Source organism: uncultured Nitratireductor sp. (assembly GCF_913053745.1).
Classification (GTDB): domain Bacteria; phylum Pseudomonadota; class Alphaproteobacteria; order Rhizobiales; family Rhizobiaceae; genus Nitratireductor.
The window spans coordinates 1-50,945 of record NZ_CAJXGF010000009.1; the positions used below are offsets into that span (position 1 = coordinate 1).

Here is a 50,945-nt window from a genome sequence, read left to right on the forward strand (position 1 = left end):
GCCGGCGCCCACATTGTGAACGATGTATGGGGGCTTCAGCGTGAACCCGGCATAGCTCAGATCGCAGCGCGGAGCGGTGCCGGGCTTGTCGTCATGCACACCGGCCGGGAGCGGAAAAAACTTGCCGACGTGATCGCCGATCAGTTTGCGTTTTTGCGCCATTCGCTCGAAATTGCCCGTCAGGCAGGCGTACGGGACGAGCAGATCATGCTGGACCCCGGCTTTGGGTTCGCCAAGGACACACACGAAAACCTCGAGATCATGAACCGTTTTGAAGAATTGGCCGGGCTCGCTTTTCCGCTTCTTGTCGGTACGTCGCGCAAGCGCTTTGTCGGCTCTGTCACGGGCCGCGAACGTGCCGAGGAGAGGGATGTGGGAACCGGTGCGACAAGTGCGTTGTTACGAATGAAAGGTGCGGCCGTTTTTCGGGTGCACAATGTCGCAATCAACAGGGATTCCCTTAGAGTCGCAGATGCTATGCTTACGGCGCGGAGATAGGCCGGTGAGACGATGATGTATGTAATTCGGATGAAGAATTGCGCGTTCTTCGCGCGGCATGGCGTGCACGATGAAGAAGAGCGGTTGGGTCAACGCTTTTATGTGGATGCGGTGCTGACCGTGGCGCCCGGTCGCGCGCTGAGCGATGATTCGCTTGAGGGCACGGTCGATTATGGCGCGGCCTTCAAGGTGATTGAGGAGATCGTTGCCGGTAAACGCCGGTTTTTGATCGAGGCGCTGGCCATGGAGGTCGCCAAGACACTCGCATCTCGTTTCCCGCAGATAGCCAGTTCCGAAATTACGATACGCAAGCCCAATGCCCCGGTTCCCGGTGTTCTGGACTATGTCGAAGTTTCGGTGGTCTGGCCGCAATAGCATGCACGACGTCTATCTTGGCCTGGGTGGTAATATTGGTGAGCCACGGCGGGCGATGCAGATGGTGCTGCGGGCTCTCGATGCCAGGCCCGACACGGCTGTGGTCACCGTCTCTTCGCTTTATCGAACACCGCCATGGGGCAAGCTCGATCAGCCGGATTTTCTCAACGCGGTTGCCTTGGTGCGCACCAGCCTGGATCCGCGGGCGCTTCTTGAACAATGTCTTACGATCGAACGCGCCCTCAAGCGCGTTCGCGCCGAGCGTTGGGGGCCGAGGTCCATCGACGTGGATATTTTGCTGTACGGCACACGCACTGTCGACGACGAAGGTTTGACGATTCCGCATCCGCGGATGAGCGAACGCGCCTTCGTTCTGGCACCTTTGGCAGAGATTGCGCCGGCGCTTGAGATTGCCGGGCGAAACGTCGAAACGCTCCTTGAGAGCCTCGACCGGTCCGGCGTGGAACGCATCACGCCGGATGGTGAGTGGTGGAAGTTCGAAGAAATCACGAAAGGCGGCTGAATGCCGCTTTTCGTGCCTGGATAAAACATTTGACACGGTCTGAGGAACGCGTCGAGCCCGTCCCGGTTACTGGCGGGCGATGGCTTCGATGCCACCCGAATCTGTGCGTTTCAGCTTCATACCGATAACCGGAACCATATCGTCGTTCACCTGTACCGAAATGGTGATGTGCATTGTGTTCTTGTCGCTGATGCGCGCGCGCATCGCGCCGCTAAGCGAAGAACGGTGGAGTGCAAACACCACATCGTTTCCGATCACTTTACCGCCGGTCACGTCGAGCCCTTTTCCGGAAGCTCCATCGAGAAACGTTCCGCGATAGCCGCCATTTCCGCGTACGACGCTGGCTTTCATCGGCTGTGTAAAAACGCCGACACGGCAACTCCCGTCAAGCGCCATACCGATCTTCTTGTCGGGCGTGCCGCCATCGAAATTGCAGACGAATTTGGTGCCCTTGTACTTGCCAGCGACAATCTCGCCGGGGCCGGACCAGCTTCCTTCTACGGACTGAAAGAAGCGTCGCTCTTTTTCGGACGCTTCCACCGGACTGGCCAGACCGGAAATCGGGGCTGCTGCAACGGCCAGAAGAGCGAGCTTGAGCGCGAATTTCAGCATGAGCAAAAGAAACCAGATCGGGTTGAAACAGAAAGCTGACCGAAATCCTGCCGGAGATTGGTTAAGGCTTTGTCTACCATATCGAACCGATTCGTTGCAGCTGCCATGCGCATCAAACCTGGCTTTCGGATCGACATGTTTGGCATGTGTGTCTTTTTGGACTCATCTCAACGGCGGAAAGGCTTTTGATGTCGCGCATGTCACTCTTAATCGCTCGGACGAGCCTTCTTCTCTTTTTCGCTTGATGCGAAGCTCGTGAGAGCTTTCAGGAAATCGCCGATACCGGGGCGTTGGACCGCGTTGAACGGCAGCGGTCGCGCCGCGTCCATGGCAGCAATGCCGATGCGCGCGGTCAACATCCCGTTGACCACGCCTTCGCCTAGTTTTGCCGAAAGGCGTGCTGCAAGTCCGTGACCGACCACCTGCTGCACCAGCGTTTCGCCGGCGGCCATGGATCCGGTAATTGCAAGATGGGTGAAAATGCTCCGAACCAGGCGCATGAAACCTAGGAAGCCCGGTCGGCCTCCGTAGAGATCGGCAATCCGCCGCGTAAGCCGCGCTGCTTCGAAAAGCACATAGACGATATCGACCAGAGCCCGAGGAGAAACCGCAGTCACCACCGACACCCGCTTAGCCGCATTCAGAACCTGGGTACGCGCCAATACGTCAAGCGGCGCGAGCAGTTCCTTTTCGGCAACCGCCAGCAGGTCCGCGCCGTCGATAACGTCGTCTTTCAAGCCTTCCAGCGTGCTGCGCCCGGCCGCCGTTTGCGGTTTGCGGGCCAGTAGATCCATCAGGTGCTCCACCGTCTTTCTCGCTTCTTTCGTATCGTTACGAAGGATAGCGTCCGCTGCATCCCGGCGCATTGCCTCAATAGAAGCAAGCCGCATAATCCCGAGCGCCTCGCGGATGAGAATCGTCACGAATGCCAGCAGCGCGATTGCGGCCACTGCGAGCGCCAGCCAGCCCAGCCAGTCGGCACGGCTGAACAGATCCCGGATCAGTTGATCGGTCCACAGGCCGATCGCCAGTGAGACAAGAATGCCGAGGGCTGTAAAGAACACGCGGCCGAGCATGGAACGACGGCGTGGCGGAACCGGCGGCGGATCGGTGAGCGCCATATCCGGCTCCGCGAAATAGTCGTCGCTTTCCGCCACGACGGCAATTGCCTTGCTGGAGTCCATTGCTTGCGGTTTTCGTCTGCTCGCCGGCTTTTCGACCTTCGCGGGTTTAGGCGGGTCGATCCGGAATGAAGCGGGCGCTCTTTTCATGCGAGGTGATCTCCGACAAGAAACTGGAGGGCCCGGTCGAGCCTGATGTGGGGCAGGGACAAGGTGATGCCTTCCGCGGTGCGTTCGAGCCGGGGAGGGCGAAAGCGCACGAAGCGGAGCGATTGCTCGGGAGGCGTTCTGGAGCCGCTGTCTTCGTTTTTCTTCTGCTGGAAGATCAGGCCGGGCTTTTCTGGCAGGTCGCCCGGAAAGATTGCCGTTTCGGTATCGCCATTGAATGTTTCCCCGGCAATGGTTTCGCCTTCCAGCGGGGTCCCGATGATGACCGGCAACGTGTCCTTGCCCTGCTGGACGGTACCCTCGCGTGTTGCCCGCACGGCCGCCATGGCGAGCACGTCCACCGCGGCGCCAGAAAAATCGGCGCGTGAAATGGCGCGATCGGCCAGACGCCGCACGATCGCTTGTAGCCGGTCATGGCTTTCATGATGAATGTGATCAGCCTTTGTTGCCGCGACGAGAATCCGGTCGATGCGGTGCGCAAAGAGGCCCGTCAGAAGGTTTCCGCGACCTGGACGGAAACAGGACAGGATTTCGCTCAGCGCCCGTTCGAGGTCGGTCACTGCTTCGTTGCCGGCATTCATGGCCTGCATGGCGTCGACGAGTACGATCTGTCGGTCGAGCCGGGCGATGTGCTCGCGAAAGAAAGGGCGAACCACATGCGTTTTGTAGGCCTCGTAGCGTCGCTCCATCATGGCATGCAGGGAGCCGGGCTTGCGCTTGGCGTCCGGCTTGATGTTTAGCGGGGCGAATGTGAGCGCTGGTGAACCCTCCAGGTCTCCCGGCATCAGAAAGCGGCCGGGTGGCAGCGTGGAAAGCGCCCGGTGATCGGCCTTGCAGGCGCGCAGATAGGAAGAGAACGCCTCAAAGAGCTTGCGCGCCGTCATTTCGTCGCCAGGGCCTTCCGGATCGACCCCGGAAGTCAGTTCGCGCCAGTCGGCCGACAGATCGGCGCGGGCGGGCAGAGTGGCCAACTCCAGCGCTTCCCGGCTGAATGTATCGTAATCCTTCGCGAGGAGAGGTAGATCGAGCAACCATTCGCCAGGATAATCAACAATATCGAAGGACAGCTTCCCACGTGACAAGAGGCGGTTCCAGGCTGAAGCAGATTCGAACTCCACCGTCAGGCGCAGTTCGGAGATGGCGCGGGTGGATTCGGGCCAGATACGATTCTCGATAAGGGCGGCGATGTGATCTTCGTACTGGAACCGGGGCACCGCATCGTCCGGTTGATGCTCGAGATAGGCCTTGGAAATACGGCCTGAACTCTGGGCATCGAACAGTGGCAGACGTCCGCCATGCAGCAGATTGTGTACGAAGGCGGTGATGAATACGGTTTTGCCTGCTCGCGAAAGTCCGGTTACGCCAATGCGCAGCGACGGCGAGATCAGGCCGGTTGCGCGACCGGCCAGCGTATCGAGAGCGATCCGCGCTTCGTCCGTGTATGTGGTCAATGAAGCCAAAGGGCGAAATCCTCAAAAATCGCAAGGTCTTGCATATAGGATATCAAAGCGGTGATTGAAGGCCGGCGCAGCGACGTTTCATCAGCGCGTCGGTTTCAGGAATGCTTCCAGCCGCCCACTTTTGCGCCGTATATTGGCAAGTGAACTGGAAAAGCCGATCACGGCGAGGCCGCATGTGGGAAAGCCGGATGCTGCGTTTTTCACTGCCTCGTCATCTCCGGTGGCGGGAAGTTCGAAGGCAAGGTCCTCCATCATCGGATTGTGACCGACCACCAGAAGCGTTTCGACCGATGGGGCTTCGCGCACGGCATGCAGGTAATCGATTGCATCCGAATTGTACAACTCGGCGAGGTAACGCGTTTTCGGCGACCCCTGGAAGAGTGTGAGAGCAACACCGTCCAGCGTTTCGACGGCGCGTTTCGCTGTTGAACACAGGACCAGGTCGGGCAAGAGATTCGCTGCGCGCATGCGTTGGCCGAGCGCTTTTGTGTCGGCTCGACCTGATTGCGTGAGCCCGCGGTCGAAATCCGCCATGCCCGGAGCCGCCCAACCGGCCTTGGCATGGCGAAGCAGGAGAAGGCGCGGCATCACCAAAACTCGGGAAAAAACGCCGGAAACGTTCCAAAAAGGGGACGCTTTGATCGCAAAACGCGCGTATTTGAATGCATTTTACCCTCCAAAAATGCCTCGGATGCCTCAACGAAGACTATATCCATCACGCTTTCGTTGTAGGAGATATCCACTTTTTCCGCTGCTTTTAACAAAAGCGTGAAGCATGTGGCCTTTGCGCTTGTGGTTGTGGGGGTGCGTGAATATATAGGCGCGGGCGTCAAAACATCTCAGGGTGACTCGATGAATGAGCTCAGTAATGCCGAATATGTGCCCACCGAGGACGAACCCTTCATGAATGAGCGCCAACGCTCGTATTTTCGTGCGAAACTGCTGCGTTGGAAAAGCGACATTCTTAAGGAAGCGCGTGAGACCCTCGAGGCGCTGCAACAAGAAAGTGCAAATCATCCGGACCTTGCCGACCGCGCGTCGTCCGAAACGGACAGGGCAATTGAATTGCGGGCGCGAGACCGTCAGCGCAAGCTGATCTCCAAGATCGATGCTGCCCTCCAGCGGATCGAGGAAGGAACCTACGGGTATTGTGAAGAAACGGGGGAGCCGATTTCGTTGAAGCGGCTCGATGCTCGCCCGATTGCCACCTTGTCGATCGAAGCACAAGAGCGTCACGAACGTCGCGAGAAAGTGTATCGCGACGATTGATGGCTAAGACGGGCTTCGACAGGCCTAAACTTTTTGCTTGCGCCATGCCTGAGGGCTGGCGCTTTTTTTTGCCTGCTGCTGCAGATATTCGCCCGATGGAAGCCTGCGTTCAGCGCTTCTGTTCGGAAAGCTCTTCAAGCAGACGACTCATCTCGTCTTCAAGCGAGTGCTCGCTGACGGATTCGTTTTTTGCGGTCGGTTCGTTTGGTCCTGACGTCTCAAATTCAACCGTTGGCTCGTGGCGCGCTTGCGACGGTTGGGGCCCGGTCGGCTCGGTCGCCGGAGCGCTGGCATGACTTTCCTGCGGATGTTCCTCGGGCATCGATTCTCGCTTCTCTGTTACGGAAGCCGATGGTGAGAGCGAACCGAAGGACGCCGCTGCAACTGCAGTTCGAGGCGTACTGGCCGGCGTGGAGCGCTCAAGGTCGGGCTCCGGTCGCTGGGACTGCGCTCTCGTGCGGTGCGAATACCGATGTGGGGGCGGCATGGGGGAGGCCGAGGCACGATTTGCAACTTGTATGGCGGGTTCGGCAGGTGTTGGTCGTTGCTCGGATCCCGGCGTTTCTGGCGCTGCCTCAGGGGGCGGAGGCCGGGTCTGTTCTGTCTCAATTCTGGGCTCGGGAACGTTTCTGGCCGGGACCTGCCTCGGTGCGGCCGGCTCTTCCGCTGCGCCTGGATGCGTTTCATCAAGCGTTGCGCGGCTTCGCCCGATACCGCTTTCGATCACAATGTCGCTTGGACCGCCGATGAGAATGAGGTGTTCCACATTGTCGCGGCGCACCAGCACAAGCCGCCGATTGTTGTCCACCGGCGTGGCGTCGGTTACGGCCAGTCGCGGTTGCTTGCTTCTGGAGCCGGAGATAAACGTGCCGGAGGTGAACCGTCGGTTCACCCGCAGGAACACGAGAAGAAACAGGGCGATTGCTAGCAGAACAATCGTCCACAAGGCCGCGGTCGCATAAGCTTCTCCGAATATCCCCACGAGCCAGTCGCGCATTCGTTTACTCCAGTCTGTGTCAGGTCAGCCAAAATATGCATCTCGCCGCGCGGCGGCAACCCGGGACGAATTTCCAATCGGGACTGTCGTTTTTCAGCAGCACAATTCGGGCAAAGAAAGGCGATTTGCGGTTCGATTACATGTGCGCGCTTGCAGATGCCGGGAGCCCTGATATATCCCGGGGAGGCTGGGTTCGCGTGGAGCCTGGCAGGAACTGGGCGCGACAGACGGGAAACGCATGGCCAAGCAGACCGGGGGAGAAATCCACGCAGCACCGATTGTCGACCAGAGTTCGCGTCCGGGCGCCATAACGCGCCTGATCATCTTCATCGCCATACTAACCCTTTCTGCGGTGGCTTTTTCCGTTTTCCGCGACCGGGTCGGCGACCCCTTTCTGTTGGGGCTTCTGGGCATTTTGGCGATGATCGGCGTGGGCTTCCTCTTCGCGACTGCCATCGGTTTCGTGCAAGTCGCGCCGCGTTCGGCGGGAAGTGAACTCTCCAGGGCCTTTGTCGATTCCATGGAGGAGGGCCTCGTGGTTGCGGACACCAAGGGCCGTATCCTTTATGCAAACAATGCTTATGCGCAAATGACGGGAGCCACCTCGGTGGCGGACGTGAAGACCGTCGACGGTCTACTGTCCGACAACCCTGAAGCGGCTCCTGTCGTGGAAAAATTGTCGGCGGGCCTGCGCGATGGACGCGCCGGCGATGGCGAGTTCCGCCTTGCCCGCTCCATCCGGCCCGGTGGTGCGCTGGGCGCGCGCTGGTACAGGACATGGGCAAGAATTTTCAAGCTGCCGGGCTATCGCCAGCCGGTTTCCGCCTGGCAGATTGCCGATATTTCCGAGGAACGCGCCGAGCAGGAGCGTTTTTTCCTCGACCTCCAGAAAGCGATCGACCATCTGGATCATGCACCGGCCGGTTTTTTCGCCGCCGATCCCGACGGGCGTGTAACCTATATCAACGCAACACTGGCAGAGTGGCTTGGCATCGATCTCGCGAACTTCGTGCCTGGAGCAGTGCGTTTGCCGCAGATCGTCGCCGGGGATGGCATGGCGTTGATCAATGCCGTAAAGGCTGATCCCGGTACGGCCCGCAATGCGATGATCGACCTGGATCTATCGACTATGAACGGTGAGGTTTTGCCGGTTCGCTTCATGCATCGCGTAACGGCCAGCCGTGAGGGTGCGCCAGGAGCGACCCGCACCATCGTTCTAAACCGTCAGGTCGGTGAAGACGCGTCAGCGGATCTGCGCGCTTCCGAAGTCCGGTTTACGCGTTTTTTCAATTCTACGCCGATGGCCATCGCCTCGGTGGATCATCAGGGACGGATCCTGCGCACCAACGCGCCGTTCCTTTCGTTGTTTTCGCGGGTGGTCGACAGCGACGCGCTGGAGCGGAACATCCGGCTCGACGCCGTGATTCACGACAACGATCATGATGCGTTTGCGGCAGCGCTTGAACGAGCGAAACAACATCAGGCGGAGATCGCGCCCATCGATACCGTCCTGCCGGACGATGCCGAGCGGCATGTGCGCTTTTATGTGAACCCCGTGGTCGATCACGATGGTGGTGAAGGTGTGGAGGAGGCGGCAATCGTCTACGCCGTGGAAACCACCGAACAGAAAGCGCTCGAAGCGCAGATGGCGCAGAGCCAGAAGATGCAGGCTGTCGGCCAGCTGGCCGGTGGCATCGCGCACGATTTCAACAACGTTCTGACGGCCATCATCATGGCCTCGGACCTGCTTTTGACCAATCACCGTCCGTCGGACCCGTCTTTTCCGGACATTATGAATATCAAACAGAACGCCAATCGCGCCGCATCGCTGGTGCGCCAGCTTCTGGCATTCTCGCGTCGGCAAACATTGCGTCCGGAAGTGCTCAATCTCACGGACGTTCTGGCAGATCTGCGCATGCTTCTCGCGCGTCTGGTCGGCAACGAAGTTTCACTTTCCATCGAGCATGGACGGGATCTGTGGCCGGTCAAGGCCGATATCGGTCAGTTCGAGCAGGTCGTCGTCAATCTGACTGTGAACGCGCGCGATGCGATGCCGGAAGGCGGAAAACTGCAGGTGCGAACGCGCAATATCACTGCGGATGAATGCGCGCAGTTCTCCTACCGCGAAATGGCGGCTGCCGATTACGTCGCCGTCGAGGTGAGCGATACGGGCACGGGAATCGATCCCGAAACTGTCAAGAAGATCTTCGAGCCGTTTTTTACCACCAAGGAAGTGGGCAAGGGCACTGGTCTTGGCCTCTCCATGGTTTATGGCATCGTCAAGCAGACGGGCGGCTTCATCTTCTGCGATTCCGAGTTGGGTGAGGGAACCACCTTCCGCATTTTCCTTCCGCGCCACATTCCGAGCGAGGCGGAAAAGTCCGCCGAAGAGGCCGCTGCACAGGGGGAGAACGGTGCAGCGAAGGCGAAAGAAGAGAGCCGGGACCTTTCAGGCTCGGCGCGCGTGCTTCTGGTTGAGGATGAGGATGCGGTTCGCATGGGCAGCGTGCGCGCGCTCTCCTCGCGCGGCTACGAGGTGCACGAGGCGAGTTCCGGAGTCGAGGCACTCGAGATATTCGATGAGCTTGATGGCAAGGTCGATATCGTCGTCTCCGACGTTGTGATGCCGGAGATGGACGGACCGACATTGCTTGGCGAATTGCGCAAGGTACAGCCCGACATCAAATTTATTTTCGTCTCCGGTTACGCCGAAGACGCATTTGCCAAGAACCTGCCGGAGGATGCGCAGTTCGGTTTCCTGCCGAAACCTTTCTCGCTCAAGCAGCTCGCGACAGTGGTCAAGGAAATGTTGGAAGAGGTCTGACGGCTTCAGGCTTTTTGCAAAGAAACGGACGGGACTGGACGTGAATGCCCCGCCCGTCGATTGTAACGCCGGAAAGTTTCAGACCGATACGGCGCGGCGCATACGATTTTCGGTGCCGAAGAGCTTGATATAACGCTCGATTTCGTCGGGATCGCCCGTCGCCTTTTCCGGATTGTCCGAAAGCTTGACAGCCGGTCGGCCATTGGCGTCGCTGACCTTGCAGACCACCGAGATCGCCTTAAGGCCATCCACTTCCCGTGGAGCGCAATCCTCGAAATCATTGGTCAGGTTGGTGCCCCAACCGAACGCCATGCGAACCTTACCTTCGAAATGACGATAGGCGGCTTCGATGGTGTCGACATCCAGACCGTCGGAGAAGATCAGCAGTTTATCACGGGGGTCCTTCCCGTGCTTGCGCCAGAATTCCATGATGCGTTCGCCGCCTTCGATGGGCGGGGCACTGTCGGGTCGGAATCCCGTCCAGTCCGCGACCCATGGCGGGGCGTCGCGCAGGAAGGATTCGGTGCCGAAGGCATCGGGCAGGACGATGAGAAGATTACCGCCGTAATAGCTCTGCCAGTCCTCGAGAACGCGATAGGGCGATTCCAGAAGATCCTCGTCTGTCCTGGCGAGTGCGGCCAGTACCATCGGCAGTTCGTGCGCGTTGGTGCCCAGAGCTTCCAGGTCCGTGTCCATGGCAAGAAGCACATTGGAGGTGCCGGTGAAAGAATCGCCTATGCCTTCCTTGAGCGCTTCGACGCACCAGCGCTGCCACAGGAACGAGTGACGGCGCCGGGTGCCAAAATCGGATATCTTGATGTCCGGTAGTTTTTTCAGGCGCTCGACCTTGGCCCAGACTTTCGCTTTGGCACGTGCGTAAAGCACGTCGAGGGCAAAGGGCCCAAGCGAGCGCATCGCTGCTCTCGAGCGCAACTCGTTGATGATGGCGAGGGCGGGAATTTCCCACATGGTGGTTTCCATCCATCGCCCGTGGAAATGCAGCTCATATTGCCCGTCACGGCGGGTGAGCTCGTATTCGGGTAAGCGAAAGTTCGCGAGCCAGTTAAGGAACTCTGGTTGAAAGATCTGCTTGCGCCCGTAGAACGTGTTGCCGGCCAGCCATATCATCTCTTTCTTGGTGAAACGCAGATCGCGGGCATGGTCCAGTTGTTCGCGCAGTTCACCTTCATCGATTTCCTCGGCGAGCAGCACCGATTTGTTGCGGTTTATCAAAGAGAAGGTTGCGTTGACGTTTGGATACAGTCCCCAAATCATCTGCAACATGAGAAGCTTGTAGAAATCCGTGTCGAGCAGGCTGCGACAAATGGGATCCAGCTTCCAGGTGTGGTTGTAAACGCGGCGCGCAATATCGGTCTTTGGCATGGTGTGCGGGTGTCCTGCGAGTTTAAGCCACCGGTTCGCGGCGTTCATTCGGCGGGCAGAGCACACCGGCAGGCCACGATTGTCAACGATTACGTGAGGCGGGATGGCAATCGCCACCCGGAAAGCAAATGTCAATTCCAAGGGAAGGTGTCGACTGCCGGACAACCCAGTCTCGACGTGGTTAATCTTTCGTTAACGAATGGGGTGAAGACTGAACCTTGGGAGGAGCCCCGAGGAGGTGACGTTGTTCAACTCTGGATCCACCCAACACGGTCTGACGATGGCCGGTGTGTTTTCCCTGATATGCGTACTTCTGGCTGTTCAGTGCGCCGGCGCTCACGAGGCAGAAAGCGGCTGGCGCTATCCCTATGCCTGCTGCTCGGACAGGGACTGCCGGGAGGTGACGGATGCCGCCGTTTCCGAAGGACCGCAGGGTTACATGATCAAGGTTACGGGGGAGATTTTACCCTATACAGACAAACGGGTGCGCAACTCCCCTGACGGTGTTTTCCATTGGTGCTCGGTGGCCGGTAAGAACGACACGCGGACAATCTGCCTCTTCGTGCCGCCGCGCAGTTTCTGAGGCTGCGCCGGGATCATTTCATTTCGACAGCGACCGCCTGCAGATCGAGCGCGGTCAAAGTGGAATGTTGTCGTGTTTTTTCCAAGGGTTCTGAAGATCCTTGTTGCGCAGCATCCGCAGGGCACGCGCAATCCGCGGCCGTGTCGAGTGCGGCATGATGACCTCGTCCACATAACCGCGTTCCGCCGCCACGAAAGGCGAAAGGAACCGATCCTCATACCTCTTGGTATGGTCCGCGATTTTATCGGGATCGTCGATATCCTTGCGGAAGATGATTTCGACCGCGCCCTTGGCGCCCATGACGGCGATCTGGGCGGAGGGCCAGGCGTAGTTGATGTCGCCGCGCAAATGTTTCGACGCCATAACGTCGTAAGCGCCGCCGAACGCCTTGCGGGTGATGAGGGTGATCTTCGGAACCGTGGCCTCGGCGTAGGCGAAGAGCAGCTTGGCGCCGTGCTTGATCAGCCCGCCATATTCCTGCGCGGTACCGGGAAGAAAACCGGGAACGTCCACATAGGTCACGATCGGAATGTTGAAACAATCGCAAAAGCGTACAAAGCGCGCTGCCTTGCGCGAGGCGTCGGAATCCAGAACGCCGGCCAAGACCATGGGTTGATTGGCGACGAATCCAACCGTGCGGCCTTCAACACGCCCGAACCCCGTGACGATGTTTTTGGCGAAAGATGCCTGGATCTCGAAAAAATCCGCTTCGTCGCAGGTTTTCATGATCAGTTCGCGGATGTCGTAAGGTTTGTTGGCGTTGTCCGGGACCAGCCGATCGAGTGAGTGGTCGGGCTCGGAAACGGACTGAAAGCATTCCACCTCCGGCAGGTCTCCTGTGTTGGAAGTGGGCAGGAAGTCGATCAGGCGGCGCATCTGCAGGAGCGCTTCCACATCGTTGTCGTAGGCGCCGTCGGCGATGGAGGATTTGACGGTGTGGACAGAGGCTCCGCCGAGTTCTTCGGCCGTTACCGTTTCGTTGGTGACGGTTTTGACCACATCCGGCCCGGTGACGAACATGTAGGAGGTGTCGCGCACCATGAAGATAAAATCGGTCATTGCCGGGGAATAGACGTCACCGCCCGCACAGGGGCCCATGATGACGGAAATCTGCGGGATGACGCCGGAGGCGAGAACGTTGCGCTGGAAGATTTCGGCATAGCCGCCGAGCGCAGCCACGCCCTCCTGAATGCGCGCGCCGCCGGCATCGTAGAAACCGATGACGGGGGCGCGGTTTTTCAGCGCCATTTCCTGAACTTTGACCACTTTTTCCGCATGCGCTTCGGAAAGAGACCCGCCGAACACGGTGAAATCCTTGGCGAAAACAAAAACTGTGCGGCCGTTGACCGTGCCCCAGCCGGTGACCACGCCATCGCCTGAGATGCGGGTTTTTTCCATGCCGAAATCGGTTGAACGATGTTCGACGAACATGTCGAACTCTTCGAAAGTGTCCTCGTCGAGAAATGCTTCGATGCGTTCGCGCGCGGTCAGTTTACCTTTGGCGTGCTGGGCGTCGACGCGCCGCTGGCCTCCGCCTTCGCGTGCGGCCGCGCGGCGGCGTTCCAACTCCAGAAGGACCTCTTTCATGTGTGTCTTCCCCCCAACGGCGATAAACGGCTTTTCTGCTGTTAGCATGGGCGGGCGGACAGGCAAATACGCCGTGCGCTCCAGATCGCGCACGGCGCGTTTGCAGATTTACCAGCTTCCGGTGTTATCCATAGAGGCCCAGGGCTCGGTCGGTTCTTTTGCGCCGCCCTTCTGTAGAAGCTCGATGGAGATGCCGTCGGGTGAGCGGATGAATGCCATGCGGCCGTCGCGGGGTGGTCGGTTTATCGTGATTCCGGCTTCCATAAGTTGGTCGCAGAGCGCGTAAATGTCATCGACCTCATAGGCGAGATGGCCAAAATTGCGCCCACCGTCATACTCTTCCGGGTCCCAATTGTAAGTGAGCTCGATCAGTGGCGCCTGTTCCTCGCTCGCGCGTGCCGCGTCTTCGGCGGCGGACAGGAAGATCAGCGTGAAGCGGCCTTTCTCGTTATCGGAGCGACGAACCTCGGTCAGTCCAAGCTTGTTGCAGTAGAAATCGAGCGATTCATCGATGTCTTTTACACGGACCATCGTGTGCAGGTAACGCATGTTTTCTCTCGCTTGCTGGTTTACGTATACGGTACGGGGTTCCTACCCGCTCTATTCGGCAATGTTGCACGTTAACCGGTTGTGCCGCATCGCCGAAATCCCTCAAATCCGGCTGTTTTCACCTGCTGTTGAAAATCAGAAACTGGGTCTTGCTATGCCACAAAGCGCCAATGCTATCTTTGAACTACACAGTGAGTCGGGCGGACTTGAAAAAAGGCTTGATGGGATGGACGACAAGTCCTCGACAACCAAGATGCACGAGGCTGGCGATAAGGCGCCCAAGGCGGATGATGCCACGGAAACCGGTGAGCTGGTGGAAATCTCCGGCGCCATCAAATGGTTCGACGTGGCGAAGGGCTATGGCTTTATCCTCCCGGACGATGAAGAGCATGGGGATGTGCTACTTCACGTAACCTGCTTGCGCAAGGATGGGTTCCAGACGGCGCTCGAGGGTGCACGCGTTGAATGTCTCGCACGTCAGGGCGACAAGGGGCTCCAGGCCTTCAAGGTGGTGTCCGTGGACCTGTCGACCGCGGTTCATCCGAGCGAGGATCAGGCCCCGCGCACGCATGTCTCCGTTACCGCCGAGAGCGGACTGGAGCGGGCCCTGGTCAAATGGTTCAACCGCACCAAGGGGTTCGGCTTTCTGACCCGCGGCGAGGGAACAGAGGATATTTTCGTCCATATGGAGACCTTGCGCCGCTACGGTGTGACGGAGCTGCGCCCCGGACAGGTGGTTCTTGTGCGTTTCGGGCGCGGCGAAAAAGGCCTTATGGCTGCCGAAGTTTACCCCGATCTTGGCACTTTGAACGCCGCGCACTGACATTTGCGCGGCCCTTTGTCCTGAGAAAGTGCCGCCGATGCTGAGTGTCCCGTTTTTCCGGTCCTGTTGGTTTCTCCGCCTCCGTTCACTCGGTCTGGTCGCATCCTTCCTCTTCTTCGCGGTGGCGGGAGTTTGGGCACAAGGTTCGGTGATGCGTCTGCCGGTTGATCCCGAACCGCTGGTTGCCGTAACGGCGACGGGCGAGAAGAATGTCGACATAGAGATCGCCGACGAACCGCAGGAGCGCCAGCGCGGCTTGATGTTCCGTCAGTCCATGCCCGAGGATCGCGGCATGCTCTTCGTCTTTCCGGCGGAGCGCCGACAGGGCTTTTGGATGCAGAATACGCCCTTGGCGCTCGATCTGCTTTTTATCGGTGCGGACGGTACGGTGCGGGCGATCGCTCCAGGGACGCCGTTTTCCACCGCATCCATATCGCCGGATGTGGAATCCCAATTCGTGCTTGAACTGCTCGCCGGAACCGCGCAGAAGATGGGGATCGAGGTCGGCAACCGGTTGCGCCACCCGCGCATCGCGACCGTCGACGCACAATAGTCGTTAATGGCGTTTTTCAGAATATGCAGTTTTTCACACATGACGGATTCGAGCTCGCCTTCGTGGATGAAGGTCAGGGCGACCCCATTCTTCTGATCCACGGCTTCGCTTCGACGCATTACGTCAACTGGGTGGCGCCTGGTTGGGTGAAAACCTTGCGTGATGCGGGCTATCGCGTAATCGCGCTGGACAATCGCGGACATGGCCGCTCCACCAAGAGTCATGACGAGGTGGATTACACACCGCACCGAATGGCGGGGGATGCGGCGGCGCTGCTCGACCATCTGCATATTTCTCGGGCGCATGTCATGGGTTATTCCATGGGTGCGCGCATTTCCGCTTTTCTGGCGCTGGAGCATCCATCAAGGGTTGCCACTCTCATCCTCGGCGGCTTGGGCCTCGGCATGATCGAGGGCGTCGGCGAATGGGATGAAATCGCAGAGGCCCTGCGTGCCGACGATCCGGACACGATCGTCTCGGAACGCGGACAGATGTTCCGCAAGTTCGCCGACCAGACGAAGAGCGATCGCGAGGCGCTCGCCGCATGCATCGCGACCTCGCGTGAACTGTTGAGCGCCGCGGATGCCGCGAGGATCGATGCGCCGACACTGGTGGCCGTGGGTACGCGCGACGACATTGCCGGTTCTCCCGAAGGACTGGCCGGTTTGTTGCCTAACGGTGCTGCATTTGCGATTGAAAGACGGGACCACATGCTGGCAGTCGGCGACCGGGCATTCAAGGCGCGTGCACTGGCATTTCTGGAGGAACACCCTCTTGATCGAGCGTAAGGCGATTTCATTCCTCGGGGCCGAAGGAAACGAACTGGCCGGCGACATTTGGGATGGCGGCGGGCAACCGGTGATTTTTTTGCACGGCGGCGGACAGACGCGCCGCGCCTGGGACGCTACGGCACTTGAAGTCGCGGAGCGCGGCATGCGGGCGATCGTTGTCGATCAGCGTGGCCATGGCGAAAGCACTTGGGTGGAAAGTGGTCACTACGGTTTTCATCACTACGGCGATGACGCGGCGGCGATCTTTCGTCAGGCTCACGAGCGTTTTCGCATGAAACCTTCGGCTGTGGGGGCTTCGCTTGGCGGGCTTGCCTCGCTGACGGCGGAGATGCGAGACGGACCGCTGCTCGATGCGCTTGTGCTTGTCGATATTACGCCGCGCCTTGACTCCGCTGGCGTCGACAAGATCCAGGGGTTCATGGGCGAGCGAATGGAGGAGGGTTTCGCTTCGCTAAAAGAAGCCGCAGACGCCATCGCCACCTACCTTCCACATCGCGCGCCACGCCGCTCTCTTGAGGGATTGCGCAAAAATCTGCGGCAGGACGAGGATGGCCGTTACCGCTGGCATTGGGACCCGGCCTTTATCAAGGGGGCGGAGAACATCAACTCCGGCGCTCAAGCGCTGATGCAGGAATTGATGGCCGGCTTGCCGCAGCTTCATCTTCCCGTGCTTTTGGTGCGCGGAATGCGCTCGGAGCTGGTTAAGGAAGCCCATGCGCGGGAGTTCGTCTCACTCGCTCCGGCTGCGTCTTACATCGATGTCGGTGGTGCGGGGCATATGGTCGCCGGTGATCGCAACGATGTGTTCGCGACCGAAATCCTGAAATTTCTGAGCCGCGATCAGGCCGCTTGATCTCTTAATCGCCCCGGAACCGTGCCGGCCGACGCTCGCGGAATGCAAGGCGACCCTCAGCATAGTCCGCGCTTTCGAACGTGATATCGCCGAGATGCTGCGCTCGCGCAAGATCTTCACCGTCGCATGTCAGGGCCGCGGCGATGGAGGCTTTGGAGGCGCGGATCGACAAAGGTGCATTGGCAGCGAGCATGGCGGCAATCTCATTGGCCCGGCTGATCAGAACGTCGGTGGGCACGATCTCCAGAAGAAAACCGCATTCGCGGGCGCGCGCTGCACCGATGCGCGCACCGGTAAAGGTAAGATAACGCGCCATCTGTGCGCCGGCGGTTGCAACGATGTCGCCCATCGCTTCGACCGGATAGGCGAGACCGAGGCGCGCCGCAGGCACTGCAAAGAGCGCATCGGGTGTCGAAATCCGCAGGTCGCAGGCAGCGGCCAAACCAAAGCCACCGCCGAAGCATACGCCGGAAATGGCAGCCAGGGTGGGAAGACGCGTGTTACGGATGGCGGCGAACGTCTCGGCATTGAGCGTTTCATAAACGCGCGCTGTCTCCGCGTCCCGGCGTACACTCTCAAATTCCGAAATGTCTGCGCCCGCGCAGAAATTGTCGCCCGCTCCCCGCAAAACGATCGCCCGGGTCGTCTCGTCCGCATCGATTTCGTCGATTGCTGTAATCAGGTTGCGCCACATTGCCTGGGAAACCGCGTTCATCTTTCCCGGCCGCGACAGGAGAATCGTCGCCACGCCGTCGGTGCGGGAAATGCGTAAAGCTGGCTCACTGTGATGGGCTGGCACCGTCATTCATCAATTTTCCTGTAGCTATGGTCGCGGTTTTTTGCTGTTCAATTACTATGGCTTCTGACGTATGTTGGCGCTCAAGGCAAGTTTACGCCCGCCGTGGAGAAATCCCATGAACGCACGCAATGCAATTCGTGAACGCAGTTCCGGCAAAAGCACGCCGCAACCTGTGGACCCGATCTGGTATGCGGTGCGGGAGGAGGCGGAGGCGGCTGTGGCTAACGATCCGCTGCTTGCGGCGTTTCTTTATGCAACCATACTCAATCACGATGATCTGGAAAGCGCGGTTGTTCACCGGGTTGCCGAGCGGCTCGATCACCCGGACATGGGGGCTGATCTGATCCGCCAGACGTTTCACGCCATGCTCGAGGCCGAGCCGGACTGGCGCACGACGGTTCGTGTCGATATCCAGGCCTATTACGACCGGGATCCGGCATGCGACCGTTTTTTGATGCCGGTGCTTTATTTCAAGGGATTTCACGCCATCCAGACGCATCGGCTGGCTCATTGGCTTTGGAATGAAGGGCGTCGGGACTTCGCACTTTATCTGCAAAGCCGTTCCTCCTCCGTCTTTCAGACGGATATCAATCCGGCTGCGCGTATGGGTAAAGGTATTTTCATCGATCATGCAACCGGCGTTGTGATCGGCGAAACGGCCGTCGTCGAGGACGATGTATCTCTTTTGCATGCCGTCACGCTCGGAGGTACCGGCAAGGAAACCGGTGATCGCCATCCAAAGATTCGTTATGGCGTTCTGATCGGTGCCGGAGCGAAGATTCTTGGAAACATCGAAGTGGGCCATTGTGCACGTGTGGCTGCCGGGTCGGTGGTCTTGAACGACGTGCCCTCGGCCAAGACAGTGGCCGGTGTGCCTGCGCGTGTGGTTGGCGAATCCGGGTGTAGCGAACCGTCCCGTTCGATGGACCAGATCTTGCATGGCGAAGCCTGACGCCGGTCCCGAAATTCTCCTTACCGCACTGTATGAGGCGATCAACGCCGGGTAAGACCGGGTGTGGAGAATATCGCTTCTGTGGAAACGCCTGTTGACCCGCCAGGGCTTTGCGGCTGAAATCCGGGTTTCAGGGTTTACAGTGGCAATGGGCTCGTGCCAGAAGCGCGCGACCGCAGCAGCGTCGTCAGTCAGCCTTCAGGCTGAACTGTTGGCCCTGCACGAAATTTGAGGCTGCGCATCAAGACTTCCCGAAGGAAGTTCGATCCAGACGATGCGCGAGGCAGTGGAGATGTTTCTTGAATCCCGAGGAAATCAGAAAGCTCGAAGCGTATTTCAAACGCACCTTCAACAATCCCGCCCTGAGTGTGAAGGCGCGTCCGCGCAAGGACGATTCTTGCGAGCTCTATCTTGGGGACGAGTTTCTCGGCATCATCTTCAAGGATGAAGACGAAGGCGAGCTGTCATACAACTTCTCGATGGCCATTCTCGACATCGATCTTTGAAACCTCCTGCATGCCGGTCGACATCGAGCCCACGTGCTGCAGCACGTGGGTTTTTTGTTTGTCTGCAGGCGCAATAGCTGCCGATCAGTGCGGTGCGTTCAAAAAGCGGGAGACTTTCCGTTTGATAGCTTCATCGAGCATTTTCCATTGCCCGAGCAGAGAGGCAGGGAAACGGTATGTCATGCTCAGACGGTTTCCGACATTGATATCGCGCTCACAGGGCGCCAGCGCTTCACGCGCTGCGGCACCGGTCAGGCATCGGGCCACGAAAGGTGGCATCGGCGTGGTCGCTTGCGCGATAGCCAAGACTTCGCCGGCATAACCGGAATCCTTCTTGAAACGATGGAAGCGGATGTCGCCAGGTCCAGCGATCGACCGTTTCTCGATAACCTGGCGATAAACCGGCTCTAGCCGGTCGCTCATGTCGCGCGACATAGTCTGTTCCTCGAATGTCAGAAACACGATGTTTCGCGAGCCATCTTCATGATTGAAATCAGCGCGTCGGTGCAGCGTGTAACCTTCAAGTTCAGGCCAGGTCAGATAGAGATCCAGACGCAGCGTCACACCATCCCTGCGCGCGCTTCTAAAACGGATCGTGTTTTCGGGAACCGTGAGGACATTGTTGCGAATTACGATTTCCCGAAGTTGGTTCGATGCGGTGTGGCCTCCATTCGATAGGGTAGCGCCGTACCAGCGTCCGAGAACCAGGATGCCGACCGACAGAAACAAGAGAACGAGGCAGAACTGGAATGTGCGGATCGCAAAGCGATTGCGCCGCGAAACGGGCTCCGCTTTGGAAGCCGGTGTGGTTTGGCCCGTCGCCAGTTTCATTCCCTCACGGCTTGCCTGCCAAAGGAGCAGGGAATCGGTTTCGGTGTGTGATTATCAGCGAAACCTTGGCTCGACATGGTAAATGGATGGTAAATTCGCGTGGCCGCATTTCGGCTTATGGGCAGTTGGAAAAGCGGTCGTGCAGATCCGGAATTCTTCTTCGTCACCGTGTGTTGTAGGGTGCCGGCATTATCGATCTGGGAGTGTTTCATGCCGATTTATGCATTGGCGGGTGCATCGATCATCGGGCGGGTGAGTCTCGGGCGCAATGCAGGCATCTGGTTCGGTGCCGTGTTGCGTGGCGACAACGAGCCCATCGAAATTGGAGCGGATTCGAACATCCAGGAACATTCGGTGCTGCATACGGATATGGGGTTCCCGCTGATTGTCGGGCGGGGCTGCACTGTCGGTCACCGAGCGATCCTGCACGGTTGCCAAATTGGCGACAACAGTCTTATCGGCATGGGCGCTATCGTTCTGAACGGGGTGCAGATCGGCAACAACTGTCTCGTCGGGGCGGGGGCGCTGGTGACGGAGAATAAAAAGATTCCCGACAACTCTCTGGTTGTAGGAGCGCCGGCCAAGGTGGTGCGGACGCTGGACAAGGAAGCCGAGCGCGGCTTGAAATGGTCGGCCGATCATTATGTGGAGAACGGCAACCGTTTCATGACTGGCTTGAAGACCCTCTAGTGTTTTTAAAAAGCGGAGCCGGCCCATGGGGTGGGCCGGCTCCTGTACCCGGTCGTTGGGGACGGGGAGGTGGGGTCTCGACCGGGTATTCCGCAACGGAACCGGCTGCGCGGAGGTCTCGAGCGCAGCGCTGTCCGTTGGATGTCAGTCTGTCATGGGTGCGTCCCGTCCTTTGCGCCCACGAGTATGGAATGGATTAGCGGTTCGATGCAACGCTGCCGACTGCGATGGCCCGCCCGTCATTGATGGTGACCCATTTGCCGGAGTGAGACGCCGACTGCCGTTTCAGATAAGTATAATCGGTATCGGTCCAAACCGAGACGCGTGCTTCCAGATTATCCAGAACATAATCGCCCATATTGGTAACGACCGTCAGTACCGCATGTCCATCGCCGTTGGGCTGGCGAACCACTGTTATGAGAAGGTTGCCTGCCGGAACACCGGCCTGCATCAGGCGGCGGCGCTTCTCCAGGACGTAATCCTCGCAATCGCCATAGGCCTGCGGATAGGACCAATACTCTTCGATGCCCCACATTTCCATGTCGGTGCGCGGCATGACGGTTGAGTTCACCGCATTGTTGATGTCGATCATCACCTGCCACAGCTTGCGCGTGAGCTGCATCGGTCGCGGACGCGCTGTGGTCTGGCGGCATTCAACCGGCTCGCGCTGGCACAATTCGTAGTGACCGATGGGTTGGCTGGTGAGGCCACCGATCTTCATGAAATTGGGTGTGGCGAAGGCCCCCGTGGTGAATGCTCCGAGAGCCAGTGCTGCTGCGGCGATGAGCCGTGCGCCTCTTGCGTGCCCCATTGTCTTGTCTCCCCGTTTGAGGTGACAATGGCACAGGGGAATTTATTCCCGGCAAAATCGCGAAGTATAAATCGCACTAAATTCTATCTGTATTTGAATCAAATAAATATAAATTCTGAGACAAATTCGATTTTTATTTTAGGAAAATTTATCTAAAATTGTAATGAAATTGGAAGGCGCGTTTTGTGGGTCCGCGAGGTGTTTTAGACGTTCGAAGAAATTGGCCGAGATCAAGAAGAAGAAGAAGAAGAGCGCGCGTGCTTCGGTGTCCGATGTGTTCGACACTGTCGTGGTGGTGTGGCGGCGTTGCACCGACGGTGAGCGACGCCTTATACGCTGTAGAGACGCATGGAGCTTAGAAATTTTGCCGACGCATGGCGTGTACGTTGCCAGCCATCAATGCAGACGGTTCGAAGCAGCGACCGTTTTGCGTTCTTGATCGATGTGTTGCACCGGGAGAATCCGGAGACGACCTTGCGGGAGACGGGGGTGATCCGGCGCCGATTGCCGCAAGTGAACTCGATCCGTTCAGCCGCGCCCAAATTGGCTTTTCGCACAACAACGATCTCACGGGTATCCGTGCCTGTGCTCATAGACGAGTATTGCTGGCGCGTGCGGAGGAACGCGGGGAGGGAGAAGGACGGCTGATTGCGCTTCCAAGGTGGCTTGGACGTGAGTGCGAAGGATTTCGGGGAACCGGCGAAGCGCTTGGGCGTCGAGCTCGACCTTGCTCTCAGCTTTCGGTCGGCAGCGAAAACTCCGCTTCCAGGGCTTGGCGGTTCTGGATGCTAGCGAATTCGATTGCGACGCCGTCGTCGAAGAGGCGCACCACCTGGCCGCGCATCGTACCAAGATGTACCTGGGTGCCCCGTTCGGGCCTGACCTCGCTTTCGACGGCAGCGCCCGAAAGCGAAAGGTCGATGATGCGGCAGCGATATTCGCGTCCGTCTGGCAGGCGCAACATGCTGATAGGATTGCGCGGCGCGATGCGCTCGTGGCGGCGGTCTTCCGGCAGGTCCAGCTCATGCTTGTTGGCAAGCCATGTGAGCTGGGCGGCGAGCTTGTCGCGCTTGCGCTCCGAGGCCACCACCGTCATCGCAAATCCGTCTCTATTCACGCGGATGATTTCGCCCTCGATGCGACCGATGTGATCGAGATAGGCAATCACGCGCTCGCCCTGCCTGCCCGAACGCTGGGTAATCATGCACACATCGCCGGGCGACATATCGGTCACCCGGCAGGCATGCTCGCTACGATCCTCCAGCATGAAACGGCCGTATATCGACACTTTGACGCGCTGAAAGCTGCGCCGCTCATCATCTAGGGAGGACAGGTTTGTCGCCACTGACATGGTGGTATGCGCTCTTCGCTCTGGCGGTTCGGACTGCCCTGAAATGGCAGCGCAACCCTACGCCCAAGCGGTTAACAACCGGTAAGAGGCCCTCATGTGTCTCGACCGCCATCAAAGACCACAAGATGCCGGAAGCGCCGACCCTGTCCGGGCTCGATCAGACTGTTTGTGATCGAGCGTCGTTCCGGTACAAGCGGCGGAACCTCGACCGCTGGACGGTTTTTGAGAAGAAGCGGTTCTCGATCGGCGTCGATGAGGCGCAGCGAGGCTACCTCGCAGGCGGTAAGGGCCTCGATGCCCAGCCAGAAAGGTTTTTCGCACGCCAGAAGCGACCCCATGGCGCGTGGGCTTTCCATACCGCCTTCGAGAGGCAACAGCAGGAGCTCGAAGGATGCCGTGTCGCCCGACTTGTTTTTTCCGATGAAAGACAGGGCCACGACGGATTTCATGTCGAAGACGCTGCGCGCTAGCTTACCGACGACCGTCTGATCGCGGTCCGCCCAAAGCGAGGCGAAAGACAGCCCCTTCAATTCCTTTCCGAAAGTGGCACATAAGCGGGTGCCGGCAAGGCGGAACACGGCCTCGCCGCGCGCATCCTTTTCTAGGATGAACGTGTCTGCCAGCAGGGTTTTGATCTCTGCGGGCTCGACTTCCGTGCGTTTGGGGGCCGGACGGTTGCCGCGCAACCTGTTCCAATATTGGAACAACGTCACAGAACCATCGTGTTTCATGCCTCTTGGCTCCTTACCTTCGGCCCGGGCCTGTCCCATAGGCGGACAGGTACGGGCATTTTCAATAGCGACATGTGGATGGCTGCAGGATGCGTGCCAAAGCGGCCGCGGTTGTTCACGCGGCCGTTTCGTTAAGGTTAAAAAAGAGTTTCGTTTGCGCGGTTTGCGGGCCGCTGACACTGTTCGGGCACCAGCAAGACCGAATCATCGGGAAGACGGGCAGGGCCGAGTTTCAAAGAAGAAAAGAACCGGCAGGGGGGCTCGACAAAGCCGTTCAGGACGACCGTTACGGTTTCACCTGAGCGGCTTTTTTCTTTCGCACACGTCTGCTACGCAAAATCATGGAAAGAAATGAAGAGCGTGCGATTCCGACCGAGGAATCCGAAGGACCGCGGCGCGGCGGTGATCGCGGCCACGAGCCCGTATTCAATCTGGCGCCCGCGGTCACGCTTGTCGGCCTGATATGCATGGCTATCTACGCGGTCGAGGTTTTCTGGCTGGATCTGGATCAACAGCTCTGGCTGATGGTGCATTTTGCGTTCCTGCCCATCCGCTATACGGGCCAGTTCGCATTCGATCTCCCTGCGCTTTTCAGTCCCGTCACCTATTCCGTTCTGCATGGAAGCTGGGGCCATCTTCTCGTGAATATGATCTGGCTGGCGGCTTTCGGTTCACCCCTTGCCAATCGCATCGGCACCTTGCGTTTTCTGCTCTTCTGGATTGCCGGTGCTCTTGCGGCGGTGGCCTTTCATTTCATCCTGTACCCTTTTTCGGCGGTTCCTCTCGTGGGAGCTTCCGGTTCGATTTCTGCCATGATGGGCGCGGCCGCACGCTTTGCTTTCCAAGTGGACCGCAGCGCACCGAAACCGGCATTCACAGGGCCGGTTCTGCCGGTTTTGCTGGTGTTGCGATCCCGGACAGTCTTGACTTTTCTAAGCGTGTGGATGGTCGCCAACCTTGTGACAGGCGTTTTCAGCGGTACGGTAGCCAACGAGCCGCAAATCGCCTGGGAGGCGCATATAGGTGGCTTTCTGCTGGGCTTCTTTTGCGTTCAGGCGTTCGATCGGCGGCCTCGTCCAAAGGATCTCTGACGTCCGACAGCACCCGGAAAGACCGCCAATCCACCACTTGCAAAGCATTTGGGCTCGGCGCAACATTGGTGCGTTGCGAGGAGAAGGAGATTGCCATGACGGTGAAAGCCATTCTGGATGCCAAAGGGCGCAACGTGGTCACCATCGGTCCCGACAAAAAGTTGGCGGATGCGGCACAACTTTTGTCGGAACGCGGTATCGGCGCAATCGTCGTGACCGAGGCGGACGACCGCATAGCGGGCATTCTGTCGGAGCGCGACATCGTTCGCGTGATCGGCAGGGATGGTGCCGGCGCACTTGAACAGACCATCTCCAAGGTCATGACCTCCAAGGTGCAGCGCTGCCATGAGCAGAACACCATCAACGAGGTCATGCAGATTATGACCACCGGACGTTTTCGCCATCTACCTGTCGAGGAGAGTGGCAAGATCGCCGGTATCATCTCCATCGGCGACGTCGTGAAGAAGCGCATCGAGGAAGTCGAGCGCGAGGCGGAGGACATCCGCAGCTACATCGCCACAGCCTGAAGAAGAGGAGGTTGCCGACCGGCAGCCTCGCTCCATTTCAACGGTTGTCGCCTTGTGAGCGAACCAGTTGCAGACCGCGTCGTGTAATGCGGTATGGGCCGCCATTGCGCGATTGGATCGCGCGTTTGCGTTTGATTTTTCTGAATAGCGGCATGTCGAGGCCGGGGAAACACCAGCCGTCGCGTGTGACGCAGTTCAGTTCGAGAATTTGGCCGCGCTCGTCCTTTTCGATGTCGATGCGACCGCCCTGCGCCATTATATGCAGGATGCGCTGTTCTGCGCGTGAAATATCCATGTCTTGAAGTCCTGGAAGACCGATAGGAAAACCGCTGACCCGATGGCCAGCAAACATTTCCGCGTCGACATGCGACGACGCGGGGTTGAAGGTTTTCATGCCCCGATCCTGCGTTGGTTCAGGTTCGGGGCTTCACCGGGCCTCAAGGCTGTTGGACATAAAAACTCCGTTCGATGCCGCGTTTCATAAAGCAAACTGCGGCTGGAATAAAGCACTTGGCTTGCCACGCGGGTGGGTTTGGTCTAGCGAATGCGGCGATCCAATTTGAACCATCCGACTGCACGGCACCGTGAAACCATGACAATCATCGATACGCGCACGCCCGACCCCAAGCGTTTCATCTCCGGCGCGACCGGCGACTGGGAGATAATCGTCGGCATGGAGATCCATGCCCAGGTTACATCCCAAGCCAAACTCTTTTCCGGGGCCTCGACGTCTTTCGGTGCCGCCCCCAACGCGAATGTTTCTCTCGTTGATGCGGCCATGCCCGGCATGCTGCCGGTGATCAACGAGGAATGCGTCAAGCAGGCGATCCGCACAGGCCTGGGTCTGAAAGCGCAGATCAATTTGCGTTCGGTTTTCGATCGCAAGAACTATTTCTATCCGGATCTGCCACAGGGCTATCAGATCTCGCAGTTCAAGCAGCCGATTGTCGGTGAGGGGAAGGTAACAGTCTCCGTCGGTCCGGCAAAAGACGGCTCGTTTGAGGAGATCGAGGTCGGCATCGAGCGCCTGCATTTGGAGCAGGATGCTGGAAAATCGATGCACGACCAGCATCCCACCATGTCCTATGTCGATCTCAACCGTTCAGGCGTCGCATTGATGGAAATCGTTTCGAAGCCCGATATCCGGTCGGCGGACGAAGCCAAGGCATTCTTGACCAAGCTGCGCACGATCCTGCGCTATCTGGGCACTTGCGACGGCAATATGGATGAAGGTTCGATGCGCGCCGACGTGAACGTGTCCGTACGCCAGCCGGGTGGAGAATTCGGCACGCGCTGTGAGATCAAGAATGTAAACTCGGTTCGTTTTGTCGGTCAGGCCATCGAGTCGGAGGCGCGCCGCCAGATCGCCATTCTCGAGGACGGCGGCTCGATCGATCAGGAAACTCGCCTGTTCGATCCGGCGAAAGGAGAAACCCGGTCCATGCGCTCCAAAGAAGAGGCGCACGACTACCGTTATTTCCCCGACCCGGACCTGGTGCCGCTCGAATTCGATCAGGCCTTCGTGGATACGCTCGCCGCCGACCTTACCGAACTGCCGGATGATAAGAAGGTACGCTTCATAGAAGCTTTCGCACTGTCGGAGTACGATGCCTCGGTTCTGATAGCGGAAAAGGCAACGGCGGACTTCTTCGAGAAGGTGGCCGAAGGGCGCGATGGCAAGAGCGCCGCCAACTGGGTCATCAACGATCTTTTGGGTGCCTTGAACAAGGCTGGCCAGGAAATCGAGGATACAGCTGTAACGCCTGAACAACTCGGCGCGATAATCGACCTGATCAAGGATGGCACGATCTCCGGCAAGATCGCCAAGGATCTTTTCGAGATCGTGCTCAACGAGGGCGGCGATCCGCGCGTCATCGTCGATGAGCGTGGCATGAAGCAGGTGACCGACACCGGCGCCATTGAAAAGGCTGTCGATGAGGTGATCGCGGCCAATCCGGACAAGGTCGAGCAGGCAAAGGCGAAGCCGACGCTGGCCGGCTGGTTTGTCGGACAGGTGATGAAAGCGACGGGTGGCAAGGCCAATCCGCAGGCGGTGAACGCGCTGGTGAAGGAAAAGCTCGGTATCGATGCCTGACACAGGGACTTTCTTCCTACGCACGGCGAGCGAGCGGGACTTGCCTGCCTTGCGTACGCTTCTTGTGGAAACCTGGCACGACACATATGACGCGATCTATGGTCAGGCGCGGGTGAACGAGATCACCGATGTCTGGCATTCCCTGGCCGCGCTCGGCGCGCGCTTGAAACAGCCGCATTCGGAATTCGTTCTGGCCGACAATGGCCGGAGGATCGGCGGAATGGCATTTGCCGCAGCCGAGAACAAGGGCCAGGAGGTCAAACTTCGACAACTCTATGTGCATCCTGAATGCCAGGGAATAGGCATAGGCAAGGCGCTCTTTGCCGAGATCGCACAGTGTTTTCCGGAGGCGCGCTTCATTACGCTCGAGGTGGACGAAGCCAACAGCGCAGCGCGTGCCTTCTATGCGCGTTTGGGTTTCGAGCAAACCGGGCGAAGCGAGGACTGTGGCGAGGCAGGCTTTGATATTCCGGCTCTCGTCTATCGCCGGATGCTTTGATGACTTCGGATGAAGGCCTGCGGACCGGGGCGCCATTGATTCGAATCGCGCAACGGTATGACGTCGCAGCCATCGTCGCGCTCTTCGCGGCTGATGCCGACGGTGGACATGGAGACAGCACCGATCCAGAAGTGGCGGACGACTATCTTGCGGCATTCGAGCGCATATGCCTCAGCCCAAACGATACACTCTACGTTGTCGAGCTTAACGGCGTGGTCGCGGGAACCTTCCAGACGACGCTCATCCCCGGCATCACCGGGCGTGGTGGCGCCAGCTTTCAGATACAGGCCGTTCAGACCCGCGAGGACCTGCGTGGTATGGGGATAGGCGCTTTGATGATTTCCCATGCGATTAATCAGGCGAGGGCGGTGGATGCCCGCCTCGTTCAACTTATGTCGAATATGACACGCGAGGGCGCGCATCGTTTCTACGAACGGCTCGGATTCAAGAAATCCCATGCCGGTTTCAAGATGAGACTGAAATGAACCTGAAGCATTGGGCTGGGGGCCTTGCCTTCTGGCCAAGCGGACGCCATAACGCAGTTCACGAGCCATCTCTGACGATGATAGCGAGCGACTTGAGGACGCCATGAAGAAGTTCCTGCTTCAGTTTTTCACCTGGTGGAATGGCCAGACGCTGGGCACCCGCTTCCACACCTGGCGCAAGGGAACGCGCGTCGGCGAAGACGAGTTCGGCAACGTTTATTATGAAGGCGGCAAGGATTCGGAGGGGCGCACGCGTCGCTGGGTGATCTATAACGGCATTTCCGATGCATCGCTGGTGCCGTCCGGTTGGCATGGTTGGCTACATCACCGCGTCGACGTTGCGCCGGTCAACGAGAATTATACGCCGAGTGAATGGCAAAAACCGCATCAGCCGAACTTGACGGGGTCGCCGGCTGCGTATCGCCCGAAAGGGTCTATCGCGACGGCCGAGGACCGCCCGCGCGTGACCGGCGACTACGATGCGTGGACGCCTGGCGGCTGATGAAGTCGCTCGCTGTTCTCGCCACAATTGCGCATTAATCGTAAGCTTTGCCATGGGTTAGGCGATTCCGCCGGGCTCTCTCGGGTGACAAGCGAACAGAACGGGTGTCGAGCCAAATGAAATCAGGCCAGAAGAAAAACGCCGGTGTCGTTGGGCTCATTGCGGCATTCGGACTGGCTGTGCTGGTCGTCGGGCCGGTGCAGGCCGCGCGCATCAAGCATCCGGTGGCCGAGTTCACCGGCATCGACAAGATCACCGGCCGGATCATCTCTTTCGATGTCTATATGGATGAAACTGTGCAGTTCGGTGCGCTCCAGGTCACGCCGCGTGTCTGCTACACGTCGGAAGAGACCGAAGAGCCGCGCACCGACGCGTTCGTCGAAGTGGACGAGATCACGCTCGATCGGGAGATTCGCCGTATCTTCACTGGCTGGATGCTCGCTGAAAGTCCGGGTCTCAACGCTGTCGAGCACGCGGTCTACGATGTGTGGCTGAAGGCCTGCAAGGAAGAGACCGAAGTTCCCCCGCCGGAGACCAACTGACGATCCGTTTCAGGAACTGAAGCGTGCTTCGCCGCTTTGCAGCGCCTCCTGCAAAAGCTGCTCATAACGGCTTCGCGGGACGTCGATTGCGCCAAACTGTTTCAGATGCGGTGTCGTGAATTGCGTGTCGAGGAGGGTAAAGCCCCGCGCGCGCAGGCGTTCGACGAGATGCACGAGGCAGACTTTCGAGGCATCGGTGCGGCGTGAGAACATGCTCTCGCCGAAAAAGGCACGGCCCAGCGTGACGCCGTAGAGCCCACCGACAAGGCCTTCCTCCGTCCATGCCTCCACGGTGTGGCAATGCCCATTCTCGAACAGAACGCCATAGGCTTCGCGGATCGGTGCGTTGATCCAGGTTTCGTCGCTGTCGCGGCGGGCTTCGGCGCAGCCTTCGATGACGCCATCGAAATCCGTGTCGAAGGCGATGCGGAAGCGAGAGCGGCGCAAAGCCTTGGCGAGGCTCTTTGGGATGTGAAATGCGTTGAGGGGAATGACACCGCGCATTTCCGGCCGCACCCAAAACACCTCCGGATCGTCGGCGCGCTCGGCCATCGGGAAAACCCCGGTGGCGTAGGCGCGCAAGAGAAGATCCGGAGGGATCTGAAAACCAGGTGCAAAAGGTCGTGCCATCGTGCCCAACCGGCGAGGTTGCCGGAAAATCACATGGGTGCCGAGCCTCAGCTCGTTCTCGCCAGGTAATTCTCCAGCCAGTGAATGTCGTAATCGCCATTGGCGATGTCCGGATTGCCGACAAGATCCTGGAACAGTGGCAGCGTGGTCTTGATACCGTCCACGACGAACTCGTCCAGGGCACGGCGCAGGCGCATCATGCATTCCACGCGATTGCGGCCGTGCACGATCAGCTTGCCGATCAGGCTGTCGTAATAGGGTGGAATGCGATAGCCCGAGTAGACACCGGAATCGACACGAATGCCGAGACCGCCGGGCGTGTGGAAATGCGAGATCGTACCGGGAGACGGAGTAAACGTCCGCGGGTCTTCCGCATTGATGCGGCACTCGATGGCATGGCCCTCGAAGCGCACCTCGTCCTGTGTGCAGGAAAGACCGCCGCCCGAGGCGACGCGGATCTGTTCGTGCACCAGGTCAATTCCGGTGATGGCCTCCGTAACCGGATGCTCCACCTGCAAGCGCGTATTCATCTCGATGAAGTAGAACTCACCGTTCTCGTAGAGAAACTCGATCGTGCCGGCGCCGGAATAGCCGAGATCGGCGATGGCCTTGGAGACGATCTCGCCGATGCGGTTGCGCTGTTCGACATTGAGGGCGGGTGAATTCGCCTCTTCCCAAACCTTCTGGTGACGGCGCTGCAGCGAGCAATCGCGTTCGCCAAGATGGATCGCCTTGCCGGCACCGTCGCCCATCACCTGAACCTCGATGTGGCGCGGTTTTGCCAGATACTTCTCGATATAGACGGCGTCGTCGCCGAAGGCTGCTCCGGCCTCCGAGCGGGCGGTGGAGAGCGCCTCGGCGAGATCCGCTTCGGTGCGCGCGACCTTCATGCCGCGGCCGCCGCCGCCGGCCGACGCCTTGATGAGCACCGGATAGCCGATTTCGGCGGCGATGCGCTTGGCTTCGGCATCATCCGTCACCGCTCCATCGGAACCGGGAACGACTGGAATGCCGAGCTCTTTCACCGTCTTCTTGGCGGTGATCTTGTCGCCCATGATGCGAATGTGTTCGGCCGAAGGGCCGATGAAGGTGAGGTTATGTGCGGCCAGAATCTCGGAGAATTTGGCGTTCTCCGATAGGAAACCATAGCCCGGGTGCACGGCGTCGGCGCCGGTGATCTCGCAGGCGGCCAATATCTGATGGATGTTCAGATAACTGTCGCGCGAGGGCGGCGGCCCAATACACACGCTTTCGTCGGCGAGCCGCACATGCATCGCATCCGCGTCCGCCGTGGAATGCACGGCCACGGTCTGGATGCCGAGCTCTTTGGCGGCGCGCAGCACGCGCAGCGCGATTTCGCCGCGATTGGCGATGAGAATCTTGTGAAACATGCGCGCCTGCCCCGGACTATTCGATGACAACCAGCGGCTCCCCAAACTCGACCGGCTGCGCATCCTCGAACAGGATCGCCGTCACCGTGCCGGAGCGGGGGGCAGGAATCTGGTTCATGGTCTTCATTGCTTCGATGATGAGAAGCGTCTGGCCTTCCTTGACCGACTGGCCGATCTCGATGAACGCACTCGCGCCGGGCGCGGGCGCCTTGTAGGCCGTGCCGACCATGGGAGAGGGAACGGCGTTCTTGGAATCCGCCGGGTTGGCTGCTGCCGATTCTTCTTTCGCGGCTGCGGGAGCTGGTGCCGCAGGGGCGGGCGCCGGAGCAGGAGCGGCGTAAGTCTGCACAGCGGCCGCGCCCTGTTTTGCGACCCGGATTCGCAGATCGTCCTGCTCGACTTCGATTTCCGTCAGATTGGTGTCGTTCAAGATCGTTGCAAGCTCGCGAATGAGTTGCTGATCGACCCCCGTCTTCTTTGTCGACATATTCTTTGTCCTGCTTTGTTCTCAACCGGGCCGGTTTGCGGCCAACGCGTCTAGCGCGAGTACATAACCGATTGTGCCCAAACCGCAAATCATGCCTTTCGCAGCAGGGGCTATCATCGAAACGTGGCGGAATGTTTCGCGCGCGTGAATGTTGGAAATATGCACCTCGATGACCGGCAACGGACTCACGGCACGGATTGCATCGTGCAAGGCGATCGAGGTGTGCCCGTAGGCACCGGGATTGATGACGATGCCGGCAGCGCCGTCACCGGCTTCGTGAATCCAGTCGACGAGGTCGCCTTCGTGGTTGGATTGGCGAAATTCGATATCCATTCCCAGTACTGAAGCTTTTTCCCGGCAGGCCGCTTCGATCCGTTCAAGGGTCTCGCCGCCGTAAATGCCGGGCTCCCGCCTGCCGAGCGCATTCAGGTTGGGTCCGTTCAGAATGAAGACTGTTTTCGCCATAAACTCGCCCCATGACCCTTTGCAGCACGCTGATACGCTCCTCTATAGAGGGCTTAGACCGTGCCGCAAAGATGGCAAGGGGCTTCTTTATCTGTCCACAGAGCGCTTGACGCTCCAATCAGTTGTCTTGTGTGCGTGCCTGGTCGATCTTCTCGGCCAGAACGTCTTTGCCCAGCGCGCCGAACACAACTTCCTCGCCGATCACATAGGCGGGCGTCCCGGTGACGGCAAGCTGATTCGCCAGATCATAGGTTTCGGCGAAGACCTTCTGAATTTCCGGATTTTCCATTTCCTTGCGCAGTGTGGATTCATCGATGCCTGCCTCGGTCGCGATTTTCATGGCAAGCTCACCGTTGGCACGCGTGTCGGCACCGAGAAGTTTCTGATGGAAATCGGCATATTTGTCTGGCGCGATGGCATGAACCGCCATGGAAACGACGTGGGCTTCGCGCGATTCAGCGGAGAGAATGGGGAACTCCTTGAGGACGAACCGGACATCGTCGTTCTCCTCGATCAGCGCCTGCATATCGTCCATGGCGCGTTTGCAGTAACCGCAATTGTAGTCGAAGAACTCGACCACCGTAACTGCCGCGTCGGGATTGCCGACCACACCGTCATACGGGCTGTTGAAAATCTGCTCTTTCTTATCCTTCATGACCGTCTGTTGCGCCAGTTTCTGCTCTTCGCGCTGCTTGCTTTCCAGCGCTTCCTGGACCTCGAGCAGAATCTCGGGATTGTTGAGCAGGTAGTCGCGCACGATCTGCTCGACCTCCGTCTTGCCGAGCGGGGTGGTGGCTTCGGCCTGCGCCGCGGCGCCGTGGACCGTCACCGGTACAAGCAGAGCGACCGTTGTCGCCAAGGTGCGGATCTTTCTGGAGAAGGTCATATCACGTTCCGATTTTATCTGATTGGTGGACGAGTGCGATCGTGAGTGCCAATGCGGAGACCAAAGGTTCACGCTAACCCGGCTTCTTGTACTGAATGATATCCTGAGCACGCAGCCAGCCTGGCGTTCCACGCTTCAGGCGCTTTTGTGCCCTGGTGGCGAAAATCTTCGCATCCTGATACTTGCCAAGGTGAAAATAGCCTTCAGCGGTCGCCAGGTCCGCTGCCGCGACATCGCCAAGTTGGCCATATGCTTGGGCAAGGTAGCGATAGCCGTTGGCAAATTCGGGCTCCCGGGAAAGCCCAGTCTGCAATTCCGACGCTGCCTTCCTGATCAGGTTTGGCTTACCGGTCGCGAGAAGAGCTTGCCCGTACCCCACCTGCAGCAGGCCGGGTGTGCCCGGTGCCAGAGACAGGGCCTTGGCATAGGCATTGGCAGCCTCTTCGGCACGATTGCCCTTTATCAGTATGTCGCCGCGCAACTCCTGCAAGTAGGGATTGCGCGGCAATTGGGAGACGAGCACGTCGACCTTTTGCAGAGCCGTGCGTGGGTTGCCCTTCAGATAGGTAGAGATCGCATCGCCGTAGCGCGCTGGAATGCCGCGCGGATCATCGCGAAAGAGGCGCTGTACGGCCTGACCACCTTGCATATAAGCCGCGATCTTGGCCCGCATCATATCGTGACGCAATTGCAGTTGCGGAGGATCCTGGCGTTCGAAATAGGGGCTGTTGCGGGCGAGTTCCTCTAGGTTTGCGATGCGTTCCCGTGGCATCGGATGGCTGATCTGGTAGGGATCGACATTCACCCCGGCAAGTGCCATGCCTCCGGCCAGGCGCTCGAACGTCTTCAGCATGCCGTTGGCCGACTGTCCGGTGCTGTTCAGATAGTCGATTGCTGTGCGGTCTGCCGTGGCTTCCTCGGAACGCTGATAGCCAAGAAGGCTACGGCGTGCCATTTCGGCACCGCCAGCAGCCATGCCGACGCCGGCCGTCGCTAGGCCGCGCGAATCGGATGCTGCCCCGGCAACGCCCGCACCGATACCGATCAGGGCGGAGACGATAGCCATCGTCTGGGCGCGCTTTAGCTGCTGGCGCAAACGCTCCTGGTGCCCGCCGGCAATATGGCCGGCTTCGTGGGCGATGACACCGATCACTTCGTTCGGAGTATCGGCGTCTGTCAGCGCGCCTGTGTGGATGAAAATTCGGCGTCCGTCGACGAACGCATTGAAACTGCGATCGTTGACCAAAACGATGTCGATTCCTGACCGGGAAAGACCCGCCGCTTTCAGGATCGGCCGCGCATATTCCGAGATCAGTGCCTCGATTTCCGCGTCGCGAACAACGGTGACTCTGGATTGAGCCAACGCTGCAGGGGCTGAAACGGCGTTGAGATAAGCCGCAAGCAGGAAGAGCGAAATGGTTCGCGTGACAGTCGTGTAAACCATGGTGTTTCTCTCAAGCATTGCGGAAGTGGTAGACGAGCATGAGGGCAATGGAAAGGCAGAAACGCCTGCGATCATAGAGTTTTGATCATCTGCAAGTATGCCTCTAGAATGCAAGAAGTCGGCGCTCAGCGCCGGCTTCTCGTTATTCATGAAGGCTCTTGCGGGTGGCTAAAAAAAGCTTTTCCGCTGCCACCACCCGGTCTTACGGGGTCTGTCTTTCTCGGCCGGTTCGGACGAAGAGACCACCGGCTCGGTCGCTGCGACGGCTTCCTCCTTGGCGGCGGCTTTCTTTTCGTCCGGCTTGGCTTTGGTCGCGCTGCGACGCGCTGATGCCCGACGCTTCTTGGGAGCCGGCGTCTCAACCTCCGAAAGGGTATCGTTCTCAGCAGGCGTTTCTTCGGACGGTTTTTCGCCCGATGGTGGGTTTGCTCCGTTCGTTGCATCGGCCTGTTTGCTATCGTCCGCAGCCGCAGCGGCCGTCTTGCGGGTACGTCGGCGTGGTTTCTTGGCCGGTTTCTCATCCTGGGGCGTCATCTGGACTTCGTCCGTGGCCCCGGTCTGAGGTGCATCCTGCGTTGCGGCTTCAGCCTCGACCTTATCGTCCGTATCCGCCCGTTCGGCCGCCGCCAGTACCGGATCTCCTTCGCCGTTGATGGTTCCGGAGGGATCGGCCTGTTCTTCCTGCGCCTGATTGTCGCGACGATTCTTGCGACCGCCTCGCTTGCCCCGATGACGCTTTTTGCGCTCGCCATCGCCGCTTTCAGCAGCCGACGTATCGGCTGTGTCTTCGGAGGTGGCTGCCGCTTCGTCATCTGCATTGGCCGCGACATTTGTGTCGCTTGCAGGGCCTTGTTCGGCGTTCTCGTTCTGGTTCTGCTCGGCTGTCGCTTCGCTCGCATTGTTGCGGTTGCGTCCACCCCGGCGCTTGCGCTTGCGCCGGCGTTTGCGCGGCTCGCCATCCTCGCTGCTGGCAACTTCCGGCGTTGGAGCTGCGGGCTCGGCAGGCTCGGCGGCAAGCGCCTGAGCCGTGGGGGCGGGCTGCTCCATACCGGATTTGTCGGCAAGTTGCTGCTTGGCGATGGCGAAATGCTGAGCGCCCACATCGTCGTCGGCTTCCACCATGATGTTCACGCCGAAGCGGGTTTCCATCTCGACCAGGTTGGAACGTTTGTAATTTAGAAGGTAGAGCGCGGTTGGGGCAGGGGTGCGCACTGCGATGTCATTGCGCGAATCCTTGAGGAGATACTCTTCGATCGAGCGCACCACAAAGAGCGCCACCGAAGAATCGGAGCGGATGTGGCCGGTTCCACCGCAATGGGGGCAGGGCTGCATTGTGCTTTCCAGCACGCTTGCCCGAATGCGTTGACGCGACATTTCCAGAAGGCCGAAATGCGAAATGCGGCCCACCTGGATGCGTGCGCGATCATTCTTCAGGCACTCCTTGAGACGCTTTTCGACCGCACGGTTGTTCCGGTTCTCCTCCATATCGATGAAGTCGATGACGATCAGGCCCGCGAGATCGCGCAGGCGCAACTGACGTGCGACTTCTTCCGCCGCTTCCAGATTGGTCTGGAGCGCCGTATCCTCGATGGAGTGTTCCTTGGTTGAGCGCCCGGAGTTGACGTCAATGGCAACCAGCGCCTCGGTCTGGTTGATGATTATATAGCCGCCGGATTTCAACGTGACCTGCGGCTGTAGCATTCGATCGAGCTGGGCTTCGATGCCGTTGCCGGCAAAGATCGGCGTGACATCGCGATATGGCTGTACGGCCTTGGCATGACTCGGCATGAGCATGCGCATGAAGTCTTTGGCCTCGCGATAACCTTCCTCGCCGGCCACAAGGACTTCACCGATATCCTTATTGTAGAGATCGCGCACCGACCGCTTGATGAGGCTGCCTTCTTCGTAGACGAGAGCGGGAGCGGTCGATTCGAGCGTCAGGCTGCGCACCTTTTCCCAAAGGCGCATCAGATAATCGTAGTCACGCTTGATTTCGGCTTTGGTACGGTTGGCGCCGGCAGTGCGCAAAATGACGCCCATGCCTTGTGGCACGTCGAGCTGCTTGACGACATCTTTCAGACGCTTGCGATCCTGAACATTGGTGATCTTGCGCGAAATGCCGCCACCGCGCGCCGTGTTCGGCATCAGAACCGAATAGCGCCCGGCGAGCGAAAGGTAGGTCGTGAGTGCGGCACCCTTGTTGCCGCGCTCTTCCTTGACGACCTGCACAAGCAGGATCTGGCGGCGCTTGATGACTTCCTGAATCTTGTAGTTCTTGCGTGCCGCACGGCGTGAAGGCTGCGCTTCCTCAAGCGCATCGTCGGCACCGACGGTGTCCACATTGTCGTCTTCGCCATCGCCGTTGCTGTCGTCGTCGGAGCGGCTGCGGCGGGAACGCTTGCCGCGCGGCTCTTCCGAAACAACATCGCCGGCGGCATCCGCCGCCATGGCGGCCGATTTCTCATCGTCCTCGGTGTCGGCGGAATCGTCCCCGGGCTGTTCCTCGCCGTTGTTGTCATCAGCGGCGGCATCGTCGTGTTTCGCTGTCTTTTTCTTGGTGCTGGCGCGCCGGCGTTTGCGATTCCCCTTCTGGGCCTGGCGCTGCTCGACTTCGTCTTCGTCGTCATCGGCCTTCGCTTCCGCAGCCTCGGCTTCGAGAAGTGCCTGACGATCCGCGACCGGAATTTGATAGTAGTCCGGGTGAATTTCACTAAAAGCGAGAAAACCATGTCTGTTTCCGCCATATTCGACAAAGGCGGCCTGGAGAGACGGTTCCACGCGCGTTACGCGCGCCAGATAGATGTTTCCTCGAAGTTGCTTCTTATCTTGGGATTCGAAATCGAATTCTTCGATGCGATTACCGCGAAGGACGACAACCCTTGTTTCCTCCGGATGGGAGGCGTCTATTAGCATTTTGTTCGGCATAAATTCTTGTCTCCCCGGCAGAGATCGATTGTCGGGCCGAGCTCTGCGGGTGTCGCCGCAAGCCATAGTAACAATCGGTGCCGGATAATTTGAGGCTCGCCGGCGTTGAGGGCTGCGCGAAATTGGGCCGGACCACCGTTTGAGCGGTGTGTTTTAATCCGGATCTATTTCCCATCGCGCCTGAAGCCATTCCATCGCCTGGCAGAACCGTTTCAACCAAGGCCCGGTTTTGACGGGCCAGCTTTTGCTCACACAGAGCCGGCGCGGACGTTTCTTAAGGTCCGGCCGTTTCCTGAAGCCAGAGCCTCCATCGTGGGGAGGGCTCTGGAAAAATTCCTCTGAATCACCGCTCGTTCCGGTTTGCGGCGGCGGAAAAGGTTTGCCCCGTTGCTCATCGCCGTTTGTCAGCAGGGACTCAAACCAAGGACGCTTATCGCGATGATTCAAAGATGCTTTTATGATTTGACAGTTGTATTGGCAACCCTGATTTCCATTTGCCGGGTGGAAGGGCATGCATCAAAGAACAGGTTGCTTATTTGCCCACCGGGCTCGAAAAGCGCATAAAAAAGGACTGTTTCCGGGCGATTCGTAAGAAAAATAGCCATCTTTGTTCGTACGGATTGTCGTTGACCCGAAGGAATTTCGCATAACGCAGCGGAGAGAGGCGGTTTTGCACAGACCAGCGCTTTTGTTGACGGTTGTTCTCGCCGTGGCTGTTCTTGTTCTCAACAACGCCTTTGGCGCGGTGCCCGCGCTAAAGGCGCACGACTACAAGATGGCGGGAGACGCCCAGTACACGCGGGTCGTCATCCATTTCGACCGCAAGCCCGATTTTCGCTGGTTCTTGTTACGCGATCCCAGTCGCTTGGTGATTGACCTTCCTTCGACCGAGTTTTCCTTCGATCCTCTGGAATTGCGGCCACGTGGACTGATCGCCGCCGTGCAATATGGCGCAGTCGATGCGCAACGGGCGCGAATACTATTCAAGGCCGAGGGGCCGTTTGCCGTCGAGCAGGTGGACGTGATGAAGAACGAAACCTCCGAAGGTTTTCGTCTCATCATCGAGTTGCGTGCCAGTTCAAGCGAAGCGTTCGATACAGCGCTGCGTGCGAGCATCATGAAGCCCAGTGCCGAAGGTGGACGTCCTGAAACGGTCAAACCGATGAACGACCGCTTCACGATTGCGCTCGACGCCGGCCATGGCGGCGCGGATGGTGGCGCGCGTGGCGTCAACGGCACTGTCGAAAAGCAGATTACGCTCCTGTTTTCGCTCGAACTGGCCAAGAAAATCGAGGAAACCGGGCGTTATAGGGTCGTTTTGACCCGCGACGACGATCGTTTCCTGCGACTCGACGAACGTGTCCGCATTGCCCGCGAGAAAGGAGCGGACCTCTTCGTCTCTGTGCACGCCGATGCGATCGCCGTTCGCGGCGTGCGCGGCGCGACCGTCTATACAGTTTCCGACAAGGCTTCCGATGCCGAGGCGGCGGCCACTGCCGCGCGCGAAAACCTGTCCGACGAGATCGCTGGAAAGGTCGCCGAAGAGGAGCAGAACGAGGTCGAGGACATACTCGTCGATCTTATTCGACGCGAAACCCATGCGTTCTCCATTCGCTTTGCACGTACGCTGATCGGGAAGTTGTCCGATTCCATTCAATTGGTGAAGAACCCGCATCGCTATGCGGGTTTCCGTGTCTTGCGAGCGCCAGACATACCCTCGGTGCTTCTGGAACTCGGCTATCTTTCGAATCCGAAAGACGAGGCGCAGCTCCGCGATCCGCAATGGCGCGCGACCACCATGGAGGCAATCATCGACGCCATCGGTTATTTCGCAAAGGCGAACGGCGCAGCGGGGGGATGATGACGATTTGTTGCAAGTCTGCAACGCTGGCATGGATTAATGTCGTTCGTTTCGGGTTCGCCTTAATCGCCGCATTTTGCCCACAAGGCTGAGGCAATAGGGGCAAGCGTATGATTTTCCGGGCAACCTGGCTGTAGCGGGCGGAATATCATGAGAAAAAGTGGTACGATAGAATCGCTTACAACGAAGATGGGCGGACTGCGTTGCGGTTGCGATGCACGTTCTTCGTCGTTCCTCTTCGTGATGCGGACAGAATCTTGAAAGGCTGCTCCGTGCAGTCTGTGCTCTTGCATGGATAGGCTACGCGGGGTGTGAATTGGAGCGGGCATGGTACGTCTCATCGGGTATTTCTTTGGCGTGGGCATCGTGCTGGCGCTGCTGGTGGCTGCGGGTATTGCGCTCTATGTCGGCGATCTAACGAAGGATCTGCCCGATTACGAAGTGCTGGCGAAATACGAACCGCCTGTGACCACCCGGGTTCATGCATCCGATGGTGCGCTGATGGCTGAGTTCGCGCGGGAGCGCCGCCTGTACCTTCCCATCCAGGCCGTTCCGGACCGCGTCAAAGCGGCCTTCCTCTCCGCTGAGGACAAGAATTTCTACAATCACCCGGGTGTCGACGTCACCGGTCTTGCCCGTGCGGTGGTCACCAACATACAAAATCTGGGTTCCGGTCGCCGCCCCGTGGGCGCGTCGACGATCACGCAACAGGTGGCCAAGAATTTCCTCCTGACGTCAGATCAGACGATCCAGCGCAAGATCAAGGAGATGGTCCTCGCCTTCCGCATCGAGCAAGCCTATTCGAAGGACAGGATTCTCGAGCTCTATCTCAACGAGATTTTCTTTGGCCTCGGCTCCTACGGTATCGCCGGCGCTGCGCTGACCTATTTCGACAAGTCGGTCAACGAGTTGACGCTGGCCGAGTCGGCCTATCTCGCCGCGTTGCCCAAGGGGCCGTCCAATTACCATCCCTTCCGCCACACCGAGCGCGCCATCGAGCGTCGAAACTGGGTCCTCGATCAGATGGTCGCCAATGGATACGCTTCCCCCGAAGAGGGAGCGAAGGCGAAGGAAAAAGGGCTCAACGTGTCGCCGCGTCGTCGCGGCTCCTACCTGTTTGCCGGCGAGTATTTCACCGAGGAAGTGCGCCGCGACATCATTTCCCGATACGGCGAGGACGCTCTTTACGAAGGTGGACTTTCCGTTCGCACGACGCTCGACCCGCAATTGCAGCTCTATGCCCGCAAGGCCTTGCAAAACGGTCTGCTTCGCTACGACACGCTGCGCGGTTATCGCGGTCCCGTCACACAGATCGACGTTTCCGGCGACTGGGGTGTGCCTCTTGGCGAAGTCGATGCTTTGAGCGATGTGCCGGAATGGGAACTCGCCGTCGTTCTGGGAACCGAGGATGAAAAGATTTCCATCGGTCTCAAGCCGGAACGGGTCGTTTCCGGAGCCCTTTCGGAAGAGCGTGAAACCGGAACCATTGCGCTTGACGACATGAAATGGGCAATGCGTCACGTTGTTGACGGCAAGCGTTTGAAGGCAAACAGGCAGTCGGACGTTCTGAAGCCCGGCGACGTGGTATTTGTCGAGAAAAAACCGGACGCAGAGCGGGCCTGGCAGCTCCGCCAGGTGCCCGAAATCGAAGGCGCGCTCGTCGCCATGGACCCGCACACCGGTCGTGTCCTGGCGATGGTTGGTGGCTTTTCCTACGCCGAGTCCGAGTTCAACCGCGCAACACAGGCCTACCGTCAGCCCGGCTCGGCTTTCAAACCCATCGTTTACGCCGCCGCGCTCGACAATGGCTATACCCCTGCATCGGTCGTTCTCGACGCGCCGGTTTCCATTCAGGTTGGCGACGAGGTTTGGGAGCCGAAGAATTACGGCGGCAAGTTTGCGGGTCCGTCGACATTGCGTGCGGGCATCGAGCGCTCGCGTAACCTTATGACAGTGCGCCTGGCCAAGGATATGGGCATGCAACTGGTCGCGGATTATGCAGAGCATTTCGGCCTGTATGACAAGATGCTTCCCGTTCTGGCCATGTCGCTCGGCTCCGGTGAGACCACGGTGATGCGTATGGTTTCGGCCTATGCGGTGATGGCGAACGGCGGTAAGCAGATCGTGCCGTCGCTGGTGGACCGAATTCAGGACCGCTACGGCAAGACCGTCTACAAGCACGATCGCCGCGAATGTGTCGGTTGCGTTGCCAGCGAGTGGACCGGTCAGGCCGAACCCGAAATCATCAATGATCGCGAGCAGGTGCTCGACCCGATGACGGCTTACCAGATCACGTCGATGATGCAGGGCGTGGTTTCGCGCGGAACCGCTGTGACAGTTTCCGAACTCGGCCGTCCGATCGCCGGTAAGACCGGTACGACGAACGACGAGAAGGATGCCTGGTTTGTGGGCTATACGCCGGATCTCGTTGTCGGTGTCTTCATGGGCTACGACACGCCACGACCGATGGGCCGGGGCTCCACAGGTGGCGGTCTGGCGGCTCCGATATTCAAAGAGTTCATGGCGAGTGCCCTGGAAGATATGCGCCCGGCGGATTTCCAGGTCCCTGAAGGGATGAACGTCATCCCCATCGATCGCAAGACGGGAATGCGCGCCGAGGCGGGCCAGCCGGGCGTTATCATGGAAGCCTTCAAGCCTGGCACGGGGCCGGCCGACAGCTATTGGGTCATCGGTATGGAAGACCTGGAAGGCGCAGGCGGCCCCCGAGTGATCTCTCCGCAGGCCAATCGCGCCGTCAATTCAGGCGCGGGCGGTCTCTACTGACAATGTTGCCTTAATTGTGGATGTGTCCGCTTTACACGAGCGGACACGCTCCATATGGTCCGTCGCGATTCAGGCGAGGGTTCCTGACATATCCAACACAACTGAGGTGTCGATCTGCAATGCGTGCGGAAACCGAAAATCTTGTCGACGAAATCAAGCAGGCCATTAGCCTGCTGAGGAGGCATCTTTGACTGGGATGAAGCGGTAAAGAGGCTCGAATATCTAAATTCGCGCGCCGAAGAGGCCGATTTGTGGAACGATCCGCAAGAGGCCCAGAAATTGATGCGTGAGCGACAGATGCTCGAAGAAAACATCACTGGCGTCCGCAATCTTACACAGGCGCTCGACGACAATGTCGGGTTGATAGAGCTTGGCGAGGAAGAAGGCGACGCAGATGTCGTCTCCGAGGCGGAGAGCGCTCTCAAGGGATTGAACGAAGAGATCGCGGCCCGCCAGGTCGAGACCCTTCTTTCCGGTGAGGCGGACGGCAACGACACCTATCTGGAAATTCACGCCGGCGCAGGAGGCACCGAAAGCCAGGACTGGGCGCAAATGCTTCTGCGCATGTACACGCGCTGGGCAGAGCGTCGAGGCATGAAAGTGGACGTGATGGAAGTCCATGATGGCGAAGAAGCAGGTATCAAATCGGCCACCCTGCTGATTAAGGGACGCAATGCCTATGGCTGGTTGAAGACGGAATCGGGCGTTCATCGTCTCGTGCGGATCTCGCCGTACGACAGCAATGCGCGCCGCCATACGTCTTTCGCCAGCGCCTGGGTTTATCCGGTCATCGATGACACCATCGAGATCGATATTCCCGATTCCGACGTTCGCATCGATACCTATCGTGCGTCTGGTGCAGGTGGTCAGCATGTCAACACGACGGATTCGGCTGTGCGCATTACACACATTCCGTCAGGCATCGTCGTGCAGTGCCAGAAGGAACGCTCTCAGCACAAGAACCGGGCAACGGCCTGGGACATGTTGCGCGCGCGTCTTTATGAAGAAGAACTGAAAAAGCGCGAGGATGCTGCCAGCGCCACCGAAGCGTCCAAGACAGATATCGGCTGGGGGCACCAGATCCGCTCCTACGTCCTGCAGCCCTATCAACTCGTCAAGGACCTGCGTACAGGCGTTGAAAGCACAAGCCCTCAGGATGTTCTCGATGGCAAAGTCGATCCGTTCATGGAAGCTGCCCTGTCGCAACGCGTGCATGGAAGCGACGGTACAGATGTAGAAGATCTGGCCTAGGCGAGCCATGCGCGGGAAAATGAAGCGGGTGGACGTTCGAAATCCACCCGTTATTTCATGGCTCGTTCTTCATGTATTTGGCGATTTTTCTCCCTGCAGCGATGAACCGGGAGGGATTGATGGCGGTGCCGGCTTTGCGCACCTCGTAGTGCAGGTGTGGGCCGGTGGAGCGGCCGCTTGAACCGACTTTCCCGATTTGTGTGCCGGCTTCGACTGCCTCACCTTTCTTCACGGTGATCTTGCTCATATGCGCATAGCGTGTCGTCAGGCCGTTGCCATGATCAACTTCCACCATACGACCGTAACCGCCGTTCCAGCCGGCCTTGATGATCCTGCCGGCCCCTGCAGCGTATATCGGTGCGCCGCGGCGTGCGCGGAAGTCCATCCCCGAATGGTGTGCCAACCGGCCCAGAAACGGGTCTTTGCGTGAACCGAAACGGCTTGAAACCTGAGATCCGGGAGAGGGGCTTGCAAGGGGAAGGCGTTTTGCCTTGGCCCTCACTTCATTCAGGTGGGCCAGCGCTTCATCGAGCTCCCGAACGTGATCGTCGAAAACCGCTACGGCGGTTGAGGCGATAAGTGGGCCGCCGACATTCGGATCCTGGTGGCCGCTCGGGATAGCCAGCCCCACATCTTCCAGCGTACCGGCAATCGCATCCGCCGTCTGATATGCATCGTCGGCGAGAAAGCGCACGCTGTCGATCTGATCGGTCTCGATCGTCTCCAGCGCACGGTTGAGTTTGACGAAGAGGTAGTCGGCCTTGTCGGCGGCAGACAACGGCCGATTTTGAGGAGATTCTTGTGCACGAAGCGGCCAAGGTACCGTACTCGTTGCCGAAGGTGCGAAAGAGGCAACGGCAATGCTGCCGGTCTTGGTTGGATCGAGCAGAGGGGTGGTGTCCGCCTTGATCTGCGGTCTTGGTTCCGGCACCGGAGCCTGCTCGGGAAGCAGTTCGGCGCCGGCACGGTTTAAAACCGGAGCCAAGCGGCTTTGGCGTTTGGTCAGCTGATCCTGCCGTGCAAGCAATTCACCGACCTTCTCCTGCATGAACTGCTGATCGAGAAGTTGCCGGCTTGTGACACGGTCGAGTTGAGCGCGTAAGGCCGAAATCCGATCTTCATAGGCCTGCTGCAGGCGCGCCTGCCGCGCCACGCTCGCGCCTATCAGATCGTCGCGCAGAACGAGATAGGACGTTGCCAGAACATAGCCTATTGCAAGAGCAACGATGGCGGACCCCACCGTGGCCGCGATCCACGGCCGAACTGTAAAATGCCGAATCTTCTCGCCCCGCGCGATAATGATCGTGTGAGGCTCTTTACGTTTACCAAATACCGCAGATTGCTGTGGGCGCATCGAAAATCGAACTTATGTTCAAGGGACTATGTTCGATGCCGATTACACTTGATTAGGGTTAATAAAGCTTTTCGCGGGGCGTTCGCAGGCAAACAAAATCGAAGGTTCGGAAACCGAAATCCGCTTCGCTGATCGACCCTGTCGCACGGATTCCGGATTCGATCTGGGCGCTAATCGTTCTTCTTGAGCGCCTTGGTCGCGTCGAGCACCGCTTGCGCATGACCGGGAACCTTCACCTTGCGCCACACTTCTGCAATTCGGCCCGTTTCGTCGATCAAGAAGGTCGAGCGTTCGACGCCCATATATTTGCGTCCATACATGCTTTTCTCGACCCAGACACCGTAAGCCTGCAGCGTCTCTTTCTCCTGGTCTGAAACAAGGTTCACGGTAAGGGCGTGCTTGTTCTTGAATTTGTCGTGGCTTTTAGGGCTGTCGGGCGACATGCCGAGCAGAACGGTGTCAAGCACGTCGAATTCGGGTTTGAAGGCCGTGAAGTCGATGGCCTCAGCCGTGCAGCCGCTCGTATCGTTCTTGGGATAGAAAAACAGGACGACCATCTTGCCGCGAAAATCCGAAAGTCGGATTTCGCTACCGCCGTCGCCAGGCAGTGTAAAATCCGGAGCTTCGCTTCCTTTGGCGGGTTCTGTCATTTTCTTTCCCCTGTTTGTGGATAGGCGATGGAAGGGAGAGATATAATGATGTCGGTGGATTCGTCCATGGCTGCTGAGTGTCGACAGGAACGGTTGTGGATCAGGAAGGCTCTTCACAAAAAAAAATCAGGTTCAAGCGCGGCGAGATAGCGGCGCTGGAGACGTACCCTTCCTCGCATGGCAAGACGCGACGTGTTTTAAGGCGCTCGGTTTTCTGGCTCTGGTGCAGGCGCTGTGTTGCCGGCGTGGTTTGTGCGATCGCACTTCTTGTCAGTGTTGGACTTGCGGTCCAGTTCTTGGGAACCGGCTCCATAGGCCAGGACAGATTGCGTTCGGCCGCGCAACGGGCGCTGACAACGCTGGCGGGATACGAAGTCGAAACGAGTATGGGCGCTCTTCGGCTTGTTTTGAGCGATCGTAGCCTGATCGCGCTTGAGATACATGACGCGCATTTGACCAAAGCGGAGACGGGCGAAACCCTGATCGATGCGGATATCCTGCGTTTTGGCTTTCGGCTTCTGCCAATGCTCAGGGGGCAGGTGCAAGTCGGGAGTGCGGAGATATCCGGTGCCCGGGTGCAACTCGTCGGCCTCGCCTCGCGCCCCGATGAAGTGGCTGCCGTGGCGCGATGGCAAAAGCCGGTCGATCCCGGGCTGATCGAAAACAGTGTCTTCGATGGTCTCCGGCGTGTTTATGCCCTCACTGAGCGAACCGGTACGCGATATTTGCGGCTGCAGGATGTCTCGGTGGTACTCGATGCGGAGACCCAGCGCAGCGTCGACGTCGACGTCAACGCTTCGATGGCCCCATCGGGTAAACTGGATTTCAAGGCGAATGTAGCGCTCGATGACCGCGCAATCGAGATTACGGGCGGGGCTCTGCGTCCGACGCCCAAAGGACCGATCAAATCGTTGGATGTCGAGATCGCGGCACCGAAACCGACTCTGCTGCAGGCGGCCCGCACGGTGACAGGCAGAGGAGAACCGGTAGGCGGCCTTCTGGACGCATCAAGGATTTCACTACAGGGTGGGGAGAGCGAGATTGGCAACGGCCGGCTGCAGTTTGAGCTGGCGTTGCAAGACGCTCCCCTCGACCTAGGCAAAGACGGGGTATTGAGCGCGACGGGCCGGATACGCGCTGAAGTCGGCCAAGAGACGAACACGGTCGTGATCAAACAGGCAAACCTCGTCGTCGGACGCTCGACCTTCAATTTTACCGGCCGAATCGCACCGGTCAAAAACCCAAATGCCAAGAGTGCGATCTATGCATTCGACCTTGTGAGCAGGAAGTCGACGGTCGCTCCCGTTGATTCTCCCGAGGCTGCTGTGTCGTTTGTTGCCGGTGTTTCGGGCAGTATCGACACAGGCAGTGGTCGGATCGTCGGAGATACGGTCCGAATTGCCACCGCCTCCGGTGTGATCACGGCCAGCGCAGCCGTGACGATCGAGGCGGGCAAAACGCCGGGACTGTCGCTGGCGGTTTACACTGAGGGCATGCCGACGCATGAGGTAAAACAATTCTGGCCGTGGTTCGCCGCCTCCGGCGCGCGGCAATGGGTGCTGGAAAATCTCTTTGGTGGGAGGGTCGTCGAGGGCAATCTGCGCCTGCGTGTGCCGCCCGGCCGTTTCGGCAATGGCAAGCCGCTCGACAATGACGAGGTCAGTGGGGCTTTCGAGGTGGCCGACGCTCGCTTCGACATTGCCGGTCGTATTCCGCCGGTACGCGATGCCGTCGGCCGTGTCGGTTTCCGGGGGGCAGACATCGATATCGGCATTGAGGCGGGCACCGTCTTCATGCCGAGTGGCCGCAAGGTGGCGGCGAGCAAGGGGACTCTGACGGTCCGCGATGCGCATGTCAAACCGCGTATCGGCAAACTCGAGATCGATGTCGCTGGCAGGGCACCGGCAATCGTTGAACTGGCTTCCTACGAGCCGATTGACGTTTCCGATAGGATCGATCTTGGGCCGGAGGATGTGACTGGCGATGTCAAAGGTCATGTGAAGGCCGATATTCCTCTGAGCGACGGCATTCCACGCGAAAGTCTGGGCTGGCAGGCAACGCTCGAATACGAGAACCTTTCCATTGCCAAACCGTTCGACGGGCAGACGGTCGCCGATGCCAGCGGCGTCTTGATGGTCGAGCCGGGAAGAGCGGATATTTCCGCCTCCGCGACCCTTAACGGTATTCCGGCGCGACTAGAATTGGTGGAGCCGCTCGGCGGGTCTGAGCTGACGCGGTCGCGCAGGATCGAGCTTACGCTGGACGATGCGGCACGACGCAAAGTGGTGCCGGGCCTCGACGATATTCTGTCCGGTCCCATGACGGTCGATTATTCCGAGCTCGATGACGGGCGTAAGGCACTGACGGTCAAGTTGGACAAGACGCGCCTTACGCTGCCCTGGATCAACTGGAGCAAGGGAGCGGGCATACCCGCGACGGCTTCCTTCGTTCTCGAAGAGAAGCCGTCATCGATGGACCTGACAGACTTCAAGCTCTCGGGCGAGACGTTTTCCGCATCGGGTCAGCTTACCATCGCAGACGGAAACCTCGCCTCCGCGCGCTTCGACAAGGCCCGGCTCAATCGTGGCGACGATTTCTCCGTCTCGATCGATCGTTCTGGCCGGAATTACAATGTGGCTGTTCGAGGCGCGGCGGTCGATGGTCGTGCGCTGGTCAAACATTATCTCGGTGCGGGGCAGGGGCGTTCCGGAAGTGCGGGAGGCGAGACGGGCGAGACCGGCGTGAACCTCGACGCAACACTTGCGCGCGTGGCGGGTTTCGGCGGCGAGATGCTGAGCGATGTTTCGCTGCAATATACGTCGACGGCCGGCAGAACCGGGCGCCTGGATCTGTCGGCCACAACGGAGGCGGGGGGATCCGTATCGTTGGCGCGCGACGCAAGCGGCATCGAGGCCAATTCATCCGACGCTGGTGCGGTGATGCGCTTTGTCGATTTCTACGACAACATGGAAGGCGGTCAGATGAGAGTCGCCCTGAACGAGGGCAATGGCGGTGCGCTGAGCGGCCGCGTCTCGGCCGAAAACTTCTTCATCGTCAATGAGCCGCGTTTGCGTTCGCTGGTGGCGGCCACCGAAAACAATGGCGAGGTGGATGCCACCAGAATCGGTTTTGAGCGCGGCTACGCAACGGTCTTGAAAGGCCCGGGCTATCTGGAACTGAAGGATGGCGTGCTACGCGGTCCATTGATTGGCACGACATTTCAGGGAACGTTGTTCGATGCCAACGACAACATCGCAATCACCGGCACCTTCATGCCGCTTTACGGTCTGAATCGCATTTTCGGCGAGATACCGGTGTTCGGCGAAATACTTGGCAATGGTCGTGACCGCGGCCTGATCGGCATCACTTATCGGCTTTACGGAAAATTGGCTGAACCGCAGATGGAGGTTAACCCCATTTCAGCCATTGCGCCGGGTATATTCCGGCAGATTTTCGAGTTCCGCTAGCACCTGGCATTTCAGCGTATTGAAAAGGCGTGCACCCGGACGGGACACAGGCCGTTGGTTCAAGCCGGTTCTGGATGCCCAGGTCAGACCGGGCGCAGAAGCACATGCTTCTTCTTGCCAAGCGACAGCTTGACGACGCCTTCCTTAGTCAGATTGGCAAGGGTTATCGCTTGCCGATCGTCGCTTACAGGCTGATCGTTGAGGCGCACCGCACCGCCCTTTACGTGCCGACGCGCTTCGCCGTTGGATGTGGCGAGACCGGCGGTTACGAAGAGTGAGAGAAGCCCCACGCCTTCCTCTAGTGCCGATCTTTCCACCTCGACGGTGGGCAGGTTTTGTGCCAGCGCGCCTTCCTCGAAGGTCTTGCGCGCCGTTTCGGCCGCCTCTTCGGCGGCGTCTCTGCCATGCAGCATTGCCGTCACTTCGGTGGCGAGGATTTTCTTGGCCTCGTTGAGCTCGGCTTCCTGCAGCGCTGCAAGGCGGGCGATCTCGTCAAGTGGCATCGTCGTATAAAGCTTCAGGAAGCGCTCCACATCGGCGTCTTCCGTATTGCGCCAATACTGCCAGAAATCATAGGCGCCGAGCATGTCCGGGTTGAGCCACACCGCACCATCGGCGCTCTTGCCCATCTTGGCGCCTGACGCGGTGGTCAGAAGCGGTGAGGTGAGGGCGTAAAGCTGCGGTGTGCCCATGCGATGGCCGAGATCGATGCCGTTGACGATGTTGCCCCACTGGTCGGAACCGCCCATCTGCAGGCGGCAACCCAGCCGCCGGTTGAGCTCAACATAATCGTAGGCCTGGAGGATCATGTAGTTGAATTCCAGGAAGGACAGCGATTGTTCGCGGTCGAGGCGCAGCTTGACCGAATCGAAGGACAACATGCGGTTGACCGAGAAGTGACGGCCGACATCGCGCAGAAACTCGACATAGTTGATGTCCAAGAGCCAGTCGGCATTGTTGACCATCAGCGCTTCCTGCGGGCCGTCGCCAAAGGTCAGATAGTTTGAGAACACCTTCTTGATGCCAGCGATGTTGTCGGCGATCGTTTCCGGGGTCATCAGTTTGCGCGCCTCGTCCTTGAAGGACGGGTCGCCGATCATGCCGGTGCCACCGCCCATCAAGGCAACCGGGCGATGGCCGGTCTGCTGCATCCAGTGCAGCATCATGATCTGGATCAGGCCACCGGCATGCAGACTGGGTGCCGTCGGATCGAAGCCGATATACGCCGTAACCGTCTCGTTCCGGAACAGCTCATCGAGACCCGCATCGTCTGAGGTCTGGTGAATGAACCCGCGCTCGCTGAGCGTGCGCAGGAAATCGGATTTGAAGGCGGTCATGATCTTTCGGACTCTTTGACTTTGGCGGATGCGCTCCTGTATGCGGCGTCCGCCGCACAGGCTATTTCAGGCGTTTGGGGCGAGGTTCGGACAATTCCCCGCGCAAGCGGCGGTCCAGATAATCGGAGCATTCCCCGATCAGTTCGTCGACGTGATCGGTATAGAAGTGGTTCACACCGGGCATCGTCTTCTGTGTGATGGTGATGCCCTTCTGCGACTGCAGCTTGTCCACAAGGCCCTGAACGTCAGTCGGAGGCGCGACTTTATCGGCGTCACCATGAATGATGAGGCCCGATGAGGGGCAGGGCGCCAAGAAGGAGAAATCGTAGAGATTCGGCTGTGGCGAGATGGACATGAAGCCCTCGATCTCCGGGCGTCGCATCAAAAGCTGCATACCGATCCATGCGCCGAACGAATAACCGGCGATCCAGCAATTTTTCGAATCGGGATGCAGCGACTGCACCCAGTCGAGCGCTGCCGCGGCGTCTGACAATTCGCCTGTGCCGTGGTCGAAGGCTCCCTGGCTGCGGCCGATGCCGCGGAAGTTGAAACGCAGCGTCGTGAAGCCCCGGCTTTGAAACATATAGAAAAGATCGTAGACGATCTTATTGTTCATCGTGCCGCCGAAGTGC

At 59.0% G+C, this 50,945-nt stretch carries 49 protein-coding genes; 24 read left to right on the top strand and 25 right to left on the bottom strand.

Features of this window, described 5'->3' with window-relative positions; genetic code table 11:
- From folP to folK, 3 genes are all read left to right on the top strand, one after another.
- On the top strand, window positions 1–498 hold a 498-nt coding region (gene folP / locus QZ638_RS02770; RefSeq protein WP_295806573.1), incomplete at its 5' end, for a dihydropteroate synthase.
- 15 nt (window positions 499–513) lie between these two features.
- The gene (gene folB / locus QZ638_RS02775) at window positions 514–873 is read left to right on the top strand and encodes a dihydroneopterin aldolase (RefSeq protein WP_295806576.1); all 360 of its coding nucleotides are present in this window, start codon (window positions 514–516) and stop codon (window positions 871–873) included.
- A gap of 1 nt (window position 874) precedes the next feature.
- On the top strand, window positions 875–1,396 hold the full coding sequence (gene folK / locus QZ638_RS02780) for a 2-amino-4-hydroxy-6-hydroxymethyldihydropteridine diphosphokinase (RefSeq protein WP_295806579.1): 522 nt from the start codon (window positions 875–877) through the stop codon (window positions 1,394–1,396).
- A 66-nt stretch (window positions 1,397–1,462) separates the two neighbouring features.
- Here folK and QZ638_RS02785 read toward each other — a convergent pair whose 3' ends face one another.
- From QZ638_RS02785 to QZ638_RS02800, 4 genes are all read right to left on the bottom strand, one after another.
- Entirely contained in the window at window positions 1,463–2,008 is a 546-nt protein-coding gene (locus QZ638_RS02785; protein WP_295806583.1) for a hypothetical protein, read from the bottom strand.
- A gap of 206 nt (window positions 2,009–2,214) precedes the next feature.
- Window positions 2,215–3,279 (bottom strand): YcjF family protein, encoded by a 1,065-nt coding sequence (locus QZ638_RS02790; RefSeq protein WP_295806585.1) that lies wholly within the window; start codon window positions 3,277–3,279, stop codon window positions 2,215–2,217.
- On the bottom strand, window positions 3,276–4,757 hold the full coding sequence (locus QZ638_RS02795) for a YcjX family protein (RefSeq protein WP_295806588.1): 1,482 nt from the start codon (window positions 4,755–4,757) through the stop codon (window positions 3,276–3,278). The genes QZ638_RS02790 and QZ638_RS02795 overlap by 4 nt, the downstream gene beginning before the upstream one ends.
- Window positions 4,758–4,838: 81 nt before the next feature.
- Window positions 4,839–5,345 (bottom strand): histidine phosphatase family protein, encoded by a 507-nt coding sequence (locus tag QZ638_RS02800; RefSeq protein ID WP_295806591.1) that lies wholly within the window; start codon window positions 5,343–5,345, stop codon window positions 4,839–4,841.
- A gap of 264 nt (window positions 5,346–5,609) precedes the next feature.
- Here QZ638_RS02800 and dksA point away from each other — a divergent pair, with 264 nt between their 5' ends.
- Window positions 5,610–6,026, top strand: a complete 417-nt coding sequence (gene dksA / locus QZ638_RS02805; RefSeq protein WP_223020818.1) for an RNA polymerase-binding protein DksA — start codon at window positions 5,610–5,612, stop codon at window positions 6,024–6,026.
- A gap of 109 nt (window positions 6,027–6,135) precedes the next feature.
- On the opposite strand, the gene QZ638_RS02810 is transcribed toward dksA, so the two are convergent.
- Entirely contained in the window at window positions 6,136–6,348 is a 213-nt protein-coding gene (locus tag QZ638_RS02810) for a hypothetical protein (protein ID WP_295806592.1), read from the bottom strand.
- A gap of 913 nt (window positions 6,349–7,261) precedes the next feature.
- On the opposite strand from QZ638_RS02810, the gene cckA reads away from it, so the two are divergent.
- Entirely contained in the window at window positions 7,262–9,847 is a 2,586-nt protein-coding gene (cckA, locus tag QZ638_RS02815) for a cell cycle histidine kinase CckA (RefSeq protein WP_295806594.1), read from the top strand.
- Window positions 9,848–9,925: 78 nt separating this feature from the next.
- Here cckA and pncB read toward each other — a convergent pair whose 3' ends face one another.
- Entirely contained in the window at window positions 9,926–11,230 is a 1,305-nt protein-coding gene (gene pncB, locus QZ638_RS02820) for a nicotinate phosphoribosyltransferase (protein WP_295806597.1), read from the bottom strand.
- A gap of 280 nt (window positions 11,231–11,510) precedes the next feature.
- Here pncB and QZ638_RS02825 point away from each other — a divergent pair, with 280 nt between their 5' ends.
- Window positions 11,511–11,813: a hypothetical protein gene (locus QZ638_RS02825; protein WP_295806690.1), complete on the top strand. Its 303-nt coding sequence runs from the start codon at window positions 11,511–11,513 to the stop codon at window positions 11,811–11,813.
- Window positions 11,814–11,867: 54 nt separating this feature from the next.
- Here QZ638_RS02825 and QZ638_RS02830 read toward each other — a convergent pair whose 3' ends face one another.
- Complete coding sequence (locus QZ638_RS02830) at window positions 11,868–13,400, bottom strand: acyl-CoA carboxylase subunit beta (protein WP_295806600.1); 1,533 nt, start codon at window positions 13,398–13,400, stop codon at window positions 11,868–11,870.
- Window positions 13,401–13,508: 108 nt separating this feature from the next.
- Window positions 13,509–13,949, bottom strand: coding sequence for a lactoylglutathione lyase (gene gloA, locus QZ638_RS02835; RefSeq protein WP_295806603.1), 441 nt, complete (start codon window positions 13,947–13,949; stop codon window positions 13,509–13,511).
- Window positions 13,950–14,202: 253 nt separating this feature from the next.
- On the opposite strand from gloA, the gene QZ638_RS02840 reads away from it, so the two are divergent.
- The 4 genes from QZ638_RS02840 (at window position 14,203) to QZ638_RS02855 (ending at window position 16,969) form a co-directional block, all read left to right on the top strand.
- A complete protein-coding gene (locus QZ638_RS02840) occupies window positions 14,203–14,772 on the top strand; it encodes a cold-shock protein (RefSeq protein ID WP_295806692.1) in 570 nt (189 codons plus the stop codon).
- Between the two features lie 151 nt (window positions 14,773–14,923).
- Window positions 14,924–15,325 (top strand): DUF192 domain-containing protein, encoded by a 402-nt coding sequence (locus tag QZ638_RS02845; protein WP_295806606.1) that lies wholly within the window; start codon window positions 14,924–14,926, stop codon window positions 15,323–15,325.
- Between the two features lie 23 nt (window positions 15,326–15,348).
- Complete coding sequence (locus QZ638_RS02850; RefSeq protein ID WP_295806608.1) at window positions 15,349–16,113, top strand: alpha/beta hydrolase; 765 nt, start codon at window positions 15,349–15,351, stop codon at window positions 16,111–16,113.
- Complete coding sequence (locus QZ638_RS02855; RefSeq protein ID WP_295806610.1) at window positions 16,100–16,969, top strand: alpha/beta hydrolase; 870 nt, start codon at window positions 16,100–16,102, stop codon at window positions 16,967–16,969. Before QZ638_RS02850 ends, QZ638_RS02855 begins: the two co-directional genes overlap by 14 nt.
- Before the next feature lie 4 nt (window positions 16,970–16,973).
- Here the strand turns inward: QZ638_RS02855 and QZ638_RS02860 are convergent, their stop codons facing one another.
- The gene (locus QZ638_RS02860) at window positions 16,974–17,774 is read right to left on the bottom strand and encodes an enoyl-CoA hydratase-related protein (protein ID WP_295806612.1); all 801 of its coding nucleotides are present in this window, start codon (window positions 17,772–17,774) and stop codon (window positions 16,974–16,976) included.
- Between the two features lie 109 nt (window positions 17,775–17,883).
- Here QZ638_RS02860 and cysE point away from each other — a divergent pair, with 109 nt between their 5' ends.
- Both cysE and QZ638_RS02870 read left to right on the top strand, forming a co-directional pair.
- Window positions 17,884–18,720: a serine O-acetyltransferase gene (cysE, locus tag QZ638_RS02865; RefSeq protein ID WP_295806615.1), complete on the top strand. Its 837-nt coding sequence runs from the start codon at window positions 17,884–17,886 to the stop codon at window positions 18,718–18,720.
- A gap of 299 nt (window positions 18,721–19,019) precedes the next feature.
- Window positions 19,020–19,226 (top strand): DUF3126 family protein, encoded by a 207-nt coding sequence (locus tag QZ638_RS02870; protein WP_007008028.1) that lies wholly within the window; start codon window positions 19,020–19,022, stop codon window positions 19,224–19,226.
- Window positions 19,227–19,310: 84 nt separating this feature from the next.
- On the opposite strand, the gene QZ638_RS02875 is transcribed toward QZ638_RS02870, so the two are convergent.
- The gene (locus QZ638_RS02875) at window positions 19,311–20,057 is read right to left on the bottom strand and encodes a hypothetical protein (RefSeq protein WP_295806620.1); all 747 of its coding nucleotides are present in this window, start codon (window positions 20,055–20,057) and stop codon (window positions 19,311–19,313) included.
- A gap of 210 nt (window positions 20,058–20,267) precedes the next feature.
- Between QZ638_RS02875 and QZ638_RS02880 the strand changes: the two genes are divergently transcribed.
- Window positions 20,268–20,747 (top strand): gamma carbonic anhydrase family protein, encoded by a 480-nt coding sequence (locus QZ638_RS02880; RefSeq protein WP_295806623.1) that lies wholly within the window; start codon window positions 20,268–20,270, stop codon window positions 20,745–20,747.
- Window positions 20,748–20,943: 196 nt separating this feature from the next.
- Here the strand turns inward: QZ638_RS02880 and QZ638_RS02885 are convergent, their stop codons facing one another.
- From QZ638_RS02885 to QZ638_RS02895, 3 genes are all read right to left on the bottom strand, one after another.
- On the bottom strand, window positions 20,944–21,558 hold the full coding sequence (locus QZ638_RS02885; protein WP_295806626.1) for a transglutaminase-like cysteine peptidase: 615 nt from the start codon (window positions 21,556–21,558) through the stop codon (window positions 20,944–20,946).
- Between the two features lie 733 nt (window positions 21,559–22,291).
- Window positions 22,292–22,909 (bottom strand): PilZ domain-containing protein, encoded by a 618-nt coding sequence (locus QZ638_RS02890; protein WP_295806628.1) that lies wholly within the window; start codon window positions 22,907–22,909, stop codon window positions 22,292–22,294.
- Between the two features lie 92 nt (window positions 22,910–23,001).
- Complete coding sequence (locus QZ638_RS02895; protein WP_295806630.1) at window positions 23,002–23,640, bottom strand: PAS domain-containing protein; 639 nt, start codon at window positions 23,638–23,640, stop codon at window positions 23,002–23,004.
- Between the two features lie 341 nt (window positions 23,641–23,981).
- On the opposite strand from QZ638_RS02895, the gene QZ638_RS02900 reads away from it, so the two are divergent.
- Both QZ638_RS02900 and QZ638_RS02905 read left to right on the top strand, forming a co-directional pair.
- A complete protein-coding gene (locus tag QZ638_RS02900) occupies window positions 23,982–24,731 on the top strand; it encodes a rhomboid family intramembrane serine protease (RefSeq protein ID WP_295806632.1) in 750 nt (249 codons plus the stop codon).
- Between the two features lie 95 nt (window positions 24,732–24,826).
- On the top strand, window positions 24,827–25,258 hold the full coding sequence (locus QZ638_RS02905) for a CBS domain-containing protein (RefSeq protein ID WP_295806636.1): 432 nt from the start codon (window positions 24,827–24,829) through the stop codon (window positions 25,256–25,258).
- A 37-nt stretch (window positions 25,259–25,295) separates the two neighbouring features.
- Here the strand turns inward: QZ638_RS02905 and QZ638_RS02910 are convergent, their stop codons facing one another.
- A complete protein-coding gene (locus QZ638_RS02910) occupies window positions 25,296–25,553 on the bottom strand; it encodes a YjhX family toxin (RefSeq protein WP_295806639.1) in 258 nt (85 codons plus the stop codon).
- 297 nt (window positions 25,554–25,850) lie between these two features.
- Between QZ638_RS02910 and gatB the strand changes: the two genes are divergently transcribed.
- The 5 genes from gatB to QZ638_RS02935 all read left to right on the top strand — a co-directional run bounded on the left by gatB (window position 25,851) and on the right by QZ638_RS02935 (window position 29,381).
- Window positions 25,851–27,353, top strand: coding sequence for an Asp-tRNA(Asn)/Glu-tRNA(Gln) amidotransferase subunit GatB (gene gatB / locus QZ638_RS02915; protein ID WP_295806642.1), 1,503 nt, complete (start codon window positions 25,851–25,853; stop codon window positions 27,351–27,353).
- The gene (locus QZ638_RS02920; RefSeq protein WP_295806644.1) at window positions 27,346–27,852 is read left to right on the top strand and encodes a GNAT family N-acetyltransferase; all 507 of its coding nucleotides are present in this window, start codon (window positions 27,346–27,348) and stop codon (window positions 27,850–27,852) included. The genes gatB and QZ638_RS02920 overlap by 8 nt, the downstream gene beginning before the upstream one ends.
- On the top strand, window positions 27,852–28,337 hold the full coding sequence (locus tag QZ638_RS02925) for a GNAT family N-acetyltransferase (protein ID WP_295806647.1): 486 nt from the start codon (window positions 27,852–27,854) through the stop codon (window positions 28,335–28,337). Before QZ638_RS02920 ends, QZ638_RS02925 begins: the two co-directional genes overlap by 1 nt.
- 103 nt (window positions 28,338–28,440) lie before the next feature.
- A complete protein-coding gene (locus tag QZ638_RS02930; protein ID WP_295806648.1) occupies window positions 28,441–28,839 on the top strand; it encodes an NADH:ubiquinone oxidoreductase subunit NDUFA12 in 399 nt (132 codons plus the stop codon).
- A 116-nt stretch (window positions 28,840–28,955) separates the two neighbouring features.
- Window positions 28,956–29,381, top strand: coding sequence for a DUF2155 domain-containing protein (locus tag QZ638_RS02935; RefSeq protein WP_295806651.1), 426 nt, complete (start codon window positions 28,956–28,958; stop codon window positions 29,379–29,381).
- Window positions 29,382–29,390: 9 nt separating this feature from the next.
- On the opposite strand, the gene aat is transcribed toward QZ638_RS02935, so the two are convergent.
- The 7 genes from aat to QZ638_RS02970 form a co-directional block, all read right to left on the bottom strand.
- On the bottom strand, window positions 29,391–30,011 hold the full coding sequence (aat, locus tag QZ638_RS02940) for a leucyl/phenylalanyl-tRNA--protein transferase (protein ID WP_295806654.1): 621 nt from the start codon (window positions 30,009–30,011) through the stop codon (window positions 29,391–29,393).
- Between the two features lie 47 nt (window positions 30,012–30,058).
- Window positions 30,059–31,402: an acetyl-CoA carboxylase biotin carboxylase subunit gene (accC, locus tag QZ638_RS02945; protein ID WP_295806655.1), complete on the bottom strand. Its 1,344-nt coding sequence runs from the start codon at window positions 31,400–31,402 to the stop codon at window positions 30,059–30,061.
- 16 nt (window positions 31,403–31,418) lie between these two features.
- The gene (gene accB / locus QZ638_RS02950; RefSeq protein ID WP_295806657.1) at window positions 31,419–31,889 is read right to left on the bottom strand and encodes an acetyl-CoA carboxylase biotin carboxyl carrier protein; all 471 of its coding nucleotides are present in this window, start codon (window positions 31,887–31,889) and stop codon (window positions 31,419–31,421) included.
- A 21-nt stretch (window positions 31,890–31,910) separates the two neighbouring features.
- Window positions 31,911–32,354: a type II 3-dehydroquinate dehydratase gene (gene aroQ, locus QZ638_RS02955; RefSeq protein ID WP_295806659.1), complete on the bottom strand. Its 444-nt coding sequence runs from the start codon at window positions 32,352–32,354 to the stop codon at window positions 31,911–31,913.
- 118 nt (window positions 32,355–32,472) lie between these two features.
- Window positions 32,473–33,240 carry a DsbA family protein gene (locus QZ638_RS02960; RefSeq protein ID WP_295806662.1) on the bottom strand — a complete coding sequence of 256 codons (768 nt, stop codon included), beginning with the start codon at window positions 33,238–33,240 and terminating at the stop codon, window positions 32,473–32,475.
- A gap of 73 nt (window positions 33,241–33,313) precedes the next feature.
- Window positions 33,314–34,684, bottom strand: a complete 1,371-nt coding sequence (locus QZ638_RS02965) for a M48 family metalloprotease (protein ID WP_295806664.1) — start codon at window positions 34,682–34,684, stop codon at window positions 33,314–33,316.
- A gap of 168 nt (window positions 34,685–34,852) precedes the next feature.
- The gene (locus QZ638_RS02970) at window positions 34,853–37,609 is read right to left on the bottom strand and encodes a ribonuclease E/G (protein WP_295806667.1); all 2,757 of its coding nucleotides are present in this window, start codon (window positions 37,607–37,609) and stop codon (window positions 34,853–34,855) included.
- A 670-nt stretch (window positions 37,610–38,279) separates the two neighbouring features.
- On the opposite strand from QZ638_RS02970, the gene QZ638_RS02975 reads away from it, so the two are divergent.
- From QZ638_RS02975 to prfB, 3 genes are all read left to right on the top strand, one after another.
- Window positions 38,280–39,470: an N-acetylmuramoyl-L-alanine amidase gene (locus QZ638_RS02975; RefSeq protein ID WP_295806670.1), complete on the top strand. Its 1,191-nt coding sequence runs from the start codon at window positions 38,280–38,282 to the stop codon at window positions 39,468–39,470.
- Window positions 39,471–39,797: 327 nt separating this feature from the next.
- Complete coding sequence (locus QZ638_RS02980; RefSeq protein ID WP_295806671.1) at window positions 39,798–42,254, top strand: penicillin-binding protein 1A; 2,457 nt, start codon at window positions 39,798–39,800, stop codon at window positions 42,252–42,254.
- Between the two features lie 119 nt (window positions 42,255–42,373).
- Window positions 42,374–43,505, top strand: a protein-coding gene (prfB, locus tag QZ638_RS02985; RefSeq protein WP_295806675.1) for a peptide chain release factor 2 whose coding sequence is annotated in 2 segments (ribosomal slippage) — window positions 42,374–42,442 and window positions 42,444–43,505 — 1,131 coding nt in all. Because the reading frame shifts where the segments join, the coding sequence is not laid out codon by codon here.
- 55 nt (window positions 43,506–43,560) lie between these two features.
- On the opposite strand, the gene QZ638_RS02990 is transcribed toward prfB, so the two are convergent.
- Together QZ638_RS02990 and QZ638_RS02995 are read right to left on the bottom strand one after the other, a co-directional pair.
- Window positions 43,561–44,859, bottom strand: a complete 1,299-nt coding sequence (locus QZ638_RS02990) for a peptidoglycan DD-metalloendopeptidase family protein (RefSeq protein WP_295806678.1) — start codon at window positions 44,857–44,859, stop codon at window positions 43,561–43,563.
- A gap of 170 nt (window positions 44,860–45,029) precedes the next feature.
- On the bottom strand, window positions 45,030–45,509 hold the full coding sequence (locus QZ638_RS02995) for a peroxiredoxin (protein WP_295806681.1): 480 nt from the start codon (window positions 45,507–45,509) through the stop codon (window positions 45,030–45,032).
- Window positions 45,510–45,895: 386 nt separating this feature from the next.
- Here QZ638_RS02995 and QZ638_RS03000 point away from each other — a divergent pair, with 386 nt between their 5' ends.
- The gene (locus tag QZ638_RS03000) at window positions 45,896–48,976 is read left to right on the top strand and encodes a DUF3971 domain-containing protein (protein ID WP_295806683.1); all 3,081 of its coding nucleotides are present in this window, start codon (window positions 45,896–45,898) and stop codon (window positions 48,974–48,976) included.
- A gap of 83 nt (window positions 48,977–49,059) precedes the next feature.
- Here QZ638_RS03000 and tyrS read toward each other — a convergent pair whose 3' ends face one another.
- Window positions 49,060–50,313 (bottom strand): tyrosine--tRNA ligase, encoded by a 1,254-nt coding sequence (gene tyrS / locus QZ638_RS03005; RefSeq protein WP_295806684.1) that lies wholly within the window; start codon window positions 50,311–50,313, stop codon window positions 49,060–49,062.
- Between the two features lie 61 nt (window positions 50,314–50,374).
- A partial coding sequence (locus tag QZ638_RS03010) for an alpha/beta hydrolase (RefSeq protein ID WP_295806685.1) occupies window positions 50,375–50,945 on the bottom strand: 571 nt, incomplete at its 5' end.

What these genes read in the sequence shown, in the direction of transcription:
- aat (WP_295806654.1), bottom strand. Translation starts at nt 30,011, where the DNA reads ATGGCACGACCTTTTGCACCTGGTTTTCAGATCCCTCCGGATCTTCTC.
- QZ638_RS02925 (WP_295806647.1), top strand. Translation starts at nt 27,852, where the DNA reads ATGACTTCGGATGAAGGCCTGCGGACCGGGGCGCCATTGATTCGAATC.
- QZ638_RS02885 (WP_295806626.1), bottom strand. Translation starts at nt 21,558, where the DNA reads ATGGGGCACGCAAGAGGCGCACGGCTCATCGCCGCAGCAGCACTGGCT.
- tyrS (WP_295806684.1), bottom strand. Translation starts at nt 50,313, where the DNA reads ATGACCGCCTTCAAATCCGATTTCCTGCGCACGCTCAGCGAGCGCGGG.
- cysE (WP_295806615.1), top strand. Translation starts at nt 17,884, where the DNA reads ATGAACGCACGCAATGCAATTCGTGAACGCAGTTCCGGCAAAAGCACG.
- pncB (WP_295806597.1), bottom strand. Translation starts at nt 11,230, where the DNA reads ATGCCAAAGACCGATATTGCGCGCCGCGTTTACAACCACACCTGGAAG.
- QZ638_RS02900 (WP_295806632.1), top strand. Translation starts at nt 23,982, where the DNA reads ATGGAAAGAAATGAAGAGCGTGCGATTCCGACCGAGGAATCCGAAGGA.
- QZ638_RS02880 (WP_295806623.1), top strand. Translation starts at nt 20,268, where the DNA reads ATGCCGATTTATGCATTGGCGGGTGCATCGATCATCGGGCGGGTGAGT.
- QZ638_RS02930 (WP_295806648.1), top strand. Translation starts at nt 28,441, where the DNA reads ATGAAGAAGTTCCTGCTTCAGTTTTTCACCTGGTGGAATGGCCAGACG.
- QZ638_RS02790 (WP_295806585.1), bottom strand. Translation starts at nt 3,279, where the DNA reads ATGAAAAGAGCGCCCGCTTCATTCCGGATCGACCCGCCTAAACCCGCG.
- QZ638_RS02980 (WP_295806671.1), top strand. Translation starts at nt 39,798, where the DNA reads ATGGTACGTCTCATCGGGTATTTCTTTGGCGTGGGCATCGTGCTGGCG.
- cckA (WP_295806594.1), top strand. Translation starts at nt 7,262, where the DNA reads ATGGCCAAGCAGACCGGGGGAGAAATCCACGCAGCACCGATTGTCGAC.
- folK (WP_295806579.1), top strand. Translation starts at nt 875, where the DNA reads ATGCACGACGTCTATCTTGGCCTGGGTGGTAATATTGGTGAGCCACGG.
- QZ638_RS02800 (WP_295806591.1), bottom strand. Translation starts at nt 5,345, where the DNA reads ATGCCGCGCCTTCTCCTGCTTCGCCATGCCAAGGCCGGTTGGGCGGCT.
- QZ638_RS02970 (WP_295806667.1), bottom strand. Translation starts at nt 37,609, where the DNA reads ATGCCGAACAAAATGCTAATAGACGCCTCCCATCCGGAGGAAACAAGG.
- QZ638_RS02890 (WP_295806628.1), bottom strand. Translation starts at nt 22,909, where the DNA reads ATGTCAGTGGCGACAAACCTGTCCTCCCTAGATGATGAGCGGCGCAGC.
- QZ638_RS02905 (WP_295806636.1), top strand. Translation starts at nt 24,827, where the DNA reads ATGACGGTGAAAGCCATTCTGGATGCCAAAGGGCGCAACGTGGTCACC.
- QZ638_RS02990 (WP_295806678.1), bottom strand. Translation starts at nt 44,859, where the DNA reads ATGCGCCCACAGCAATCTGCGGTATTTGGTAAACGTAAAGAGCCTCAC.
- QZ638_RS02850 (WP_295806608.1), top strand. Translation starts at nt 15,349, where the DNA reads ATGCAGTTTTTCACACATGACGGATTCGAGCTCGCCTTCGTGGATGAA.
- QZ638_RS02935 (WP_295806651.1), top strand. Translation starts at nt 28,956, where the DNA reads ATGAAATCAGGCCAGAAGAAAAACGCCGGTGTCGTTGGGCTCATTGCG.
- gloA (WP_295806603.1), bottom strand. Translation starts at nt 13,949, where the DNA reads ATGCGTTACCTGCACACGATGGTCCGTGTAAAAGACATCGATGAATCG.
- QZ638_RS02785 (WP_295806583.1), bottom strand. Translation starts at nt 2,008, where the DNA reads ATGCTGAAATTCGCGCTCAAGCTCGCTCTTCTGGCCGTTGCAGCAGCC.
- folB (WP_295806576.1), top strand. Translation starts at nt 514, where the DNA reads ATGTATGTAATTCGGATGAAGAATTGCGCGTTCTTCGCGCGGCATGGC.
- QZ638_RS02810 (WP_295806592.1), bottom strand. Translation starts at nt 6,348, where the DNA reads ATGCCCGAGGAACATCCGCAGGAAAGTCATGCCAGCGCTCCGGCGACC.
- QZ638_RS02875 (WP_295806620.1), bottom strand. Translation starts at nt 20,057, where the DNA reads ATGAAACTGGCGACGGGCCAAACCACACCGGCTTCCAAAGCGGAGCCC.
- QZ638_RS02995 (WP_295806681.1), bottom strand. Translation starts at nt 45,509, where the DNA reads ATGACAGAACCCGCCAAAGGAAGCGAAGCTCCGGATTTTACACTGCCT.
- QZ638_RS02965 (WP_295806664.1), bottom strand. Translation starts at nt 34,684, where the DNA reads ATGGTTTACACGACTGTCACGCGAACCATTTCGCTCTTCCTGCTTGCG.
- QZ638_RS02825 (WP_295806690.1), top strand. Translation starts at nt 11,511, where the DNA reads ATGGCCGGTGTGTTTTCCCTGATATGCGTACTTCTGGCTGTTCAGTGC.
- QZ638_RS02860 (WP_295806612.1), bottom strand. Translation starts at nt 17,774, where the DNA reads ATGACGGTGCCAGCCCATCACAGTGAGCCAGCTTTACGCATTTCCCGC.
- dksA (WP_223020818.1), top strand. Translation starts at nt 5,610, where the DNA reads ATGAATGAGCTCAGTAATGCCGAATATGTGCCCACCGAGGACGAACCC.
- QZ638_RS02960 (WP_295806662.1), bottom strand. Translation starts at nt 33,240, where the DNA reads ATGACCTTCTCCAGAAAGATCCGCACCTTGGCGACAACGGTCGCTCTG.
- accB (WP_295806657.1), bottom strand. Translation starts at nt 31,889, where the DNA reads ATGTCGACAAAGAAGACGGGGGTCGATCAGCAACTCATTCGCGAGCTT.
- QZ638_RS02920 (WP_295806644.1), top strand. Translation starts at nt 27,346, where the DNA reads ATGCCTGACACAGGGACTTTCTTCCTACGCACGGCGAGCGAGCGGGAC.
- QZ638_RS02910 (WP_295806639.1), bottom strand. Translation starts at nt 25,553, where the DNA reads ATGGATATTTCACGCGCAGAACAGCGCATCCTGCATATAATGGCGCAG.
- QZ638_RS02845 (WP_295806606.1), top strand. Translation starts at nt 14,924, where the DNA reads ATGCGTCTGCCGGTTGATCCCGAACCGCTGGTTGCCGTAACGGCGACG.
- QZ638_RS02830 (WP_295806600.1), bottom strand. Translation starts at nt 13,400, where the DNA reads ATGAAAGAGGTCCTTCTGGAGTTGGAACGCCGCCGCGCGGCCGCACGC.
- QZ638_RS02840 (WP_295806692.1), top strand. Translation starts at nt 14,203, where the DNA reads ATGCACGAGGCTGGCGATAAGGCGCCCAAGGCGGATGATGCCACGGAA.
- QZ638_RS03000 (WP_295806683.1), top strand. Translation starts at nt 45,896, where the DNA reads ATGGGCGCTCTTCGGCTTGTTTTGAGCGATCGTAGCCTGATCGCGCTT.
- accC (WP_295806655.1), bottom strand. Translation starts at nt 31,402, where the DNA reads ATGTTTCACAAGATTCTCATCGCCAATCGCGGCGAAATCGCGCTGCGC.
- QZ638_RS02895 (WP_295806630.1), bottom strand. Translation starts at nt 23,640, where the DNA reads ATGAAACACGATGGTTCTGTGACGTTGTTCCAATATTGGAACAGGTTG.
- gatB (WP_295806642.1), top strand. Translation starts at nt 25,851, where the DNA reads ATGACAATCATCGATACGCGCACGCCCGACCCCAAGCGTTTCATCTCC.
- aroQ (WP_295806659.1), bottom strand. Translation starts at nt 32,354, where the DNA reads ATGGCGAAAACAGTCTTCATTCTGAACGGACCCAACCTGAATGCGCTC.